General features: G+C 53.0%; 60 protein-coding genes, 1 tRNA gene and 1 pseudogene (1 of these 62 cut by a window edge). 44 read left to right on the top strand and 18 right to left on the bottom strand.

Annotated features, from left to right (window positions below; all coding sequences use genetic code 11):
• Positions 1-999, bottom strand: the 5' portion of a protein-coding gene (locus tag BM258_RS06990; RefSeq protein ID WP_090070567.1) for a M16 family metallopeptidase. It extends 528 nt beyond the left edge of the window; 999 of the gene's 1,527 nt are visible here — the first part of the coding sequence; its start codon is at positions 997-999; its stop codon lies beyond the left edge, outside the window.
• Positions 1,000-1,009: 10 nt separating this feature from the next.
• Positions 1,010-2,710, bottom strand: coding sequence for a M16 family metallopeptidase (locus BM258_RS06985; RefSeq protein WP_210186685.1), 1,701 nt, complete (start codon positions 2,708-2,710; stop codon positions 1,010-1,012).
• An 814-nt stretch (positions 2,711-3,524) separates the two neighbouring features.
• Between BM258_RS06985 and BM258_RS06980 the strand changes: the two genes are divergently transcribed.
• The 5 genes from BM258_RS06980 to BM258_RS06960 all read left to right on the top strand — a co-directional run bounded on the left by BM258_RS06980 (position 3,525) and on the right by BM258_RS06960 (position 6,436).
• On the top strand, positions 3,525-3,842 hold the full coding sequence (locus BM258_RS06980; protein WP_090070565.1) for an AtpZ/AtpI family protein: 318 nt from the start codon (positions 3,525-3,527) through the stop codon (positions 3,840-3,842).
• A gap of 147 nt (positions 3,843-3,989) precedes the next feature.
• A complete protein-coding gene (locus BM258_RS06975) occupies positions 3,990-4,751 on the top strand; it encodes a F0F1 ATP synthase subunit A (RefSeq protein ID WP_090070563.1) in 762 nt (253 codons plus the stop codon).
• 85 nt (positions 4,752-4,836) lie between these two features.
• Entirely contained in the window at positions 4,837-5,064 is a 228-nt protein-coding gene (locus tag BM258_RS06970) for a F0F1 ATP synthase subunit C (RefSeq protein WP_090070561.1), read from the top strand.
• Between the two features lie 319 nt (positions 5,065-5,383).
• The gene (locus BM258_RS06965) at positions 5,384-5,941 is read left to right on the top strand and encodes a F0F1 ATP synthase subunit B (RefSeq protein ID WP_090070559.1); all 558 of its coding nucleotides are present in this window, start codon (positions 5,384-5,386) and stop codon (positions 5,939-5,941) included.
• 12 nt (positions 5,942-5,953) lie between these two features.
• Positions 5,954-6,436 carry a F0F1 ATP synthase subunit B gene (locus tag BM258_RS06960; RefSeq protein ID WP_090070557.1) on the top strand — a complete coding sequence of 161 codons (483 nt, stop codon included), beginning with the start codon at positions 5,954-5,956 and terminating at the stop codon, positions 6,434-6,436.
• Positions 6,437-6,616: 180 nt separating this feature from the next.
• On the opposite strand, the gene BM258_RS06955 is transcribed toward BM258_RS06960, so the two are convergent.
• The gene (locus BM258_RS06955) at positions 6,617-7,345 is read right to left on the bottom strand and encodes a hypothetical protein (RefSeq protein ID WP_090070555.1); all 729 of its coding nucleotides are present in this window, start codon (positions 7,343-7,345) and stop codon (positions 6,617-6,619) included.
• Between the two features lie 616 nt (positions 7,346-7,961).
• Between BM258_RS06955 and BM258_RS06945 the strand changes: the two genes are divergently transcribed.
• Positions 7,962-8,582, top strand: coding sequence for a TetR/AcrR family transcriptional regulator (locus tag BM258_RS06945; protein ID WP_175527969.1), 621 nt, complete (start codon positions 7,962-7,964; stop codon positions 8,580-8,582).
• 461 nt (positions 8,583-9,043) lie between these two features.
• A complete protein-coding gene (locus tag BM258_RS24430) occupies positions 9,044-9,196 on the top strand; it encodes a hypothetical protein (RefSeq protein WP_210186684.1) in 153 nt (50 codons plus the stop codon).
• 329 nt (positions 9,197-9,525) lie between these two features.
• Here BM258_RS24430 and BM258_RS06940 read toward each other — a convergent pair whose 3' ends face one another.
• Positions 9,526-10,134: a LysE/ArgO family amino acid transporter gene (locus tag BM258_RS06940; protein WP_175528007.1), complete on the bottom strand. Its 609-nt coding sequence runs from the start codon at positions 10,132-10,134 to the stop codon at positions 9,526-9,528.
• 110 nt (positions 10,135-10,244) lie between these two features.
• A complete protein-coding gene (gene pdxH, locus BM258_RS06935; protein ID WP_090070549.1) occupies positions 10,245-10,841 on the bottom strand; it encodes a pyridoxamine 5'-phosphate oxidase in 597 nt (198 codons plus the stop codon).
• Between the two features lie 89 nt (positions 10,842-10,930).
• On the opposite strand from pdxH, the gene BM258_RS06930 reads away from it, so the two are divergent.
• The 4 genes from BM258_RS06930 (at position 10,931) to nadC (ending at position 15,945) form a co-directional block, all read left to right on the top strand.
• Positions 10,931-11,398 (top strand): RT0821/Lpp0805 family surface protein, encoded by a 468-nt coding sequence (locus tag BM258_RS06930; RefSeq protein WP_090070547.1) that lies wholly within the window; start codon positions 10,931-10,933, stop codon positions 11,396-11,398.
• 704 nt (positions 11,399-12,102) lie between these two features.
• Complete coding sequence (nadA, locus tag BM258_RS06925) at positions 12,103-13,182, top strand: quinolinate synthase NadA (protein WP_210186683.1); 1,080 nt, start codon at positions 12,103-12,105, stop codon at positions 13,180-13,182.
• A gap of 131 nt (positions 13,183-13,313) precedes the next feature.
• Complete coding sequence (locus tag BM258_RS06920) at positions 13,314-14,933, top strand: L-aspartate oxidase (protein ID WP_090070546.1); 1,620 nt, start codon at positions 13,314-13,316, stop codon at positions 14,931-14,933.
• Between the two features lie 118 nt (positions 14,934-15,051).
• Complete coding sequence (gene nadC, locus BM258_RS06915) at positions 15,052-15,945, top strand: carboxylating nicotinate-nucleotide diphosphorylase (protein WP_090070544.1); 894 nt, start codon at positions 15,052-15,054, stop codon at positions 15,943-15,945.
• A 140-nt stretch (positions 15,946-16,085) separates the two neighbouring features.
• On the opposite strand, the gene BM258_RS06910 is transcribed toward nadC, so the two are convergent.
• The 4 genes from BM258_RS06910 to BM258_RS24425 all read right to left on the bottom strand — a co-directional run bounded on the left by BM258_RS06910 (position 16,086) and on the right by BM258_RS24425 (position 18,253).
• Positions 16,086-16,685 (bottom strand): DUF805 domain-containing protein, encoded by a 600-nt coding sequence (locus tag BM258_RS06910; RefSeq protein WP_139229224.1) that lies wholly within the window; start codon positions 16,683-16,685, stop codon positions 16,086-16,088.
• A gap of 140 nt (positions 16,686-16,825) precedes the next feature.
• Positions 16,826-17,317, bottom strand: coding sequence for a DUF805 domain-containing protein (locus tag BM258_RS06905; protein WP_175527967.1), 492 nt, complete (start codon positions 17,315-17,317; stop codon positions 16,826-16,828).
• Between the two features lie 194 nt (positions 17,318-17,511).
• A complete protein-coding gene (locus tag BM258_RS06900; RefSeq protein ID WP_175527966.1) occupies positions 17,512-18,078 on the bottom strand; it encodes a DUF805 domain-containing protein in 567 nt (188 codons plus the stop codon).
• 25 nt (positions 18,079-18,103) lie between these two features.
• Positions 18,104-18,253 carry a hypothetical protein gene (locus BM258_RS24425; protein ID WP_175527965.1) on the bottom strand — a complete coding sequence of 50 codons (150 nt, stop codon included), beginning with the start codon at positions 18,251-18,253 and terminating at the stop codon, positions 18,104-18,106.
• Here BM258_RS24425 and BM258_RS06895 point away from each other — a divergent pair.
• Positions 18,243-19,178 carry a histone deacetylase family protein gene (locus tag BM258_RS06895; RefSeq protein ID WP_090070537.1) on the top strand — a complete coding sequence of 312 codons (936 nt, stop codon included), beginning with the start codon at positions 18,243-18,245 and terminating at the stop codon, positions 19,176-19,178. The genes BM258_RS24425 and BM258_RS06895 overlap by 11 nt on opposite strands.
• Before the next feature lie 261 nt (positions 19,179-19,439).
• Positions 19,440-19,676 carry an exodeoxyribonuclease VII small subunit gene (locus BM258_RS06890; RefSeq protein WP_090070535.1) on the top strand — a complete coding sequence of 79 codons (237 nt, stop codon included), beginning with the start codon at positions 19,440-19,442 and terminating at the stop codon, positions 19,674-19,676.
• A gap of 36 nt (positions 19,677-19,712) precedes the next feature.
• On the opposite strand, the gene BM258_RS06885 is transcribed toward BM258_RS06890, so the two are convergent.
• Entirely contained in the window at positions 19,713-19,955 is a 243-nt protein-coding gene (locus BM258_RS06885) for a hypothetical protein (protein WP_090070533.1), read from the bottom strand.
• Positions 19,956-20,122: 167 nt separating this feature from the next.
• Here BM258_RS06885 and BM258_RS06880 point away from each other — a divergent pair, with 167 nt between their 5' ends.
• From BM258_RS06880 to BM258_RS06855, 5 genes are all read left to right on the top strand, one after another.
• On the top strand, positions 20,123-20,551 hold the full coding sequence (locus BM258_RS06880; RefSeq protein ID WP_090070532.1) for a YchJ family protein: 429 nt from the start codon (positions 20,123-20,125) through the stop codon (positions 20,549-20,551).
• Between the two features lie 90 nt (positions 20,552-20,641).
• Positions 20,642-21,232 (top strand): TetR/AcrR family transcriptional regulator, encoded by a 591-nt coding sequence (locus BM258_RS06875; RefSeq protein ID WP_090071252.1) that lies wholly within the window; start codon positions 20,642-20,644, stop codon positions 21,230-21,232.
• A gap of 119 nt (positions 21,233-21,351) precedes the next feature.
• The gene (locus tag BM258_RS06870; protein ID WP_090070530.1) at positions 21,352-22,392 is read left to right on the top strand and encodes an NADP-dependent oxidoreductase; all 1,041 of its coding nucleotides are present in this window, start codon (positions 21,352-21,354) and stop codon (positions 22,390-22,392) included.
• Between the two features lie 449 nt (positions 22,393-22,841).
• The gene (locus BM258_RS06860; RefSeq protein WP_090070526.1) at positions 22,842-24,452 is read left to right on the top strand and encodes a bifunctional metallophosphatase/5'-nucleotidase; all 1,611 of its coding nucleotides are present in this window, start codon (positions 22,842-22,844) and stop codon (positions 24,450-24,452) included.
• A 629-nt stretch (positions 24,453-25,081) separates the two neighbouring features.
• A tRNA-Pro gene (locus BM258_RS06855) sits at positions 25,082-25,158 on the top strand.
• Between the two features lie 82 nt (positions 25,159-25,240).
• Here BM258_RS06855 and BM258_RS06850 read toward each other — a convergent pair.
• The 6 genes from BM258_RS06850 to BM258_RS06830 form a co-directional block, all read right to left on the bottom strand.
• Complete coding sequence (locus tag BM258_RS06850; RefSeq protein ID WP_090070524.1) at positions 25,241-26,287, bottom strand: tyrosine-type recombinase/integrase; 1,047 nt, start codon at positions 26,285-26,287, stop codon at positions 25,241-25,243.
• Positions 26,288-26,541: 254 nt separating this feature from the next.
• The gene (locus BM258_RS06845) at positions 26,542-26,799 is read right to left on the bottom strand and encodes a DUF2312 domain-containing protein (protein ID WP_090070522.1); all 258 of its coding nucleotides are present in this window, start codon (positions 26,797-26,799) and stop codon (positions 26,542-26,544) included.
• Positions 26,796-26,942, bottom strand: coding sequence for a hypothetical protein (locus BM258_RS24420; RefSeq protein WP_175527964.1), 147 nt, complete (start codon positions 26,940-26,942; stop codon positions 26,796-26,798). The genes BM258_RS06845 and BM258_RS24420 overlap by 4 nt, the downstream gene beginning before the upstream one ends.
• Positions 26,943-27,041: 99 nt before the next feature.
• On the bottom strand, positions 27,042-27,251 hold the full coding sequence (locus tag BM258_RS06840; RefSeq protein WP_090070520.1) for a hypothetical protein: 210 nt from the start codon (positions 27,249-27,251) through the stop codon (positions 27,042-27,044).
• Entirely contained in the window at positions 27,248-27,652 is a 405-nt protein-coding gene (locus BM258_RS06835) for an HNH endonuclease (RefSeq protein ID WP_090070518.1), read from the bottom strand. The genes BM258_RS06840 and BM258_RS06835 overlap by 4 nt, the downstream gene beginning before the upstream one ends.
• Before the next feature lie 335 nt (positions 27,653-27,987).
• Positions 27,988-28,767 (bottom strand): helix-turn-helix domain-containing protein, encoded by a 780-nt coding sequence (locus BM258_RS06830; RefSeq protein WP_175527963.1) that lies wholly within the window; start codon positions 28,765-28,767, stop codon positions 27,988-27,990.
• 85 nt (positions 28,768-28,852) lie between these two features.
• On the opposite strand from BM258_RS06830, the gene BM258_RS06825 reads away from it, so the two are divergent.
• The 7 genes from BM258_RS06825 to BM258_RS06795 all read left to right on the top strand — a co-directional run bounded on the left by BM258_RS06825 (position 28,853) and on the right by BM258_RS06795 (position 32,773).
• Positions 28,853-29,110, top strand: coding sequence for a hypothetical protein (locus BM258_RS06825; RefSeq protein ID WP_175527962.1), 258 nt, complete (start codon positions 28,853-28,855; stop codon positions 29,108-29,110).
• A gap of 290 nt (positions 29,111-29,400) precedes the next feature.
• Complete coding sequence (locus BM258_RS06820; RefSeq protein ID WP_090070513.1) at positions 29,401-29,916, top strand: hypothetical protein; 516 nt, start codon at positions 29,401-29,403, stop codon at positions 29,914-29,916.
• A 166-nt stretch (positions 29,917-30,082) separates the two neighbouring features.
• Positions 30,083-30,313: a hypothetical protein gene (locus BM258_RS06815; protein ID WP_090070511.1), complete on the top strand. Its 231-nt coding sequence runs from the start codon at positions 30,083-30,085 to the stop codon at positions 30,311-30,313.
• 249 nt (positions 30,314-30,562) lie between these two features.
• Positions 30,563-30,949, top strand: coding sequence for a thermonuclease family protein (locus BM258_RS06810; protein WP_090070509.1), 387 nt, complete (start codon positions 30,563-30,565; stop codon positions 30,947-30,949).
• Entirely contained in the window at positions 30,946-31,827 is an 882-nt protein-coding gene (locus tag BM258_RS06805; protein WP_175527961.1) for a helix-turn-helix domain-containing protein, read from the top strand. The genes BM258_RS06810 and BM258_RS06805 overlap by 4 nt, the downstream gene beginning before the upstream one ends.
• Before the next feature lie 104 nt (positions 31,828-31,931).
• A complete protein-coding gene (locus tag BM258_RS06800) occupies positions 31,932-32,180 on the top strand; it encodes a hypothetical protein (protein WP_139229222.1) in 249 nt (82 codons plus the stop codon).
• Positions 32,177-32,773, top strand: coding sequence for a hypothetical protein (locus BM258_RS06795; RefSeq protein WP_090070503.1), 597 nt, complete (start codon positions 32,177-32,179; stop codon positions 32,771-32,773). Before BM258_RS06800 ends, BM258_RS06795 begins: the two co-directional genes overlap by 4 nt.
• Before the next feature lie 9 nt (positions 32,774-32,782).
• Here BM258_RS06795 and BM258_RS24415 read toward each other — a convergent pair whose 3' ends face one another.
• Positions 32,783-32,956 carry a hypothetical protein gene (locus tag BM258_RS24415; protein WP_175527960.1) on the bottom strand — a complete coding sequence of 58 codons (174 nt, stop codon included), beginning with the start codon at positions 32,954-32,956 and terminating at the stop codon, positions 32,783-32,785.
• A gap of 934 nt (positions 32,957-33,890) precedes the next feature.
• On the opposite strand from BM258_RS24415, the gene BM258_RS24410 reads away from it, so the two are divergent.
• Positions 33,891-34,052 carry a hypothetical protein gene (locus tag BM258_RS24410; protein WP_175527959.1) on the top strand — a complete coding sequence of 54 codons (162 nt, stop codon included), beginning with the start codon at positions 33,891-33,893 and terminating at the stop codon, positions 34,050-34,052.
• On the opposite strand, the gene BM258_RS06785 is transcribed toward BM258_RS24410, so the two are convergent.
• Entirely contained in the window at positions 34,049-34,243 is a 195-nt protein-coding gene (locus tag BM258_RS06785) for a hypothetical protein (protein ID WP_139229221.1), read from the bottom strand. The two genes, BM258_RS24410 and BM258_RS06785, sit on opposite strands and share 4 nt — an antisense overlap.
• 635 nt (positions 34,244-34,878) lie before the next feature.
• Between BM258_RS06785 and BM258_RS06780 the strand changes: the two genes are divergently transcribed.
• The 18 genes and pseudogenes from BM258_RS06780 to BM258_RS06695 all read left to right on the top strand — a co-directional run.
• Complete coding sequence (locus tag BM258_RS06780; protein ID WP_175527958.1) at positions 34,879-35,079, top strand: hypothetical protein; 201 nt, start codon at positions 34,879-34,881, stop codon at positions 35,077-35,079.
• Positions 35,080-35,128: 49 nt separating this feature from the next.
• Complete coding sequence (locus BM258_RS06775; protein ID WP_090070494.1) at positions 35,129-35,656, top strand: terminase small subunit-like protein; 528 nt, start codon at positions 35,129-35,131, stop codon at positions 35,654-35,656.
• A complete protein-coding gene (locus BM258_RS06770) occupies positions 35,653-38,307 on the top strand; it encodes an LAGLIDADG family homing endonuclease (protein WP_090070492.1) in 2,655 nt (884 codons plus the stop codon). Before BM258_RS06775 ends, BM258_RS06770 begins: the two co-directional genes overlap by 4 nt.
• A 3-nt stretch (positions 38,308-38,310) precedes the next feature.
• On the top strand, positions 38,311-38,577 hold the full coding sequence (locus BM258_RS06765; RefSeq protein WP_090070490.1) for a hypothetical protein: 267 nt from the start codon (positions 38,311-38,313) through the stop codon (positions 38,575-38,577).
• Positions 38,574-38,837: a hypothetical protein gene (locus BM258_RS06760; protein ID WP_090070488.1), complete on the top strand. Its 264-nt coding sequence runs from the start codon at positions 38,574-38,576 to the stop codon at positions 38,835-38,837. Before BM258_RS06765 ends, BM258_RS06760 begins: the two co-directional genes overlap by 4 nt.
• Positions 38,834-39,310: a hypothetical protein gene (locus tag BM258_RS06755; RefSeq protein ID WP_090070486.1), complete on the top strand. Its 477-nt coding sequence runs from the start codon at positions 38,834-38,836 to the stop codon at positions 39,308-39,310. The genes BM258_RS06760 and BM258_RS06755 overlap by 4 nt, the downstream gene beginning before the upstream one ends.
• A 3-nt stretch (positions 39,311-39,313) precedes the next feature.
• The gene (locus BM258_RS06750) at positions 39,314-39,520 is read left to right on the top strand and encodes a hypothetical protein (protein ID WP_090070484.1); all 207 of its coding nucleotides are present in this window, start codon (positions 39,314-39,316) and stop codon (positions 39,518-39,520) included.
• 3 nt (positions 39,521-39,523) lie between these two features.
• Positions 39,524-41,266, top strand: a complete 1,743-nt coding sequence (locus BM258_RS06745) for a portal protein (RefSeq protein ID WP_090070482.1) — start codon at positions 39,524-39,526, stop codon at positions 41,264-41,266.
• Positions 41,241-41,555, top strand: a complete 315-nt coding sequence (locus BM258_RS06740) for a Bbp19 family protein (RefSeq protein WP_139229219.1) — start codon at positions 41,241-41,243, stop codon at positions 41,553-41,555. The genes BM258_RS06745 and BM258_RS06740 overlap by 26 nt, the downstream gene beginning before the upstream one ends.
• A 2-nt stretch (positions 41,556-41,557) precedes the next feature.
• Positions 41,558-42,454 carry a hypothetical protein gene (locus tag BM258_RS06735; RefSeq protein WP_090070478.1) on the top strand — a complete coding sequence of 299 codons (897 nt, stop codon included), beginning with the start codon at positions 41,558-41,560 and terminating at the stop codon, positions 42,452-42,454.
• A gap of 52 nt (positions 42,455-42,506) precedes the next feature.
• Complete coding sequence (locus BM258_RS06730) at positions 42,507-43,484, top strand: major capsid protein (RefSeq protein ID WP_090070476.1); 978 nt, start codon at positions 42,507-42,509, stop codon at positions 43,482-43,484.
• 76 nt (positions 43,485-43,560) lie between these two features.
• The gene (locus BM258_RS06725) at positions 43,561-44,028 is read left to right on the top strand and encodes a helix-hairpin-helix domain-containing protein (RefSeq protein WP_090070474.1); all 468 of its coding nucleotides are present in this window, start codon (positions 43,561-43,563) and stop codon (positions 44,026-44,028) included.
• Between the two features lie 3 nt (positions 44,029-44,031).
• Entirely contained in the window at positions 44,032-44,589 is a 558-nt protein-coding gene (locus tag BM258_RS06720; protein ID WP_090070471.1) for a phage connector family protein, read from the top strand.
• A complete protein-coding gene (locus tag BM258_RS06715) occupies positions 44,589-46,364 on the top strand; it encodes a phage tail protein (RefSeq protein WP_090070468.1) in 1,776 nt (591 codons plus the stop codon). The genes BM258_RS06720 and BM258_RS06715 overlap by 1 nt, the downstream gene beginning before the upstream one ends.
• 1 nt (position 46,365) lies before the next feature.
• Positions 46,366-46,806, top strand: a complete 441-nt coding sequence (locus BM258_RS06710) for a hypothetical protein (protein WP_090070466.1) — start codon at positions 46,366-46,368, stop codon at positions 46,804-46,806.
• Entirely contained in the window at positions 46,803-49,571 is a 2,769-nt protein-coding gene (locus BM258_RS24250; RefSeq protein WP_210186682.1) for a lysozyme family protein, read from the top strand. Before BM258_RS06710 ends, BM258_RS24250 begins: the two co-directional genes overlap by 4 nt.
• Positions 49,571-53,326, top strand: a complete 3,756-nt coding sequence (locus BM258_RS06700; RefSeq protein WP_090070464.1) for a hypothetical protein — start codon at positions 49,571-49,573, stop codon at positions 53,324-53,326. The genes BM258_RS24250 and BM258_RS06700 overlap by 1 nt, the downstream gene beginning before the upstream one ends.
• Positions 53,327-53,390: 64 nt before the next feature.
• Positions 53,391-55,195, top strand: a pseudogene (locus BM258_RS06695) (hypothetical protein); the annotation flags it as partial.

The raw sequence follows: 55,195 nt of genomic DNA, 5'->3' as shown, positions 1-55,195 counted from the left end.
CGAGGAGAAGGAGCCGCCGCCCAGAATATGATTGACCAGATAGGCTGCGAAAAAGTCGTCGTCATGGCGCTTGATGCCCGGCATGGCGAAGCTGATTTTGGTTTGCGGCGTAGCAAAATCAACGTGGAATTCACCCGTTTTGGAAATCTCGACATCGTCCACCGGCTGGAGTGTGCCACTTTCCGGCAGCGGCGCGAACACCTTGTCGAGCATTGCCTTGAGGCTTTCTGCATCAATGGCGCCGACAACGCCGATGGTGAGACCGTCTCGGGTCATCACATTCTTGTGCATGGCAACCAGATCGTCGCGGGTGATACGGGCCAGAGAGGCCTCTGTGCCGTTTGTGTCGCGACCATAGGGATGGCCCTCAAAGAGCGCATCCCGCATGGCTCGTGATGCGATGGCATCAGGGTCGGTCAGCTTGCGCTTGGCCGAAACGATCCATTGCGCACGCATGCGCTCAATCGGGTTTGCGTCGAAATGCGGAGCTTGCAGGGACTTGGCCAATAGATCGAAGGCGATGTCCTTGTTCGGCGTCAGGGTGCGCAGCGAACCATAGAAGCGGTCACGACCTGCATCGAAGCTGAGCTTGATGGCATTGTCTTCAAGGGCAGTCTGAAAGGCCTGACTGTCCATATCGGCTGCGCCTTCATCAAGCAGGCTGGAGAGCATGGCTGCTGTGCCGGCCTTGCCGTCCGCATCCTGCGCACTACCACCGGTGAAGGAAAAATCGATCGCGATGATGGGCACCGTGCTGTCTTCAACCAGCCATGCCTCGATGCCCTTGTCACTTACGACGCGCTGGATTTCAGTCGCGCGCGCATAGCCCCAACTGAGCATGATCAAAAGGCTGGTCAAAAGGGTCAGCATCAAGAGACGCGGAGCTGAAAGCTTGTTGCTTGGAGCCAAAGCAATTGCGCGAGCCTTTTTGCGGCGCGACTGAGCGATAGCATTCTGGATCTGTGCCTGGCGCAAGAGGGCGGCCTGTCGTCTGGTCATCTTGATCCTCCTATTCTGCAGTAGCGCTGGAAGGCGCCGCTTTGTCATTGGCAGCTGATGGTGTGCCCTCAGCTTGCGGTTTCGGCTTTGGCTGGCCCTGCGGTCGGGCCTGCGGATTCGGCACCTTCTGGGAAGCGCGTGGCGGATCCTTCGGATAGCTCATCTCTCTGGCTTTGGGGATGGCCTGATCCACATCGCTGCATTTTTTGTCGTCTTGCGCGCTGGAAGGCGTGATGCTGGCCCCCGGCGGCAACAGATAACCTGTCACGGACCGATGTGCCTGAAGATACTTATCGGCCACGGCCTTGATCTGCTCGGGAGTGACTTCAGCCAGATGCTCTGGCCATTTCCTCAACTCATCAAGAGACTGGCCGGTGGAGAGCGCGGTACCGACGATTCGGGCCAATGCGGCCTGATTGTCCTGTGCATAGAAGGTTTGGGCCAGCAGAGAGCGTTTGGCGCGCGCCACTTCTTCTTCGCTCACCCCATCCTTGATGATCTTGTCGATCTCCGTGCGGATGCCCGCCAGCACATCGCCCACCGTATGGTCTGCTGCCGGGGTGCCGTAAAACAACATGCGCGTGTCATCGAGACCGGTGCCCTGATAATAGGCGCCAGCGGAGGTGGCGATTTTGTTGTCGATAACCAATGTCTTATAGAGGCGAGAATTGGTGCCTGAGCCAAGGATATAGCCGAGCAGGTCGAGGGCCTGGGCCTCTCCATTCTCAGCTGTGCTGTCAGATGGGGTGCCATAGGCCTGACGCACGCTGGCCTGATTGACCCGTTCATCAGTGAAGGTGAGGCTGCGTGCCGTGCGCTGGGGCGGTTCGTGCGGGCGAATCCGTGCTTCCGGTTCGGCACGCCGCTCGACCTTGCCATAGGTCTTTCGCGCCAAATCGCGCACTTCATCCTCAGAAATGTCACCCGCGACGATCAAAATTGCGTTATTGGGCGTGTAATATTCATTATACCAGTCAATCGCATCCTGCCGGTCAAGCTGTTCCATTTCATGCTCCCAGCCTATGACCGGAATGCCATAGGGGTGGTTGCGATAAAGCACAGCATCAAGAGATTCACTCAACAGAGCGCTGGGATTGCTGTCTATGCGCATGGCGCGCTCTTCCAGAATGACCTTCAATTCCGGCTTTACCTGTTCGTCAGTGAGCTGCAGATTGGCCATGCGGTCGGCTTCCAGCTCCATCATCAAACCCAGATGTTGCTTGGCGACCCGCTGATAATAGGCGGTATAATCCTGAGTGGTAAAAGCATTCTCTTCCCCGCCAAGAGACGCGACAATTTTGGAGAATTCGCCGTCCGGATGGGCTTTGGTGCCCTTGAACATCAGATGTTCAAGGAAATGCGCGATCCCTGAAATGCCGGGCTTCTCATCTGCTGCACCTGCCTTGTACCAGACCATGTGGGTGACCACCGGGGCGCGATGATCGGGAATCACCACCACCTGCATGCCGTTTTCCAGCCGGAAGGTGGAGAAATTCTGCCCGAACTGCGGCAACTCCGCCAGATTGGCTCCCATTGCCTGACCAAGCGTCGCCGATGGTGCGGCTGTGGCTTGCGCTGGGTTTTGGGAGGGCGTAAGCGCGGACTGGCTTGCCAGAGCTGCCGGGCCACTGCCAAGAAGGCTGCCAGTCATCAGCATGATCACCATGGAACGGTGGATCGAGCGATTCAATGAGAAAACCTGTCTTCGCATTCAAATCTCCAGTCTTTATTTTACGCGTCCACTTGCGGGAGCCTGTTATTCATCTCTGGCCGAGCACTGCACTCAATCGCGAAAGGCGCTTTAATCATCAGCTTTAAACTGTAAGCCTTACCAGAAGCAGACCTGTCGCAAACCTTTTGCCTAGGGCCTAAATCACAGTTGCGGCAAAGCTGTGGCAGGAAGACCATCAATCGCTTCGATATGCTTTCGTCCTCTTATAGCGATGCACATATGCCTGCGGATCTTTCAGTCTTGTCGTGTCTTATCCTGCCTCATAAGGTAAGGGCGATAGGCTCTAACCCCAAATGAAAAGTTCGTAACGCAAACGAACAAGATTCATAGGGCATCCATTATAGATTTTATGCTGCGACACAAAAAGTCATCAGCCTTTATGATGCTGTTGCGAAGAAGCTTTGGAACGGATTCTGGGTGTAAAAAGATTCTGTACCACATCCGGAGCCGAGAATTAGGGGCTCGAAAATCAAATAAACACACAGGTTTTTGAGACTTTCGTAGTGATACTGATAGGAAAAATCCTGCGCAAAAATCAGCAAATGACCGAATTGTGCAAGTTTTCAAGCGCGTTTTGCACCCGCGAAGAGCATCTCTACTGACCAATTGGACGAATGAATAGAGGATATTTTGCCCGAATTGGCAATTTCGCTAGAGATTACAGGCATATGACTTAGGGCTATGCTGTCTTGACACCCCAAGACCGCCCGATTAAGGTGCGCCCGTCTTCGACAGTTGCAGGGGCTCAAAGGGATGTCCGGTAAAAAGCTTACGGAAATTCAAGGGGGGCCTCATGCCGGGGAATGAAGACCACAAGCTGGATGACCGTCTGGGGAATTTGGACGCGGAACTCGCAAAAATGCGCGAGTCCCAAGCGACAAAAAACCGGGCAAAAATGGACAGCGAACAGAGCAATGGACTTGCGATGGCCTGGCGTCTTGGCTCAGAGTTTGTCGCAGGGGTTCTGGTTGGAACTGCCATTGGCTGGCTGATAGATGAGTGGCTTGGGATACGACCTTGGGGGATGATAATCTTCCTTTTACTCGGTTTCCTGGCCGGAATGCTGAATTTGTTGCGCTCGGCGGGCAAGTTGCCCCCTCCGGGAGCTTGATTTAAACGAACTGTGACTTGCCATGCGCTTTAATCGCAGGTAAGGACGCATTTAGGAATAAAAGGCCAGTCTGACGATTACGGCTCTGCGCAATGGGCGCACCGGACGTCAGGTCAGGTTGACCAGATTAAGTGAGAGGGCAAACGAGTGACAGATCCCGCTGTTGATCCGATTCATCAGTTCCAGATCCATGATATTTTCACTCTGGGCGAAGTCGGTGGTGTGCAGTTCGCAATGACGAACTCCTCCGTATTCATGATCGCAATTGTCGTTCTGATTTCCGGGTTTCTAATCCTTTCGACATCTGGCCGCGGCCTGGTGCCGACGCGCTGGCAGTCTGCTGCCGAGCTGATGTATGAGTTGGTCGCAAGCACGCTGCGAAACTCTGCCGGTACCGAAGGCATGCGCTTCTTCCCGTTTGTTTTCTCGATCTTTGCCTTCGTGCTGGCGGCAAACGTGATCGGCCTCGTGCCTTACTTCATGACGGTAACGAGCCATTTGGTCATTACTGCGGCTCTGGCGCTTTTGGTTATTTTCACCGTCATTGTTTATGGCCTGATGCGCAACGGCCTTGGCTTCTTCAAGCTGTTTTTGCCATCCGGGTTGCCTGTGGCAATCGCGCCCTTTATCGCCATTATTGAAGTACTATCCTTCCTGTCGCGTCCGGTTTCTCTTTCCTTGCGTCTCTTCGGCAATATGCTTGCCGGTCATATCGTGTTGAAAGTGTTCGCCGGATTCATCGTCACCTTGACGGCGGCAGGTGTCGGAGGCTGGTTTGCCGGCATTTTGCCGCTCGGCATGACCGTGGCCCTGACCGCACTGGAAACTCTGGTCGCAGTTTTGCAGGCCTATGTATTCACGATCCTCACATGTGTTTATCTTAACGACGCGATCCATCCGTCACACTGATAGGACATGCAAGGCTCGTTTGAATGAGTTCGAACCAACATTAACCCAACTCAAATTCTGATTGAATGAAACAGGAGAATTTACAATGGATGCAGAAGCAGCAAAGCTGATTGGTGCTGGTATCGCTTGTATTGGTATGGCTGGCGCTGGTATCGGTGTTGGTACTATCTTTGGCAACTATCTGACAGGTGCACTGCGCAACCCGTCCGCAGCAGCCTCTCAGTTCACCAACGCTCTGGTTGGCGCAGCGCTTGCAGAAGGTCTCGGCATCTTCTCTCTCGTCGTTGCCTTCCTGCTGATGTTCGTTGTTTAAGACTGATTTTCTGTCCTGATGGACAGGATTAGACAACGGAAAAGATTCAAGGATTCAGTTTCGCCTTGATTTCTTCAGTCAAATGGTTTGAAGCGGACCGGCGTATTGTCTGTCCCTTCTGCCATTGAAGAGACGCGATCTCTCGAGTCTTTGCCTCTGGAACGCAAGCTGGCGACCGATTTTATCGGTACGATGTTTGCGAGATTCAACGGCAGGATTTGACGGCCTTTTTGGCAGAGTGCAGGCCATGGCCTGTTAATTTGTTGAGGTCGAGAGGGTGATCGAGCCGCGAAATTGACGTTATGATTTGGAGATGACGATGGCGCAACAGCAGATCGATGCGCATACAGAAGTAGCCGGACACGGCGGAGGAGAAGGCGGGCATGCATCGTTCCCTCCTTTTGATCCAAATACGTTTGGGTCTCAGCTTCTGTGGTTGGCCATCACCTTCGGGCTGCTTTACTACATTATGTCCAAGGTGGCTTTGCCACGAATTGCCAACATTCTTGAAGTGCGGCGTGATCGCATCGCCAGCGACCTTGGCGAAGCCGAGCGTTTGAAGCGAGAGACAGACGAAGCGATTGCTTCCTATGAAGAGTCTCTGGCTGAAGCACGCCAGAAAGCGCACGGTATTGCCAATACCGCTCGCGACGAAGCAAAATCTCATATCGAAGCTGAATTTGCCAAGGTTGAGGCCGACGTCGCCAGCCAGATTTCCGAAGCGGACAAGAAGATCGCCGCTGTGAAGGATGCTGCCATGGGTGAAGTCGACGCAATCGCAACGAGCACCACATCAGCCATTCTGGAACAGATTCTCGGCTCCAGTGTCGCTGAAAAAGAAGTTTCCAAAGCAGTCTCGACTGCCAAGGCAAACTAAAGGGAGAGCCTGATGGGTACAAATACGCTATGGGCCTTTATCGGTCTCCTCATCTTTGTCGGTATCATCATCAAGATGGGTGTGCCGGGCATGATTGCCAGTGCTTTGGACAAGCGTGCCAAACTGATTGAAGACGAACTCGATCAGGCTCGCCGCCTTCGTGAAGAAGCACAGGGTTTGCTTGCCGAATATCAGCGCAAGGCGCGTGAAGCGGAAAGCGAAGCTGAAGAAATCGTGATGCTTGCCAAGCGCGAAGCGGAAGCGATGGAAAAAGAAGCGCAAGCCAAAATTACCGATTTCGTCGCTCGACGCACCAAGCTTGCCGAGGACAAGATTGCGCAGGCTGAAGCCAGTGCGATCAGCGAAGTCAAGGGCGCCGCAACGGATCTGGCCGTCAAGGCCGCCGAACAGATTCTGGCTAAGAAGATGGAAGGCAAAGCAGGCAAAGATCTGCTGAAGGCTTCTATCGCTGAGGTAGGCTCCAAGCTCCACTGATTTTGTAGCCGACTGTCTGCCTTGCAAGGGCAAAGAATTTCAAAAGCCGTGGCATCATGATGCCGCGGCTATTTTATTGGCCGTAGGCGGACTGAGCCGCAGGGACTGGGCTCAGGGCTCAGGGAAGAGGACCGAAGGCAATCAATCTATCTCAAGCAAGCTTGCTTCTACTCTTAGAACCTACAGGACATTGCCATAGAGCCATCTGACGCCGGTTTTGAGACCCACTGTACAGATATTGGCAAACACGCCATTGGAGAGCTTGGCGACGTCTCTGTGTAGGGGGGCGTCTAATAGTTGTTTCTCAAGCGATGGAGGCTCATCGCGTAGCCAAATCAGAAGGCTGGTGTTGGGTTCGTAATGTTTAGCCGCCTTGCGCAACACTGCGCGCTTGATTTCTCGCTCCACCTCCTGAACGCTGATCCCGAAAGGGCGGAATTTATCAATCACAACGCCAACCCGAGACATTTCACGATCATGGCGCACAAGATCCGCCCCTTGTCGAGGGTTCATTGCGCGGGTGATCTCCAGATAGCCTTCGCGATCTGGCGAAATGTGGGGTTGGTTGGAAACGATCCGGTAGATGGCGTCGAAACTGCATCCATTGTCTGTTTTAGGATCACCACTTCCGGTCCGTGTTGCGCATACCTCCATCGTTGAATCCCAATTGCGAATGTCGCCGCTGACATGTTTGCCGAAAAGCAACAACGGGAGCCACTCATCGACATGCTTGGCTCCCGGTCCGATATGTGACGTTGATGGATGCTGCTGAACGAAATAGGGTTGTTCGTTAGCTAAAGCACGATCGAAATTCTGTATTCGTATGCTCTCTTCCCAGAATAATTCTTCGAACTCGCAAATATTCAGCCAGTCGGTTAAATCTGGGTCAGATGGACTTTCATAAATCATGCGACTTGCTTCCAAGAATCGTTTGATTATATCCACTTTCCAAAATATTGAGTTAAATTTTTGCGGGAAAATCAACTTTTTTCAAGAACCGTATTCTCGATGACCGATCTATTCTGGTTCAATACTTGGGTGTGCGTGCGCAATATTTTGTCGCCGAGAGAAAATTGTCATACGACTCGAGCTGGAAAACGAAAGGATGTTCCAACAGAATGCTGCAGAATCTTATCGATTTGACGACAAAGGCAGTGCTGGCACCTCTGTCGAAGGGCGAGGCGGGTGTTGAAACCGTTGGTGAAGTGAGAGAGGTCAGGCGCGCAGTGACGCCTTCGCTTTCCGCCCAAGCTTCAGGTCATCTCGTTGGATGGTTGGAAAAATGCACTTATTGTCAATAAATTAGCACTAGCATGATACAAGCAGCGCTTCCGGACCGCTCGCACGGACCGGACGTTGACAAGCGAGGTTCAATCATCGATTGTAAATTGGCTGTCATATGGCTCGATTCTTGTGGGGAGAGAGCCATGATAAAGACGGCAAAACTTGGTCAATCGCACGGGGGGAGGGGACCGACCGCCCGTGACGCGCCGTGGCGTCGATGACCATTGACACGGTGAAAGTTATGACATCGAAAAGTAGAAAGTCTGGCGAAGGTAAGAGAAACACCCGAGAACTGATCCTTGAAGTAGCCGAGCGAGAAATTGCTGTAAACGGTGTTGAGGGGTTCCGGTTGAAGGATGTAGCCGAACAGGTCGGCATTCAGCTTCCGTCTCTCTATGCGCATTTTGCTGGCCGTAAAGAGTTGCTGGAAGCATTGACCAATGAGTTTTTAGGCACTCTCTACGCGCTCTATAAAGAGCTCTCAGCTCTGCCGCCGCGCGAAGCTCTGCTGGCGAGCGCTGACCGTACCATTGACCTCTATTTGTCCAAGAGGGGGTATGCGCGCCTGCTGCTTTATGATTTCCCAGCTCCCAACAAGAATTCCCTGATGGTGAACAGTGAGGACAAGATCATAGAGATCTTGAATCTGATCGAAGAAACCATCCAGAGAGGCGTAGCACAAAATACCGTGCGGGATATTTCCGCCGAGCTATTTCTGTCTTTCCGCCTCGGTTTGACCCTGTTTCCACTGTTTATGCGCCTTGACAGAAACGGGGGAGACATGGTTACTGATCAGGAGATCATCCATTCAATCAAGCGCGAGTCCAACTTCTTACTGGCTCACTTCATTTCTGTGCGCTGATCAGCCATCGCCGCTTTATCTGCCAAAGAGACTCACAAATCTCCTGCGACATGGCCCCGCTATGGGGTGTTGAAGGAGGGGTATTTGTTTGTGTCATACCGCTTATGCAAAAATGCATGAGAAAAGTTTAGGCACAATTTAGAGGGCGGTATGAGCGGTTTTCTGCCTTATAGTTGAGCAGACATTGGGATTAATTCCAATGTTTCGTTTGAATATCTGCTGGTTGGAATCATAAAATTTTTCATAGCGGGTTTTGGCAAGAATAAAATGCGGCATTGGGTTTTTTGCTCGAGCAATGTGTCTGAAGCATTGCTAAGATGCGCCATTCGAGTGGCTGTTTTCGGCCCTGTCCAAAAATCCGGGGAAAGGCACTCAGCATTGGACTGAGTCAAATATCTGCGTTTAGCATTGGGCTAAAGTCATATTACCGGAGTGAAATGGCAAAAAGACGAGACATGACCATGCCTGAACAAGCAAAGAAATCTTCTTCTAACGATCTCCTGCAAAAAGAATATCATGAGATCGGTATCCCTTCCGTTGCTGCTGCTTGCTGCGTGAAGAAACACGTAGAAACCAAGCACACGGACTATGATCCAGTGCAAGCCAAGAAATAAGCACATCATGTGTGTGCTCGGGTAGAGTGCCGGTTGGCCCTAGCTGAGGGCCTGTAAAACAGTGTTTCGATTTCCTGTTTCGGAAGCGCTGGTTTCCGTCGCACAAATGCCCAGTATGTGTGAATCTGCTTCAACCCTTTGTCTCGGCTTTCTATATGAGAGCGTGCATGACGCAGAGACAAAGCTGACGGTGTGCCTTCCCCGCGGCGCAGCGACGTAAAGACTACACCTTTAAAAGCGTTCCTTCGCAAGAGGAACGCTTTTTTCATGGAAGGGTAATCTTTGCCCGATTATTCCGGGCCTGTGGTTTGGCTTTCCTCCCGGATGCCTCATCGCGAGCTGTGAATGAGCGACCAAGCCAGAAGCCACATGATGATGCCGATAATAAAATCTAGAATTCTCCACGCGATTGCCCGCTCAAACAGAGGCGTGAGCACGCGCGCACCATAGCCCAACGCAAAGAACCAGACAAAAGAAGCCGCAATAGCGCCCACCGCAAACAGCATCTGCTGAAGGCCCAGCCAGCGCGCAGAAAGGCTGCCCACCAACATCACCGTATCCAGATAGACATGCGGGTTGAGATAGGTGAAGGCCAGAACAGTAAGTATGGCGCTCTTGAGGCTTATGCTTTCGCCCTTGGACACATGCATGCCGCTGCTCTTGAAGGCCCGTATAAAAGCTTGCAGGCCATAAAAAAGCAGGAACGCAAAACCACCCCATGTGATCAGTGTCAGCAAGATGTGGGATTGCCGCACCAACGTGCCCATGCCCGCCACGCCTGCGGCTATGAGCATGGCATCGGAAAAAGAGCATATCAGAACAATGGGTAAAACATGCAATCGCTGCAGCCCTAGCCTCAAGACAAAGGCATTCTGAGCCCCGATGGCGATGATGAGAGAAGCACCCAGCAAAAAGCCCTGCAGCATAGGCGCGTAGATGGAAGATAGCGTCATGGATTGTCTTTTTTAAGAAAAATCTCAAGGCAAGAAGAAGCCGGACGTGGAACGCCCGGCTACATTGTTTCTTTCATTCTTCGGGAGTGCCTGGCTTATGGGTAAAGCCGTGTTTTCTCCCATCCATCGCCGCTTGGTTTGAACACGACGCGATCGTGCAGTCTGAAATTCCGGTCATGCCAGAATTCGATTTCTTCGGGCACGACCCGAAAACCGGACCAATAGTCAGGGCGCGGAATGCGTCCGATATTGAACTTTGCGGTATATTCAGCAACGGCCTTTTCAAGCGCAAAGCGACTTTCCAGAGGCCGGGATTGTTTGGATGCCCAAGCCCCTATGCGGCTGCCGCGTGCGCGGGAATCGTAATAGGCGTCCGCTTCTTCCTTGCTGACCACTTCAACCGCCCCCCGAATGCGCACCTGACGACGTAGGCTCTTCCAATGGAAAAGAAGGGCCACTTTCTGGCTGGCCAGCAGCTCACGTCCTTTGGCACTTTCGAAGTTTGTATAAAAAACGAATCCCTTTTCCGAATAGTCCTTTAACAGCACCATGCGCACGTTTGGCATGCCACTTTCATCCACCGTGGCTACGGCCATGGCGTTGGGATCGTTCGGCTCACTGGCTTCAGCTTCCGCTAACCAACGAGAAAAGAGCTCCAGAGGCTTGTTTGCCTCAGTAAAGTTACCACTCATTAACCTTCCTGGCTGAAAATAAACTATGACTTCAAAGGCGGGTCCTGCATGACGATGCGGGCTCGGTCTAGAGTGTAAAGGAACCCGACATGTTTGGCCATAGAGTCTCTGCATCAATTTACAGCGCCGCCCGCGGTGCCGTAAAGCTTTGCGTGCTGGCTGCCTGTTGTTCCCTCGGTGCTTGCGCTTCTGTCAGTTTTATGGGCTCCTCCGATCAGGTCGACGACATCAAAACCGGCTCGATTGGCGTGACAGACCGCTTGCTCGCTGGCATCGACCCTTCAGACTGGCAAGTCATGCTGAACCGTATGTCCTCCTTCGACAAAGTCGCCATGCAGGCCGAACAGGTCAACGCAGACTGGATCAATCCTGAAACCGGCTCCAAAGGGCGGATTACTCAGGTCAAGAAACTGCCTGACATGATGAACGAGGAATGCCGCTCCTTCAAAAGTTCCATGCATCGGGTAACGGGCGTCGAGAATATCGAAGGTCAGGCTTGCAAGGTGCCGGATGGCAGCTGGCAGATCGTTGGTTTCTCTACGGGTGTCTCTGTGTAGACGCCTTCCAAGTTTGCTTTCTGATAACCCCACTGTGCCTTTCCGAGGCTTCTCTGCTCATGTTCAATCTTTTGCATATGTGTCAATGAACTGTCACATATGTCCGCTAACGTGTGTCCTGTAGCGCCAATAAGGCGTTGCAAATGCATGTTTCAAGACTTTCAGAACCGGGTTCTTTTTCGTTTTTATTCACTGGTTTCTTACAAATTTTGCCATCACCAGTTGATGTTGACTTTCCTTTTTCTAAAGCAGATCCGGGTTCCGCACGAGCCCGGATCTTCTTTTTGGAGCGGTTCCATAAAGTAGGCAGTTACACATTGTAATCCTTGCTCAATTTCCCGTGCCGCTATTCGTTTCAAGAAGCCCTTCTATTGCATTCCTCATCCGAAGAACCTTTCGAAAATGAATTGCTTTTACTCTATAGGAGCAAAACTTATCCCCTGTAGACGCTGAGGGTCTGGAAAAATCGACAGGTTCCTCCTATAGTGATCGGCAAGAAAATGCTGCCTCAGGGCAGGGGACCAGCGGTGCGCTGGTTTATTTATGGCTCTTATTATGCTCAATGTGAGCATAAGTTTGGTCAGAAGAAACGATGTCGGGCCTCAAGACCAAAGGTCCGGATCGCAAGGTTGGCTTTGTCCTACGCCAAGATGCCAGTAGGAAGGCCAGACAGCACCGCGCAATTTGAAGGAGGCCAGACTCGGATGATGATGACAGCTCAGACTGCAACCGATTTTGCAAAACGTGCCCCGAGCAAGGCTGCACAGGAGCGGGGAATCCTGCCCATGCCGCCGCTTGTCTATAGCGATGAGGTGGCGGCAGAGACCGCGCCACTCTATGAGCTGGTCAAGCATGTCATTCCTTCCATCGAGTGGCCATTCCACGCGCCCTATATCTCGGCGATCAACAAATTGAAGAAAGAGCGCGGCGCGGTTATTCTGGCGCATAACTATCAAACGCCGGAAATTTTTCATGGCGTGGCTGATATCCGGGGCGATAGCCTTCAGCTCGCCATCGAAGCAGCCCGCTCGGATGCCGATCTGATCATCCAGTGCGGCGTGCATTTCATGGCGGAGACCTCCAAGATTCTATGTCCTGACAAGACGGTACTCATTCCCGATAGTTCGGCCGGATGCTCGCTCGCTTCGTCCATTACTGCCGCCGATGTGCGCGCCCTGAGGGATCAATATCCCGGAGTGCCGATCATCACCTATGTGAACACCTCGGCGGACGTGAAGGCCGAGTGCGATATCTGCTGCACCTCGTCCAATGCGGTCGAGATTGTCGAAGGCCTCGGTGTTGATCGGGTGTTGTTGGTGCCAGACCAGTATCTGGCCAAGAATGTCGCCGCCCAGACTGATGTGGAAGTGCTGACCTTTGCCGGCTCCTGCGAAGTGCATGAGCGCTTCACCGCCGACGAGATCCGCTCCTATCGCCGCTCCATGCCGGATGTGCAGGTGATCGCTCACCCTGAATGCCCGCCTGAAGTGGTGGCCGAGGCTGATTTCTCCGGCTCGACCAAGGGTATGATCGATTGGGTCAAGACCAACAACCCGGAAAAGGTGATGATGATCACCGAATGCTCAATGGCCGACAATGTGGCCAGCGAAACACCTGACGTGAATTTCGTGCGGCCCTGCAATCTCTGCCCACACATGAAGAAGATTACGCTGCCAAAAATCCTCGACAGTCTGCTCTATATGCAGGAAGAGGTCACGGTTGATCCCCTCGTTGCCGACAAAGCCCGAAGGGCCGTCGAACGGATGATCAATCTGAAGTCCTGATGTCTTGAAGGTCCGGGTCGATCTGTTGCGATTGGCCCGGACTTTTCTTTATTCCCCCCAGCCTACGCTCCGGCAAAGGCAGGCCTCAAGGGTTGCGCTAGAAATGGCGGAACCAGATCAAAGTCAAATCCATGAACATTTCCGCATCCGACGATTTTCGCCCCGAAAGCTGGCAACGCCATGATGAAATCATCATCGTTGGCGGAGGGCTGGCAGGGTTGTTTTGTGCTTACAAGCTGGCACCACGCCCTGTAACGCTTATTTCTGCTGCCCCCATTGGCGAGGGCGCGTCCTCTGTTTGGGCGCAAGGCGGCATAGCGGCGGCGGTCTCGGAGGGCGACAGCACCGCCTCGCATTTAAGAGACACGATCAAGGCGGGTGCGGGCATCGTTGATGAAAAGATCGCCCGTCTGATGACCAATCAGGGGCCACAGCGTATTCTCGATTTACTAGAAGTGGGTGTGCCTTTCGATAAGGATCTGGAAGGCAAGCTACGCCTGAGCCGCGAGGCAGCCCACTCCGCCAGCCGCGTCGTCCGTGTTTCTGGCGACAAAGCCGGCTTTGCCATCATGGAAGCCTTGATCCGGCGCGTCATCGACATGCCGTCCATCCGCATCGTTTCCGGTTATCAGGCTGAAAAACTGCATATGGAGGGGCGCTATGTAAAAGGCATCATCGCCCGAAGATGCGGGCAAGGCGCAGACACCGACACCCATACGCTCTTTTTTCCTGCACGCGCCGTGGTGCTGGCGTCCGGAGGCTCGGGCAACCTCTACCGGGTGACCACCAACCCAACCGAATCCAACGGTGATGGCATAGCCATGGCGGCGGTTGCGGGCGCGGTTATCGCTGACCCTGAATTTGTACAGTTCCACCCCACGGCACTTGATGTCGGCAAGGACCCTGCGCCTCTTGCGACCGAAGCTTTGCGCGGCCATGACGCCAAGCTGATCAACAAGGCCGGTGAACGCTTCATGCTGGGCGAACATGAGCTGGCCGAATTGGCCCCGCGTGACATCGTAGCCCGTGCCATCCATCGGCAGGTCGAAGAGGGAAAGGGGGCCTTCCTTGATTGCCGTGAGGCAATCGGAGACAGCTTTTCTGAGGAGTTCCCCACCGTTTATGGTCATGCGCAAGAGGCTGGGATTGATCCCGCAACCGAACCACTGCCGGTCGCACCGGCAGCCCATTATCACATGGGGGGCATCCTGACGGACGCACAAGGACGCACGACCCTTGATGGGCTTTGGGCCGCAGGCGAGGTGACGGCCACCGGAGCCCACGGAGCCAATCGTCTGGCCTCCAACTCACTGCTCGAAGCCGTGGTTTTTGCCTCCCTCGTCGCGCAGGATATCAACCAGCAGCTCAGTTCGCCCAAACATGAGCTTTGGCAGCCCATCCGCAACGAGCGAACCCTGCCTGCGCTGCATCAGCCCCAAGAGGATATCGCAAGACTGCGCGCTACCATGAGCCGCTATGTTGGCGTGGAACGTGATGGCGCAGGCCTCAAAGCGGCCTTGCAGATCATCGCAGAACTGGAACAGAAGAGCGTGACGGACAGCTTCCGCAATCAACTGACCACAAGCAAGCTGATCACCGTGGCGGCCTATTTGCGCAAGGAAAGCCGGGGCGGCCATTTCCGCAAGGATTCTCCGCATCAGCAAGAGGACTGGCGTCACAGGACCTTCATTACCCTCAAGCAAGCTGAAGCCGAAATGGCAAGGATTCTGAGCGCAGCCGAGCCCGATTGATTTAAGACAGGGCGCATGGCATCGCTTTTTGCTAACTGAAGGCGTCAAGTTCGCAGCCAGGCGTCACCACCAACAGACAAGACAAGAATTCGCAAGACATTCGAAGGAAACCGCATTGATGAGCGACACAAACATCTTGCCCGCAGACAAACTGTTTCTGCCCCAACCCATCATTGATGATGCTGTGCTTGCTGCCCTGAAGGAAGATCTGGGCCGTGCTGGTGACATCACCACGCTTGCGACCATTCCTGCCGATGCGCACGCCAAGGCCGTGATCGCTGCGCGCGACGAGGGGATCATCTCAGGCATTCCAATGGCGGAAAGCGCTTTCCGTCAGATTGGCGTATGGCATGGAGAGGCGGTTTCTTTCACACCCATGATCGCCGACGGTACAGAAGTGAAGGCAGGGGATGTGGTCGCGGAAATCTACGGCCCAGCACGTCTGGTGCTGTCTGCCGAACGGATCGCTCTCAACTTTATGTGCCACATGTCCGGTGTCGCCACGGCGACCCACAAGATGGTCAAGCTGATCAAGGGCACCAAGGCAAAAGTGACGGGCACCCGCAAGACGCTGCCGGGCCTGCGGGCTTTTGAAAAATATGCAGTCAAGTGCGGTGGCGGCTCCAACCACCGCTTCGGGCTTGATGATGCAATTCTGATCAAGGACAACCATATTGCAGTGGCAGGCTCGATCACCGAAGCCATTCGCCGGTCGCGTGATTTTGCTGGCCATTTGGTGCGTGTCGAAGTGGAGGTGGACACCATCGAGCAGCTCAAGGAAGCCATCGCCTGCAAGCCGGACGTCATCATGCTGGACAATATGGGCCCGGAGAAGCTGGCCGAAGCGCTGGCCCTGCTTGAGGGCACCGGCATCATCTCCGAAGCCTCCGGCGGTGTCAGCCCTGCAACGATTGCGGCGATTGCCAAAACCGGCGTGGATTATATTTCTGCTGGCTACATCACCCATTCAGCGCCAAACTTCGATCTGGGGCTGGATATTTCCGTCAGCTAATCGACAGCTGCCAAACTTGAAGACTAAAAACCCCGCGACCTACTCGGTATCGCGGGGTTTTTCGTGATGGTCACTCAAATGCCCATGCCACTTGCAAGCAGCTTTCTTTCATTCTCTGCGAGATAGGGGCGCTGTTTCGCCTAGTTGCTCCTGAAGCCTGTATGATTACCCGCACCGCGTCGACCAAAGCCATTGGCCTGCTTTCCTGCGATGATCGGAACGCGCGCTCTGGGGCGTTCATTGGCAGCTTTTGGTGTGGTCCTGCCCTCGGGGTGCGCGTAAGCAAACTCTTCATTGAAAAAGCGTTTCCTCGGCGGGCTCTTGCTCGACCCCATCTGGACGATCAGGTCAGGGCTTGCGTCGCCCCCATTCGGGTCATCGCCAAATTTATTCGGCCCACGGCTCCCTCGTTTGAAGAACAATAAGAAGAGCACGTAAAAATTGATGAAGGGTATGAACGTGCCGAACCACCAGAAGCCGCTTTTGTTCACATCGTGCAACCTGCGTACCAAGACCGAAAAATTCGGAAGCAATGTTACGAGCCAAAACAGAGCTAACAGAGGAAGGCGTGTCACAGTTTCGGAAAATGTCGCTCTTCCGGCTAAAAGAGGGCCTGCGCCAAGCAGAATATTGATCAGGATTGTGGTTAGATTCCAATACCAATATTCGGAGCGTGGTGCGCGTCCATTGAAACTGAAATAGTGTCTGAAACAGGATGAAATTGCTGCAAAGTAGCCCATGTCAAAATCCACAATCTATGATGGCAATGTCACCACTATTGATTGCGGGCCTTAACTGGCAGTTAAGCCGCATGTGAATTTGATAGCCAGACCAAATCTCTCATTTTACAGCGTTAAAAGAGGATTAAGTGACGATCTGCTCACTCTGCCGGAGAGGGCGAATGAGCCGGTGCGCTATCATAAGAGGAGCGCGTGGCTTGTGCGTCTCGTTTGGCAAGCGCAGCCATATCCAGTGGATTGGCACCAAAGCGGTTGAAGCCTTCCTGACTTTTGCGCGCCAGCATAGCCACCATCGGGAAGAGACCAAAAAAGGGGATAAGATAAACCAGAGTCCACCACCATTTGTGGCCCCTGTCATGCAAGCGCCGGACGGTGATGGCTACCATTGCTGGAGAAAAGAGCAACAGATAGAGCGGCACGAATGGCTCTCTGTTGCCCATCAGCTGATAAAGAAACAGCGCAAGACCGCTTGGCTCCTGCTGCCGGATATAGGTTACATCGGCCCCTAGTGCGGCGAAAAACATCAATGTGAAAAAGGTGAAGAAAAACCAGAATTCCATCCGCGCAGTTCGGCCGGAATAGGAAAATGACGCCCGAAGAATTGAGAATAGCTTGCCATAGAGTGAAAACATTGCCTGCTCCTTCTTCGGCATCGTGCCCAGCATCGGCCCGATTGCGTTAGGAGAGCCTACGAGAGAGGGTATGGTTAATCAATCGTAAATTTCGCATTTTGCAACACATGGTTAACGCCCGCACGGATAGCGGAATCCGCCGGTTGAAAAGGGATACGGCCTTCTAAGGCTTGGTAAAAGAAAGGCGTTTCGTCTCAATCGAAATGCAGCTCTCGGGATGGGAAAGCATGGCCGAAGCGATTCTCGCCAGCCGGGCCGGGAACAAAGCCGACCACAAAATAGAGCACCATCACCAGCGCCACGGGAATCCACAGCATTTGCGCCATGAGCGCGGGAGCAAATGTGGCTATCGCGAAGGTCAGCAGAATGCCTGCTGGCACAATAAGGAACCACTTGCCCGACAGGTCCATATCATGCAGGCGACGCACTGTGAGAGAAATGCCGAAAATAAAGGTCAGGGCAAACCACGCCTTCCAGATTTCCGAGAGCAGTGGCGCATTAAGGCCGATGAAATAGAATCCCGCCGTCATGAGCAGGGAAAACCCGATCCAGAGCCAGAATTCGGCCCGTCCGGCGCGTCCCTTGAAGTCAAGGCAATGGACAAGACTATGTTCAACAAGCTTCACGGCAGACATGGCACCAACCTTTGAAAGATCCAATCTGGTTTCCAACATGAGAGACTGCTCACCATGCCGCAAGACCGAGTGATTGCCCATTAGCAAATCTACCGGCTCACTGCAATCGCAAGCGGCCAGCGGCATCGATTCATCCGATTTCTTTGAAAACTCAACGAAGTGTGCAGCGGATAACCGCCCCTTCTGCCTCCATTGTTGCATTGACGGGAGGGGCGCAAACGTTGGATGCATAGAGATGAATATAGCGGATTGTACGGATATCCGTATTTTGCTCGGGAGCAAACCAGAGAGTGTCGACCATTTACATCACGCACCCTACCTTCATGAAGCACAAGACGCCTGAGGGCCATCCGGAACGTCCGGATCGGATGCGTGCGGTCAATATTGCTCTGGAGCATGAGAAATTCATCTATATGCCGCGTGAAGAGGCCCAGCTCGGGCGCCTCGAGGATATTCTTCGGTGCCATCCGCAAAGCGTCATTGATCATCTTGAGGAAAATTCCCCCAAAGAGGGACTGATTTCACTCGATGGAGACACGACGGTATCGCCTGAAACCATGACTGCGGCGCTCTATGCTGTGGGCGCTTCCACTCAGGCCATCGACGAGGTCATGCAAGGCAAGGTGAATAATGCCTTCTGCGGCATTCGCCCTCCGGGCCATCATGCCGAGCAGAACCGCTCCATGGGCTTTTGCTTTTTCAACAATGCAGCCATCGCGGCGCGCTACGCCCAGGAGCATTATGGAGCCGAGCATGTCGCCATTGTCGATTTCGACTTGCATCATGGCAACGGCACACAGGATATTTTCTGGGATGACCCCAGTGTGATGTATTGCTCGACCCACCAGATGCCGCTCTATCCGGGCACCGGAGCTTGGACGGAAACCGGCAAGGATGATCTTGGCAATATTGTCAATGCGCCCCTTGGTGCAGGGCAGGGGGCAGAGCAGATGCGGGACGCCTTTGAGTCGCGCCTTTTGCCCGCACTTTATGATTTTAACCCCGATCTGGTGATTGTCTCCGCCGGGTTCGACGCCCATATCCGTGATCCACTGGGCGATCTAACCTGCACAGAGGCGGACTTTTCGTGGATGACCGGCAAATTGATGGATGTTGCAGATAAATGTTGCGACAACCGTCTGGTGTCTTTGCTGGAAGGGGGATACGACCTGACGGCGCTTGCCCGTTCGGTCGCCGTTCATGTGGACCGGCTTATGCACGGGTGACTCCGCGCCCGATCCCGGAGCTTCCGGTCCACTCGAAGGGAGGGTCCAATGGTGCCAGGCATTGGACCCTTTCCTTTTGCCCCATTGCAAAAGCGCAAAGGGCGATCACGGGACAATCATGTGATAAGCCCGTTCGACTTTAATCTCCTGAATGTCTGAAGGCTTTTGCATTGAGACATTTCCATGTAAAAGGAAATGAGCGACTCAATGGTCGCCTTCACCTGACCAATTTCTAGCCTTGCCAGAGGAAATCAATTCGCCATGTCAGACCTGTCCGAGCTCACCTTTGAAGCAGCCCTTGCCGAACTGGAACAGATCGTTCAGAGACTGGAACGGGGCGATGTGCCTTTGGAAAAATCCATTGAGGAATATGAGCGCGGCGAAGCGCTGAAGCGCCATTGCGATGCTTTGCTCAAAAAGGCCGAGGAAAAGGTGGAGAAAATCCGTCTGTCAGCAGAAGGGCAGGCTGCAGGGACCGAACCGCTCGACGTAGACTGAGCGATTTCGTTTCATCACAGGATCTGCTTTAGCTGCCTATCTGGAAGCGTCCGCATCATGCTTGGTGCCGGGCGCTTTGTTTTGCTGTGGCTTCTTGACGGGCATGAACAGCACGACCAATATGCCCGCGCCGCAGCTAACCACGCTTAGCACAAACCAGATGAGACCCGAACGGCCCTTGGCTTTGGCTGTGATGGCACCGATGACGCCAGCCAACAGTAAAACCTGTACGACAATCATCTCATAGCTGCCGATGTAGAACAGGCTTGGCATGGACATGGGGGCTCCTCATCGTCTTAAGCTGGCGCATCAATCAATCAGATCGCCTTGCTTTAACAAGTTTGAAGCCATAAGGCTATTGCTGAAGCGATATGGGACGTCATAAAAACGACTAAGCCCATCACGGGGAGGCCTGAGCGAAAGGCTTCATCAGCAAGGAATGGACAATGTCACCGATCAATAATGATGTTCATGGGAAGTCCTCATTGTGCCCCTGTGGTAGTGGCAAGGACTATGCAGAATGCTGTCAACCCTTCCATGATGGCACGGCGTTGCCCGAGCGGGCCGAAGCCTTGATGCGTTCGCGCTATTCCGCCTTTGCGCTTGAAAAGATACCCTATCTCAAAGACACGCTCTGGCCGAAATATCAGCCCGGCTTCGATCCCTTTGCTACAGCCAAATGGGCCGCCGAGAACCACTGGAGCGGTCTGACGATCTTGGCAACGGACGTTGGTGACGCAAAGGACAGACGCGGCACCGTGCTGTTTGAGGCGCGTTATCTGGCTGGCGGGCAGCTGAACACCCATCGGGAGCTTAGCCTTTTCCGCAAAAAGGCGGGTCGTTGGTACTATGTCGAGGCCCTGCCGGAAGGGTGATTTTTAACTCGCGTTCGGGGCACAGACGTATTTTGTAAGTTTTGCAATTAGGCACTAGACGATCAGTCTAATTGTTCTTATATGCTGCCTATGACGAAAAAAACAGAAAAAACACGCGAGCATATTCTGACCGTAGGCCGGCAGCTCATATCTGAGCTGGGGTTCAACGCGCTCGGCCTTGGGTTGCTGCTGAAGGAAGCCGAGGTTCCCAAAGGGTCTTTTTACTATTATTTCGCCAGCAAGGAAGATTTCGGCTGCAAACTGCTTGAGCAATATATCGCCTATTACCATGAACGCCTTGATGCGCTCTGGTCCAACGAGAAGCGATCCGGCAGGGAAAAGCTGATGGACTATTGGGACCAGTGGGTGGTCAATCAGTGCCCCGTCAATGCCCAGAATACCTGTCTTATCGTCAAGCTCGGGGCGGAAGTATCTGATATGTCAGAAGACATGCGGATAATTCTGGCCGATGGTGCTGCGTCCATCGTCAATCGTTTGGCTGAGCAGATAAATGGGGGCATCAAAGATGGCTCCCTGTCATCAGACATTCAGCCAGACCTTACTGCCTCCATGCTCTACCAAATGTGGCTTGGTGCCAGCCTCATGGCGAAATTGCAGCATTCGGCGAGCCCGCTTGTTCAGGCCAGAACCAACAGTGAAATCCTGCTGCCTGCCGCCTGAACCAAAAGCAACAAAACCTATCCGTACCTATATAGAGACGACACGCACGACACCTGGAAATATAAAACAAGACGACCGGTCTATTACTAAATGGTGTGGTGCGCACAGGAGAGAGACAAATGACACAGACAGCAACAACAAACCGCCAATTCATCCTTAATGAACGTCCCATTGGAGCGCCGGACGAAAATACCCTGAAGCTGGTATCAAACGCCATTCCCGAGCCGGGAGAAGGCCAGATGCTCTTGCGCACGGTCTATCTTTCGCTAGACCCCTATATGCGCGGACGCATGAGTGCTGCCAAATCCTATGCTGATCCCGTTGAAGTCGGAGACCCCATGGTTGGTGGCACGGTTGCCCGTGTGGTCAAATCCAATCTGGATGGCTTTGCCGAAGGCGATTGGGTACTCTCATACAGCGGTTGGCAGGACTATGCCCTTTCTGATGGCACCATGGTCACCAACATGGGCACGAACCCGGAAGCGCCCTCTTGGGCTCTGGGTGCATTGGGCATGCCGGGCATGACCGCCTATACCGGCCTGCTGCAGATTGGTGATCCGAAGCCGGGCGAAACCGTTGTGGTCGCAGCTGCTACCGGTGGGGTGGGGGCCAATGTGGGCCAGATCGCCAAGATCAAGGGTGCGCGCGCTGTCGGTATCGCTGGTGGCAAGGAAAAATGCGACTACGCGGTGAAAGAACTGGGCTTTGATGCCTGTATCGACCGCAACGCCGATGACTTCGCCGAGCAGCTCGCCGCCGCTTGTTGGGACGGTATTGATGTCTATTTCGAGAATGTCGGTGGTGATGTGTTCAAGGCTGTGGTGCCTCTCTTGAACACCGGTGCGCGCATACCTCTTTGTGGCGTTATCGCTCAATATAACAGCACGAGCACTCCGGAAGGGCCGGATATGTCAGGCGCCCTGATGGCGCAATTTCTCACGCGCCGCGTCACCGTGCGTGGCTTTATTGTGTTTCAGGATTTCGGCCATCTCTATCCGGACTTTGCCGCCGATATGACCCGTTGGATCAAGGAAGGCAAGATCAAATATCGTGAATATTTGGTCGATGGGCTGGAACAGGCGCCGACTGCATTTCTCGACCTATTGGAAGGCCGCAACTTCGGCAAGATGGTCATCAAGGTTGGTGAGCACTCACTCTGAAAATAGAGATCAATCCTAGGTGAATCACTTAATTGATCCATGGCAACCCGACGGGAAAAATCTCGTCGGGTTTTTTGTGATCTCGGAAAATTGACCTGCTATTGGCCTAAAGTGTGAGGGAAATATGCGCAGTTGCTCAGTTCTCCGGCAAATTCGGGGACAGATATCCAAGGCTTGTCCGCATTTTTCGACATATTTGTGGGGATCACTCTTTCCGCTCTAGTCAGGTCAAATTTGTCATGAAACAGTTGCCAAGGCTGGTTAATGTTGCCCGCGCTTTTAAGGGTTCCGGTTTGCCGGAGTGAAGGCCCTGACGAAAGCTCCCCGAATGCAAGCAGCCGCTCCTGTTTTGGCTCACATGAAAATCGCAACAGGGCGGACATTTCGACTCTTTGAAACGGGCGAAGTGGAATCGGGGAGATCAATCATATTTTGGAGGTTTCTCTCATATGAAAAGTCTACTCACCGGTGTTGCTGCTCTGGCACTTTCCGCCGGCTTTGCTGGCGCTGCCCATGCAGACTACACGCTGAACATTCTTCATCTCAACGATGTGCATTCCCGCATCGAATCCATCACCAAATATGACAACACTTGCGATGCCAAGGGCGAAGAAGAAGGCAAGTGCTTTGGTGGTGTTGCGCGTGTTAAAAGCGAAGTGGAAAAACTTCGCGGCGAATTTGCCAAAGAGGGGGCCAATTCCCTTCTGTTGCATGCTGGTGACGAGTTCCAGGGCTCGCTTTTCTACTCCACCTATAAAGGGGAAGCAGCTGCTGAATTTGCCAACGCCATCGGCTATGACGTGATGGCCGTGGGCAACCATGAGTTTGATGATGGCCCGAAAGGTCTCGCAGATTTCCTCGCCAAAGTGGATTTCCCGATCATTTCCGGCAACATTGATGTGTCCAGCGAACCTCTGCTTCAGGGCAAGATCAAGGGCTATGTCGTCAAGGAAATCGGCGGCGAAAAAATTGGTATCGTATCCGTTCTGGCTGAAGACACGGCAGAAACCTCTTCTCCAGGCGATAAGGTTATCTTCTCTTCCTCTGAAGACTATCTCAAGCAGGCCGTTCAGGAACTGACCGATCAGGGCGTCAACAAGATCATCGCGCTCACTCACGAAGGTCTCGTCAAAGACATGGATCTGGCCTCCAAAGTGGCCGGTGTCGACGTGATCGTCGGTGGTCATTCCCATTCTCTGCTATCCAACACCAATGATAGAGCCGAAGGGCCTTATCCTGTCATGGTGAAGAACCCGGACGGCAAGGATGTTCCGGTCGTTACCGCCTATGCCTACACCAAATATCTGGGCGATCTGACTGTAACCTTCGACGATGATGGCAATGTTGTTTCAGCAGAAGGCGAACCGATCCTTCTGGATGCATCAGTCACGCCGGATGAAGCTGTTCTGGCGCGCGTCAAGGAACTGGCCGCTCCGATCGCTGATCTGAAGGCAAAAGTCATTGGCTCTCTGGGCGCTGACATTGACGGGGCGCGCGAGAGCTGCCGTCAAAAGGAATGCGCCATGGGCGTGCTCGTGGCTGATGCCATGCTCGAGCGCGTGAAGGATCAGGGCGTTTCCATTGCCATTCAGAATGGTGGTGGTCTGCGTGCATCCATCAAGGGCGGCGAAGTCACCATGGGTGATGTGCTGACCGTTCTGCCCTTCCAGAACACGCTGGCAACCTTTGAACTCACCGGAGCTGACGTAAAAGCCGCTCTGGAAAACGGTCTTTCTCAGGTTGAAGAAACAGCCGGACGCTTCCCTCAGGTCGCCGGTCTTAAATATAGCTGGTCTCGCAGCAAGCCTGCTGGCGAACGTCTGGTATCGGTTGAAGTCATGAAAGACGGTGCCTGGACACCAATCGAAGATGATGCCGTTTATGGTGTTGTCTCCAACAACTATATGCGTGCTGGCGGCGATGGCTATAAAGTCTTCAAAACCAACGGTAAAAACGCCTACGACTATGGGCCGAACCTTGAAGATGTGGTTGCAAACTATATTGCCGACCATCCAGACTTCGAAGTTGAACTTCCCGGTCGTATCACCGAAGTCGAGTAAGCCAATACGGTACGCTTTTGCGTGAATTACGCCGCCCGGCAGGAGGAAACCCTGCCGGGTATTTTTATGGGGTCGACACAAGTCGACTTGTTGGGGAGCCCCTTAAGTGAGACACTCATAACCGAAATCAGTGATATGCAAGGAGGAGCATTATGACTGTCGTGTACGGGCTTATTGTGGTTCTCATCACATTCTTGATGGCAAACGCAGTTTATAAAGTGATGGAGAAAATGAAAAAGTAAGCGTCCTTCGACCGGTTGGTCGCGCCCTTATTTTTGCTATGCTGCTGCCAGTCCTGCCAAAGGCCGACAGGGGCATCCTATATCTTTCCACCCTTCTTGTCCGAACAGCATGGCTTAAGCTTGTTCGTTCATTGAGTCTGTCTGTCCAACCTTGATGTTCCCTGCAAACCAATCCTGTTGTTACCAAGGGCTGGGAGAGGGAGAGAAGTGCGTTTTGTTGCAAGCTGATTGCAACAAAACCGCATAGATCACGGTCTATGCCCGTTCGTGAATGTGGACAATGCGTACCTGACACAAAAGTCGGTGAAGATCTTGCTAAAAACCGCATCAACAGCCGGTGTCGACCTTGATTAATTCATTTCTATGTCATACTTCTACCGCCACCAACGGAGTGTAGCTCAGCCTGGTAGAGCACTGCCTTCGGGAGGCAGGGGCCGGAGGTTCGAATCCTCTCACTCCGACCAACCTTTTCAATAGGTTAGGTCTTTCCCGTTTTTCCTCCGCCCATGATTGAGCCCATGAAACGGCCTAAAGCGCGATGCTGAATTATCGCTTTTTCCCTTCTAAAGCACTGACCGCTGACTGCTGAAAATCAGGATGATGATGAAGATAGACGCGCTGAATCGTCTCTAGCGACGTAGCGAAATAGCCTGCAGCATGTGTTGGATCTGCTCTGTTCTGCATTGCCCAGGTGATTGCTGTATGCTTGAGCGTGTGGCGGGTCACATTTTCGATACCGGCTTGTTCGCACACTTTACGCCAAGCGGTATTGATGCGCTGAACTTTTCTTCCCTGAAAGCTGATGACATATTGCGGGCTGTTCTTTTTCCAAAGACGTGCATGCAGGCGAAGCTGACGCGGTAGGCGCGATGGGGTGCGTTTCTTTTTGGTTCGTGCTTCACCAGATCCGGATCGATAAAGAACGCCATTATCAATGTCGATATGTCCTGCTGTCTCCGATGGCGACCATTCCAGATTCAGGATCGCGCTCATTCTGGTGCCGGTGTAAACGGCAACTAGGATAAATTTAGCTACATGCCTGTGTCTGGGGTTGCTGCGGGCCGTCCATAACAACTTGGCGACTTCTGATCTGGTAAGCCATCTTTCCTTAGATGGTGGGCGCTCTGGCATTTTTACAGGAGGTATGCTTTCCAGATACTCTTCGTCTTTGCAGTAATGAAGAGCTGCTTTTAAAACGCCAAGTTCCTTCCTGATCGTTCCTTCTGAAACGCCTCGGGCTTTGGCGTATGCATCACATGTTTTTCTTGAAATGTCAGAAACCTGCTTGTTGCCCCAGAAAGATAGCAGCGCCTCGATGGCATATCCTATGCGCTCGGGAGCTTGGGTATTTGGCGCGTGTTCCTCGGCATAGTAAGTCAATGCTCTGGCTATGCTCAGATCTTCAGGAACAATGTGTTTGCGGCGAGACCATTTGCTCTGGATGTAGGAAGCTAGGCCTTTTTCAGCTTCTGAGCGATATTCTGGGCCGAAACCAGTGCTAACCTCCTTTCCTCGGTCGAGTATGACGAAGACGGGCTCTCTACCTTTTCTTTTTCTAAGAAGGAGGCGTGGTGGTTTGGCTTGACGCGGCATTGTTCAAACATCTCTTGAATAGATTTATGCGTGGTATAATCGATGCCACCAATGCGGGATACGAGAAGGTTTCCCTTATCGCGCTCCTTGCGAAGGGCCGATATAGAAAAGCCATATTGTTTACTTGCTTCAGACAATCGGAGATATGGTCTTTGTTCCATGGCTTTTTTCTCTGTGATCACTATTCGGTTGCTCCCCGCGACGAGCGTGGATGCGGCAAAACATTCGAGGAGATGCTCGCCGCGGGGAAGTGGCTATTCGCTGGCTGGAGCCATTCCCAAGGCGTGAAGATAGAGATCGAGCAAGGATTCCATTTCCTGCCGTTCATTGCTGTCTTGCTTGCGCAAGCGAATAACCTGGCGCAGAACCTTCACGTCATACCCGTTGCCCTTGGCTTCGGCGTAAACGTCTTTGATATCGTCGTTGAGGGCTTTTTTCTCTTCTTCCAAGCGCTCGATGCGCTCTACAAAGGCTCTCAATTGATCGGCTGCAACGCCGCCTGGATTGCTCATTGGATAGCTCCTGTGATCAGTAAGAGGGACAGAAGGCAGACAAAGGGGCCGCTCATTGCGAAGATGGCAGCGGGAACATGACGTAGGGATACGACAATCTCGATGACTTCCTCGATAGCTGGTTTGTTCTTTTGGCAATACATTGCCTGTCTCCTGATTGGATGCCCCGGCAGGGAGTGCGCGGATTGCGCTGCAGGGCTTTGTTCATGTCTTTGGGGTTATTATCCCTGCCGGGGAATGGGTTATTCGTCCCTGAGGGCGCCTATGATCTTTTCGCAAAGGGTGGTGATGCTCTCGGCTTCAGTTGAGCCGGCATAGTCAGACAGGCTTCCAATGAAGCTGTCTGAAGCATGCGTTCCCATCGCTTCAAGGAAGTAGAAGAACTCTTCCTCATCGCTGAGCATGTCCTGTGCGATCTGGCCGCCAGTGACGGTTGTTTCGATGGTGATCATGACAAGCGCCTCTCTACGCTGCCATCCAGCTTCTTTTTCCAGCCAGAGGCGCGAGAACCAGCAAAGGGGCGAGAGGGGATCTTCTGCTTACGGCGTGTTTCGAGACCAACATGCTTGTTGTGCATGCGTTTGACCTTGGCGATGGTCTTTACATCGGCCTTGGTCTTACCCTTGTGGCAATCACAGCAGAGGCACTGGCAGTTATCTAGGGAGTTGTCGCCATCCAGACCACAAGGTTTGATGTGGTCATATTCAGTCGTCTCCGGATGTAGCTTGGCGCCACATTTAACGCAGCAGCCACCATCGCGAAGGAAGGCTTCAGCTTTTGTCTTTCTGGAGAATTCGGACCGGTTCGTAACAAGCTTTTCAGCTGTCTGTTCCGTAGCGACTGCGGCAAGCATTTAAACCCCCATCGGTTGCGTTCGATAGGGGTAGTGTATGGTGTTAAATAACACCAGTCAATGCAAAAGTGTTAATTAACTCCATTTTAGTTTGAGCTCTGCAGGCGATCACACAAGGTGATCGAAATTGATTCGTGAACTTAAGCGTTGGGTAATTGGCTTTAGAAATTTGCGGGTATTAGGATGTCGGGGGGGGGATGTATGTATACCTGTTGTCGGGCTCTAATACCTGGATTACTAGACGTACTAGCCGCTGAGCGATGACAAGCTCTGGTTAGACTAAGTAAAAGCTACTTGTTTCAGAACCCCGCGACGTGCAGGGCTCTGTGTTCCAGCTATTCAAACGGTCCGCTTGCTTTTGCTGGGGCATAGCCGCCAATAACGAGAGCTTTTACAAACACATTCTCATATTCTTTGAGTTGGATGAGCTGCTCTTTGTCGGGCGCATTGCGAAAGTGCTCAGGCAAGACTAAAGGCTTTTGGAAATTTGGGTCGGTTGACCAAGGGTGGAATTCGACGCGGTTTAATTTGAAGTTCAAATACACGTATTTTGCCGTGTACTCAAAAGTGCCGTCATCTTCTCGGTGGCGCTCAATGATAACAAGATCGTTGTTTTTCAGCTCTTCTACGGTCATGCCGTATGAAGCCATATCAACACAAAGAAGTTCAGACCCATGAGGATATCGCTTGTTGATCGAGTTGCCGTCTACTAGCACAGTGAATTGAACATTAAGAGGATAGGCTGGGTGAGGGGAAAGCACGGACCTGTCTTCACCTGGCTCAATTTGTGTGTTGGAAAATTCTCTCCACAAACCTGCTGCCACCTTTCCCATGCGGGGCAAGGTAATTTGCTCCTCATAAAAATGATCATGATCTGAAGGAAGCACGCGGTCGGTGGCTTCCTTTGGGCCTGTGCCACTAAGTAGCCAATCAGGAGACGTTTCTAACGCTTTTGCCATTAACGTAAGCGTAGACCTGCGCGGTTCTTTTGATTGACCGCGAAGGTAATTGTAGAAAAGGTCTTTCTTTTTTCCGACGCGCTCGGCTGCTGCCGTGATCGATAGATCAAGCTCTTCAAGTCGCGCGCGGATTCGGTCCGCAAGTGTTTCGTTCATAGTGTGATAATACACCATATTGGTCAATTGATGTTGTCGTTAAAAAACGCTTGTAATGGTGTTAATTAACACTTATGCTTTTCCCATGATGATGACTGACCACATAGTTTCACTAGCCGATGCATTTTGCAGACAGAATTCTATTTCTGTCGCAACGCTGTCAAATCGACTTTTCAAAGATGCACGCAAGATCGATGCGCTGCGCAACGGGCGCGATCTCGTTACCGCGCGCTACCAGTCTGCTCTTTTGTACTTTGATGAGCACTGGCCCGCCAATGTCGAATGGCCTTCTAATATTCCGCGACCATCGGTGGCGGAAGAGGACAAAGCGCCAGCTGCATAGTCATCAACGATTTTCAGAGCATGAGCAGTTCGTTTGCTCAGCTCCATTTGAAAGGCGGGTTTCCTCCTGACCGCTTTTCATTTGTTTGCGGCGGATCTGGAAGATTCCGTCAGCCCGACTGGCTTTTTCCCCCAACCCATATAGCCAGTCGGGCAATGAATTTGAGGTGTGCTGGCTTCCGCAATTCACTCAGCCCCTCCAACTCTCAGGCCTTTACGGCCTGAGTTTTTTATCCCACGCCAGAAACAGCCAGTCACCGGCTGCTTTCTGGCAGAAAGTGACGGTTGGATATGACGGCAATTATCAACCCGGATGGGAGCCAAAGGCTCATAGCGCTGGAAGACCTGCAAGACATTTCTCTCATGACTTCGCGCTTTATGAAGACCTTGCGCCATGGATCGCATAGAGGGCGCGTGGCCCTGGAGAAAGTGACGCGCGTTTCGAATATGCAGTTGCGGAGGTATGAGGATGCAACAGATCCCGCAATCGTGCCGCTTGATATCGTGATGGAAATGGAAGTGATCCTTGGCTTTCCGCATTTCGCGGCATGGCTTGCCGATGTTCATGGCTATGACCTGGTGAAAAGGAAGGCAGGGCAGGGAGAGACCTTGCTCACGATGTGCCGGAAGAGCGTCAAGGAAAGCGCCAAGTTTCACGAAACGGTATTGGAAGCAGAAGCGGACGGTGTTCTCACCTTGGAAGAGTGGCGCGACATCAAGAAGGCAGCTGCTGACGCAAAGGACATTGCTGCAGAAGCCGAGGTTATGGCCAACGTCAATATCAAACGCATGCAGGAGGCGAGATGATGGAAAAGGCCAAGCATTCCCCTTCCTTGCGCTATCCACGTTCCATGGGCATTAATTGGAGCATAGAGCGCAAACACGACTCGAAAGGGCGCCCACAGATTGCTTATTCGGTCGGTAAGAATCTGAACAACCATGTAACGTTGTCTCCTGTGCGGGGGTGGTTTCAATGAAGGTCTATTATCCAGGACTTGTCATCAGGGCCAATGAGATTGGCTTGATCAACAACCAGCATTTTCTCGACGCATGCCAAGAGCTAATTGATGCAGAAGCAGGCGTTGATGTTGGATCGGTCTACACTCATCACCTAGGAGACATACTGCCCCTTGGAGATGCAGCAATAGCACTCTTCAGGAAGATCCATGATTGGAGAATGGGAGGCGAGAAAAATGATAGGTGAGAGGCCATTTCGTCAAGAGACCAGCCATAGGGAATATGTTCTCTGCAAGAGCCTTTCAGATGCTTGTGAACGTTGGCTGTCTTGTCCTGAACCCCGAATAGAGAAGGCACATCGTTCGATACTGTTGATGAGCTATGTCCAGAGCGGGCTTGGTAATCGGGTTTTATTAGCCCTGGTCTTTCCGTCAGCGAACATGTGTGGCCGTTTTGTAGACGCGGTTGCTATGGCGGTCGTAGAGGGGAGGGCCAAATGCTGAGAACATCTATCGTGCTTCTGTCGTTCAGTGTGGCGACATCATCGGTGGCTATGCCTGTTTGTGGATCCGGCAAGCGCGTCACTTGCGTTGTTGATGGTGACACTTTCTGGCTCGGTGGCGTGAAATATCGCCTGAAGGACGTAGATACTCCGGAAGTGCGGGGAAAATGTCGCAATGAACGTAGGCTAGCTAAGAAGGCCACTGAGGCACTACGTGGCTTTCTCGGACGCGGAGAAATGCAGTTGACCACCTATGGACGGGGATACTATGGGCGTGTCCTCGTGAAAGTATCTATCGGTGGCGTGGATGCAGGTGAATGGCTTATCGAGAATGGTCTTGCCAGGCGGTGGCCTGATGGCGAGAAATGGTGGTGCCAATGAGTGTCAAGGTCTCCACATGGGCTTGGGAACTCCAGTGCGTGAAGGGCATGACCAAGCTAGTTCTGATGGCTCTGGCAGATAGTGCCGATGATGACGGCTTCTGCTGGCCAAAGCTTGACACCATTGCGTCAAAAGCTAGTACCTCACGTAGCACTGTAAAGAGGGCTATCAAGGAGCTCTCTGACCTCAATTTGCTTTCCGTAGAACATCGCGAGCGCGAAAATGGTGCTAGTGCGACCAATTACTACTGGGTAAATGTAGGCCATAACCCCGATGTATATGCACAAGATGTAGAGGGGGCCAGAATGAACCCCTCTAGAACATCTGAAGAACAAACAGAGGGGGGAGGGGTTCAAAATGAACCGGGGGAGGGGTTCACAGGTGAACCGGGGAGGGGTTCAATGGTGACCCCCCATAATGAACCGTCATTTAAACCGTCAATTACTTCCCCCCTACCCCCCAAGGCGGGGGGTGTCGCTGCGCTGGCTGACAAAAACTGGAAAGAGCTTTGTGAAAAATGGGAATTGCGTTTGGGCGATAGCTTCGAGCAAACCAAGCGACCATGGGCAAACCTGGACTATCCCGAGAAATGCTTTGCAGTGGCGCACGCCAAAGCCTTCCAGAAGGACAATCCGAAGGTTTATTTGAAAACCTATTTGCGGAACAAACGCTGGCAGAGTTACGAGCAAGCTGCTCAGAAATCCAATCAAGGCCAATTCGTTTTTATTGAAAAGGGATCGCCGGAGTGGGCCGCTTGGAGCCGGGCAAAAGGAGGCGCGATCTTTGCAAGCTTCAACAAAGATCACAGGAAATTGGGTTGTTACCAGCGAACACGCTGGCCTCAGAAGAAAGTGGATGATAACAAACTGGCAGGCTAGCGGCGTGCCCAGCGTTATCTAGCCCATCGGGAAGAGGCAAAAAGCCCGCCCGGAAGAATGCGGAAGCCAGCACACCCAAGACCTGCATGAACGAGGCTTGGGACATGACAACAACAAAACGTCAGACAAAAGAAATTTACAACGAGCGCATGAGAGCGCTTAGACACGGCAACTTTGATGCCGATATCTTCCGAATGATGGCCTCTGATGTGCCCCTGCGCGTTATCGCTCACCGGATCAAGATTTCCCCCTACCACCTAAAACTGCACGCTGACCGCGTTTTGAATGCCTTCAAGGCGCCGGATGATGCTGTCAAAACGTTTCCATGGTCCAGAAAGGTTGTCGTGAAATGACTGATTGGGCAGAGGCCGAGAATAGGGCGGCAAGGGCACGGGCGACACGTCAACCATCCCGGAAAATCAAGACTGAAACCGACACCAGGCTTGCGGGTGAGAAATCGCTCAAGCGTGTAATGGTCGAGAACCCCTACGGCAACGGGGACATGGAAAGAGCGACCAGGCGTGTGATTGATCCAATTGAAAACTTGTTTGCTCGCGGGCGACTTGATGACATGCAGCACAAGGCAGCTCATCTGGTGCGTAAAGCCGTTGAGGGAATGAACCAAAGTGTTGGATCGATTGACCCGGAGAGGATCCGTGTCGATGGTGGTAAGGCGGGAGATGCCACGGTTTATATACTCGAGGCGGGTGAGGTTCTGAAGCGGGCCCAGAAAGCTGTAGAGATCGAGATGGGAAGAGAGGGCTGGAGTGTAGTCAGGCGCGTGGCTGGCTTCGGGGAAGCTCTCACGGTGGTAGCTCTTGATTTTGTTGTCTCGGCAGAAGAGCTCAAGAATGGGGGCGTGAGCCGGGAGGCCAAGGCCTATGCAAGTCGGACGCTGCAGCTTGGGTTGAATTGCGTAGCTGTGGAGTTTGGGCTGTCCTTCTAAAGCGATAGATCAATGACAACGGATTTTTTTGATATCAATTCGTTTTCTAAGTGCCTCTGCTTCTTGATGAGCATTCTCCAGGAGATATCTAAGCACAGCCCCTTCTTCTCGCTCTCCGGTTAGCAAGAGCGCCCGATTAATCAAGGTGGAAACCTTAAACCATGAGTCATCGTTGTTCGACATGAGGAAACTCCCTTCTATGATATTTTACACGCTAGGGTTTTTCTTGTCGCCCAGTTCTAGAGTAAAAAACGCGACACATTTTAAAGCCAAGGAAATTGGAAAAGATTCTCAGTAGTTTGGGCATCATGAATGATTTGGTGAAATTCACAGGCCCATATCAGCAATCATTGACCTGAGTGGCACTCAAGGTTCACCCTTTAGGCACAATCAAGAAATGCGCCCGGAACTGGTGACAGTCACCGGGCTTTTTGATGTTCGTTCTTTGAGTGCCTAACGGCCCAAAACCCGTCTTTGCCGTTCTAGAGAAACCGATGGAGATTTTTTGAACAAGCGCAAGAAAGCTCCGAACAGCCATCCCACTGGTGCGGCAATAACGTATGCAAGGGGCGGAAAGAATGCCCTTAGAAGCAAATCGAGAAAAGCAGCAGGTTTGAATAGGGCGAACAGACTGGTTCCAACTATGGAGCAAAAGCCCTCGTGAGAATAGCAGGTCGACAAGGCCAGCCACGTCCCGATGTACGCGGGAAGGAAAAGATAGAACAGAATGTTAGTGAAGCTCAAAACGGGAGATTTGTTAAAGAAAATGCGCACGGTCACCAAAGCGAAAATGATTGGTGTGGGAATGAGAAGCAAGTTGATATATGCGTCCCGTACTTCTGGATGTAAGGAGTCAAAAATCATAGGGCACCTAAAGAGTTGATTTGCACTAAATGGTAGAGTTTATTTGCAAAGCAATTTTTAATACGGCCCTAAGCTCCACAGCCTTTGGTGATGTAGGTTAAGAGAATAAGTTTCGCCCGGAGCCGGAAACGGTTGCCGGGTTTCTTAATTCTTGCTCCGGATTGGCGAGCAGACAGGAAGGCCTTGCACCGGTGTTCGCCATCGGCCAGTGCTGGCCGGTGACATTCGTCTGCTTTTCAATGCGGAGTAAACAATGGCTCTCAAGGAAATTAAAAAAAAGGACACTCAAAAAGAACTGATGGATCGAATAGAACGGGCCGTTGAATTGGCAATCGCTGCTACAAAAGAAACTCCTTTGTCAAAAGACAAGCTGGTTCAGTGTCCAACAGCGATTGAAAAGTTTGTAAGAGGTTAGGTTTTTCTTCGGGTAGAACCTCCCGTTGCCACTAGGCATTCTGCATATAGATCGAGATAATACTCTCTAAACGCCTTGCCATCCCCTTTGGGAGCAACATTATTTGCTGCTTCAAAACTGAAAATTTGCTGCGCAAGTTTATATGCGACCTCCTCTTTTGAGGATTTCGCAGTGTTAGTTTTATCTCTCATTTTGTTCTCCATATGTGGGGAGCGAGAGTAGGGCAGATTCGCAGAGTAAAGTCGACGGTCCTGGTGCAAAAGTTGATAGCTATCGCGCACACGCGCGAAAAAGCCGCAGTGGGTTCAATTGCCTTACTTTAGGCATCATCTACATATCAATGGAATACTCGTGTTGAGTGCCGCCACCAGATCTTGATCAGGCTTTGAGCTGGTAATTCAGTGAACTAGACAGTCATTGGTATTTATCTGAGTTAACTGGGTGAGGCACGACTGGTGTTGAACAGATAAGGCTTTACTACGATGGCTCTGCGACGACTAAAAATAGGAAATAAAGTTCGTATTCGCGATTTTGAGAACTCGAACGAATTTCTTGATGGGGTCGGTACTATAGTTGAGGTGCAGGATGCCGGTCTCGGTATTATCATAAAGGTCGCGGTTGGTGAATCGGAGGATTGGTATCTCTCGGAGCGCTTGGAGCCATTGCTTCATGTCGTTTAGGTAGGATGAGGAACTACCACACCTTTTGTTCAGTCGTCGGTCTAGTAGGGCGGTGCTGAATAATTTTAAAATCGCGACAGGCTCTGATATTGCCACCTTTACTAGGGCTCGATCTAAGGATCGGGCCTTTTTTTATGGAGAGAATAATGAACAACCATGAAGAACATATCATGCAGTTTTCTTGCTATTCACATTTGCCGGAGCAGTTACGGGCAGTTCGCAAACCATTTCGCGAGACTGCTGAACGGGTCATCGATGAGTTGCCACGCAATCCAGAACGCATAACAGCGTTGCGTAAATTGCTGGAAGCAAAGGACGCCGCCGTTCGTGCCTTGGTGGCAAATTAGTAGTTCTGCTTGTGCTGTGAGTTTGAGTTTTGAGCGGTAAATCGGGACTATGACGGTAAAGAAAAACAAATCGAAAAAGCCTCGACAGCCCTATGTTCTTTCAAAGGCCAAGTGGCAGGAGATTTTGGCGGAGATTATGGAAGGCCAGAGTCTCAATAGCATCTGCAAGAGAGAGGGTATGCCAAAGGCGGCAACTGTTTACAAGGCATTGGCCAAAGATCCCGAGAAGCAGAAGGAATACACGCTTGCTTGTGATATTCGTCTAGAGACGCGGCTTGATGAGATCATCGACATTGCAGACGATGGTTCCAATGACTGGATGGAACGCAAGACCAAAAGCGGGGATGTGATCACGGTTGTTGATCATGAGCATGTGACGCGCTCCAAGCTTCGGATTGAGGCTCGCCAATGGGAAGCTGCCAAGCTGAAGCCCAAGAAATACGGGGTTCCTGCACAAATGGTGCTGGTGAAAGACGCTGACGAGGAAGGCGCAACGGCCAAGCCTCGGTCTACTGAAGAAATCAAAGCGGCTATCATTGAGTTGATGGCGCAAAGCAAGGCCAAGAAAGACAAATGAGCTTTGACAATGACGCAGCACTGACGGAGTGGATTGAAAACCTCTCCGGGCAACAGCGTGCAGATTTGGAAGCTACCTTGGGGCCTTTGTTCAATCGCCTCTGGAAGCCACAAGAGGGGCCGCAGACTGAGGGCTATTATTCTCAGGCAGACTTGATGCTGTATGGAGGCGAGGCAGGGGGCGGTAAGGGACTGAGGCCCGAAACACCGGTTCTCACGCCCTTTGGTTGGAAGGCAATTGGAAAGCTGAAGATTGGCAGCGCGGTGTGTGCAACCGATGGCACTGTCACCCGAGTGATTGGCAAGTTCGAGCGTGGGAAGCAGCCGGTCTATCGGTTGGCCTTTTCTGATGGTTCGGAAATCGTCTGCGATGCGGATCACATCTGGCTTGCCTGGGCCAGCCGAAAAAGCCGCAAGATCGGGAATGCTCTGACTTGCGGGGAAGACGGGGCCAAGAAGTGGGCCACTTCGGCGATCTTCGAGCATTACAGCAAGGGAAGGGCACGGCTAAAGATCCCTGTGATTTCAGCGCCAGTCCGTTTCAATGTTGCTGGAAGCCTTAAAGGACAGGGCAAGTTCGTTCGTCGCACTTTGCCGCCGTATGTGTTGGGCGTGCTGATCGGTGATGGAAGCTTGAGCACTGGTGTTGCTCGCTTCACGGTGCCCGACCCTGAAATCGCTGAGCGTGTTGCCAATGAGCTTGGATGCAAACTTGGGGAGTATGGAGAAGAAGACAAGGCGATCAGTTATCGCATTCCGAATGCCTTTGCTCATGATGGCCTGGCTGATCTAGGACTGCTTGGGTGTCGGTCTGAAGATAAGTTCATTCCCCGGATTTATCTGTTGGGGACGGTGGAAGAACGCTTTGCTTTGATGCAAGGTCTGATGGATACCGATGGATGGGCTGAAGAAGATGGGGACGTCTATTACTGCACGGTTTCCGAACGGCTTCGGGATGATGTTCGCGAGTTGGCTCGCTCCCTTGGTGCGATTGTCACTTTACGGGAGAAGGACCCGCCTTTCACCTATCGAGGCGAAAGGCGGCAAGGGCAGAAAGCCTACACGCTCCGGATCAAGATGCCCGCCTCTGAGCGGGTTTTTTATTTGCCGCGTAAGAAAGTTCGCGTGAAAGGCAAGAGCTACCAGTCAATGGGGCTCACACTGGAGAGCATTGAACCTTGTGGCTTTGCTGCGACGGTCTGCATTGCTGTTGAACATCCGAACTCTCTGTTCATCACTGAGCACTACTTGGTGACGCACAATTCGGATCTGCTGCTCGGCTTGGCAGTCAACGAGCACAGGAAGTCAGCGATATTCCGTCAAAAGCTCTCTGATGCGAAGTCGATGGAAGAGCGCTTGGCCGAGATTGTCGGTGATCGTGGCCGGATGAACTATTCGGATCATGTCTGGAAGGATGGAGAGCAACGCATTCAGTTTGGTTACCTGGAGAAACCGGGAGCAGAGAAGGGCCATCAAGGCCAACCAAAGGACTTTCTAGGCTTTGATGAAGGAGCGCAGCAGCAGGCAAAAAAACAGATCTTCCTGATGGGGTGGGTTCGCTCGGTCGATCCTGATCAGCGCTGCCGTGTGGTGATTGCTTCTAACCCTCCGCTCTCTGGTGATGGTGATCATCTGATCGAATGGTTCGGGCCTTGGCTCGATCCGATGCATCCGCTTTATCCTGCCAAGCCCGGACAGCTGCTTTGGGCTGTGTTCGTTGGTGATGAAGAAGAGATGCATTCGGTATGGGTGGATGGACCAGAACCGGTCGAGATTGAGGGAGAGGTAAGAACGCCTAAGTCTCGCACCTTCGTTCCTGCCTCTCTGGCGGACAATGCCTACTTGCGCGATACCGATTACGGAAGTCAGCTAGACCAGCTGCCAGAGCCTCTTCGCACGGCGCTCAAGACAGGCAACTTCATGTTGGCCCGCAAGGATCATGCCTGGCAGGTTATCCCGTCTGAATGGGTACGGCTGGCGCAAGAGCGTTGGAGTGAAGACCACCCGCACCTCAAAGGTCGCATGTGGGCAATGGGGGTGGATGTGGCGCAAGGGGGCGGCGACAAGACAACGCTGGCACCGCTGTACAACGAATGCTTTGCACGCCTGACTACGGAGCGCGGCATTGATACCAAGAATGGCCCGATTGTTGCGGCTCTGATCCTGAAAGAGAGACGGGACGGGGCTGATATTGGAATTGACTGTACGGGCGGTTGGGGCAACTCGGCGCGGGATCACCTTGAAACCAACAACCAGATTGCGGCCTACTCCGTGGTGTTCTCAAAGGGAACGCAAGAGAAGCAGTCTAACTGGTCATTAGGGTTTAAAAACGAGCGTGCGCGGCTCTGGTGGCGCTTCCGTGAGGCATTGGACCCGAACGGAGAGCACAAGATTGCTTTGCCTCCGAGCAAGAAGCTTTTTGCTGAACTGACAGCGGTTCACTGGATGGTTAAATCGGGTGGCTCTTCCAATGAAGGGCTCATCCAGATTGAAGAGAAGGACGAGGCCAGAAAGCGTCTCGGATCTTCTACCGATGAAGCCGACGCCGTGATCATGGCTTGGGATCTACGGGATGCTGCACAGTATCGCATGCTCAAGCCTTTGATGGATGAACAAGAGGACGAATGGAGCGCCCTGGGAGATGTTGGATAGGCAATGAACAAACAAGATTTGCACGAATTGGCGGCCGCCTATAGTGCCGCTTCGAATGGAAGGCTCATCAATTTGATGGGCCTTTTGCTTTTTCTGGCTTTGGCCGTGACGGTTGATCACCGGTATTTTCTGGTGGCGCTGGTGTCCATCCTTGCGGTGGCTGCAGCCTACTTCGCGGACATGCTCAATGAAGTGAGCCTGATGTGGGTGAGTGTCATTCTGACCGTGGTTCCCTTTGGTTTTCTTTTGTGGTTGGGGGTAGGGCTATGAGTGAAGAAAAGGTGGTTTCTCTCAACGGCGGGCCTGTCCCCTTGGCCGGACAAGTGCAGCAAGATGTGATTGATCGGCTTGAGGGACTTCTTTCTTGCGCCCGTTCTGGTGATCTCCAAGGCTTTGCCTGCATCGCTTATCACGCGGAAGATAAATGCAGTCGATGGCGGGCGGGGTCTCAGGGCGGATATGCCATGCTTGGTGCGCTGAAAGTCCTGTCTGATGAGATGAGCGATCTGATCAGGGAACCTGCAGAATGAACCGTGTTGTCATCAAACCGGCCACACGGCGCGATCTAAGCTTTGTTGCTGCTAATCTGAGTGATGAGGACAAGGCCGAAATCTATTGCCAGATGGACAAACCGGACAATCGCTTGATTGCCGAGATGGCTTATCAGGGCTCGCCCTTGTGGCGTTATGTGGCCTGGCTGGATGGTCAACCGGTGTTGGCGTTCGGTGTCGGCCTCTTCCATTCTCGGCTTGGTTTGGCATGGGCTTGGGGCACATCGCACAAGCTCCGCGCCTTTCCCGACGCAACCCGTTACATGCTTGATGTGGTCAAGCCTGCCTGTGTTGCCAGCGGGATCGCCCGCATTCATGCCGATGCACTTTCCACCCACTCCAGCGCCCATAAATGGCTCGTGCGCCTGGGCGCTCACAGAGAAGCCGTCATGCCCTCTTTGGGCTTGGGCGGAGAAACATTCTATCGCTATGCGTGGATCAACGAGGAATAGACCATGTGCTTTATGTCCACACCCAAGGTACAGCCAGCGCCCTCAACTCCTTCTGAGGATGATGAAGAAGTCAAGAAACGCAAGGCAGAAGAGGAGCGCAAGACGCGGGAGCAACAGGGGCGCCGTTCAACGATCCTTACAAGCATGTCCGGCGCTTCTGACTATGGGAAGAATTTGAAAGTCACCAAATTGGGACAGGCAGGAGCCTAGGAAATGGGACTTGTTCAAGACATTCTTGATCGCCAAACGCAATTGGCTTCTGACCGGTTGCCCTGGGAAAGTGAATGGGATGCTGTCATCCGGTTTGCTTTGCCCTATGAAAAGGGTGTGACCGGTATGAACCGGCTTGGCAGTGCGGAAAGCGTTCTGACCCAAGGGCCGCGCTCGAAACGGCCCGGAACGAAGCTGCTTGATGGCACTGCGATCTATTCGATTGAACGTCTGGCGGCGGGCATTCTGAGCCTGACAATGCCGCAGTCATCCAAGTGGCATGGATTGGGATCTGTTGACCCACTGGCTCCGGATCTGGATGAAGCTGCAGAAGATTGGTGCAGTCGTGTGACCGACTATCTGTTTGCGGTGCGCTATACGCCAAGGGCTGGTTTTGCCTCGGTCAATGAAATGGCGGTCAAGGCTGCATGCGGGCTTGGAACCGGCGTCATCTTTCTGGAAGAAAGCTTCGGGGATGCGCATACGCGTGAAGCGCAGATGCCGTTCAAATACAGCTATGCGCCCCTAGCTGAGTGTTTCCTTGGGCAGAATGCACAAGGCATTCACGATACCAATTACAGGCTGGTCAATTACAAGGCGCGACAGGCGGTCCAGAAGTTCGGGGAGAAGCATGTCTCGTCCAAGTTGCTCGATGCTGCCAATGATCCACGGCACAAAGACACGTCATTCCAGTTTATCCATGCCGCCATGCCAAGGGCAGAAGCTGGCAGCTCTGCTTCAAGCAATCGGGACAGTGCTGTTGCCTCCTACTGGGTTGAGGTTAGTGAAAAGAAGCTTGTCAAGGAAAGCGGCTATTTCACCTTCCCTTATGTTGTGCATCGTTGGGTGAGACGGGCAGACAGTCCTTATGGGGAAAGCCCCGTCATGCTGGCCATGCGAGAGATCGTGCGTTCCCAGATCATTGAAGAAGATGTGGCTCGTGGTGTTTCGCAGCAGGGCAAGCCACCTATCGCCACGGTCGCCGGGAAAGTGAATGGCAAGCAGGCCCCTTTGCGTGCGCCCAACTTTGCGCCGGGGGCCAATAACAAGGGCTATCTTGATCCATCAGGGGCGCTTTTTGCAAAACCAATGTTGGAGAGCAACGGGCAGGCATTGAGTTTCATGCTGTCCATTCAGGAGGCAAAGCGCCGCCAGATACAGGACATGCACTATATCAACCTGTTTCAGATCCTGGTCGATAATTCCCAGATGACCGCGACAGAGGTTTTGCAAAGGGCCCAGGAAAAGGGCGACCTTCTCGGGCCGGTCGGCACAAGCTTCCAGCAGTCGTCTTCGCTTCAGGTGGATCGCGAGCTTGAAATTCTGGAGCGCAAGGAGGCGTTTAATCCCGGCTCCGCTCTGGAAGCGCCAGACAGCATCTATGACCACGATATTCGGGCGTCCTCAACCTCTCCGATGGACCGCTTGCGCCGGACAGAGGAACTGATCGGGGCCAATGATGTGGTCGATACAGCTTTGAAATTCGCCCAGGCAGGAAAGACCAAGCTGCTTGAGCGGATTAATGAAGACGAAGTGGGTGATCTGGTTGCTGATGTGCGTGGGGCTTCCCGCAAAATCTTCTACAGCGAAGAGGAAATGGAAGCTCAACGTCAGCAGAAGGAGCAGATGGCTCAAATGCAGCAGATGCAAGCCGGTCTCGAAATGGCCGGGCAAGCGGCGGACGTTGCGAATAAAGGTGTACCGGCAGTGGAGCAGTTGAATGCGCTTATGGAACAGAGCCAGTAAAGACCGGGCCGTACTGCAAGCCAAGAAGAGGCTGGTTGAAGCCTGGATGCGCTTTAGTGAAGGCAAGGCCAGCAAGGATGATTTTGAAATCATCATGGCGGATCTAGCCAATTTCAGCGGGTGGGATCGCTATTGCGATCATCCGCCCGATAATGCGGAAGCACAATTTAATGAGGGAAAAAGGTCTGTCTTCGGGCGGGCCTTTTCCTTTTTGACGATGACGCGGGGCGAACGGATCGCCCTTTCACAGGCTGCTCTTGAAGAGGCCAGGGCAGAAGAAGGAGTTTGAAAATGAACCAAGGACTTATGAGCCTTATTCGCGGTGGTTTGATTGCTTTTGCGCCTGAAGACGAAGGTGCTGGCGGCGGGGATTCTGCGGGCGCTGGTGGTGCGGGAGAAGAAAATGCCTTTGCATCCAGTTTGACCGGAGAAGGCTTTGCCGACTTTGCCAAAGAGCAGGGATGGAATAGCGCCGACGATGCTGTGAAAGCCTATCAGGTTCAGCGGGCGGGCCTTGAAGGTATGATCAAGGTGCCGGGTGAGGATGCGAGCGATGAAGACCGCGCCGCCTTTGCCAAAGCGCTCGGGGTGCCGGATACAGAAGACGGCTATCAGTTCTCGTTGCCTGAGAAGATGCCGGAGAATGTCCAGTATGATGAAAATCTGGCCACGTCCTTCAAGGCAAAGGCCAAGGAGATCGGCTTAACACCTGCCCAGGCGCAAGCCCTACATGACTTCCAGATGGAAGCGGTCGGCACTCAAGCCAATGCCTTTCTGGAAGGGCAGAAGCAGGCTGAGGCTGAAAAGACAGCCAAGGCTGAAGCTTCCCATGATGCTCTTGTCAAAGCATGGGGCAAGGAAGGAAGCGAGAGCTATAACAAAAATTTGGCTCTAGCCAATCGGGCACTGAGCAAGATGGTGCCGGACGGCAAGCTCATGGAAGAGTTCAAGAGCAACGGTGTGTTTTCCGAAGATGGCGCGGTTCTGATGCCGCACTTTGCCCAGGCGCTCGCGGGTATTGGTCAAACACTCTACTCGGAAGATGGAGATTTGGACGGCGACAACCAGACAGATGAAAATCCATGGGATGCCGACACGTTCAACCTCACCAAACAGGGTGAGATTTACAAGGCAAACCCTGAAAAGGCGGAACGATTGAAAGCCGCCGCCAAGGCCAAACGCAAATAAGCGTAAAGCCGCAAACCAACCGCAACAACGTCAGTAACGGGAGATAAAAGTTATGGCGAAGGTGAAAATTAGTGATGTGATCGTTCCGGAGGTTTTCAATCCTTACGTTCTGGAACAGTCGGTTAAACTCGATACCCTGATTGCCAGTGGTATCGTGTCAAACGGGATTGACGGGCTCAATCTGTCCGGTGGCGGCTTCCTCTTCAAGATGCCGTTCTGGTTGAACCTGCGTAACAGCGGGTTGAGCGCGCAGCGCCTTTCTGACAATGATCCGCTTGTCCCGCGCAAGATCGGTGCTGGTAAGGATATGGCTCGCCTGCATATGCTGGGTGATGCCTGGTCATCCAACGACCTGTCCAAATATCTGGCCGGTGATGATCCTATGAAAGCGATTGCAACGGAAGTGGCTGGATATTGGGTTGACCAGCGCCAGAATATCCTTGTGCAGACCATCAAGGGGATTTTTGCAGCCGCTTCTATGGCAGTGCTGACCCACGATATCACCGCTCTTGCGGGTGGTGCGGCGCTTATTGACTTTGCATCAAGCGTTGATGCCGGTCAGAAGCTGGGCGACCAGAAAAGCAATGTCACTGGCTATCTGATGCACTCGGCTGTTGAAGCCAAGTTGGCCAAGGACAAGGCCATTGAATATGAGACGGTTGAAGGTAAGACGGATCGGGTGCCTGTCTATATGGGCAAACGCGTGATCGTCACCGATGCGCTTCAGCCGGTTGGTGGTGTCTATACCTCGCTGCTCTTTGGTGAAGGGGCCTTTGGGTATCAGGAACGCTCTCTTGAAGATGACGAGGCCCTTGAGACTGATCGTGACAAACTCGCGGGCGATGATCTGCTGATCAGCCGCAGTCACTTTGTGATGCATCCGCGTGGTGTCGCCTGGACTGAAACCAATGTTCCTGACAACGATACCAGCCCGACCGACGCGCAGATTGCGGACGGTGCCAACTGGAATCGTGTGTATGAGCCAAAGAACATCCGCATGGTTGCTCTGAAGCACAAGATCGCTGCCTAAGCCGCGACTTCCTCTTAATCATAACCCGACAAATGGCCGCCTCTGAGCGGCCTTTGTCGTATCTGGAGACATGTAGATGAGTGCAACAGCCCATCAGGCCCGCCGCCGCAAGGCTCTGGCGGCAAGAAAGCGCGATGAAGCGCGTGAAGAACAGGCTGCTTTGGCCGGTAAGGAACTGAAGGCAGCCTATGACAGCGTTGGAGAAAACGGAGCGCTACCGTCCGAGGCTCTGAATGCTGCCGTGACGCTTGAGCAGATCATGGAGAATCCTACGCTGAATGGTGACGACATCGCGCAAGCCCGCAAAGCGTTCGCTCTCGTTATGGCTGAAATCGAGTTGGCCGGAGATATCGAACCATTGCCGGTTACGTCTGATCTAACCAGCATCAACGGCATTGGCCCTGCCAAGGCAACCAAGCTTATGGAAGGTGGCATTGCCGATCTGGCGGCTCTTGCCAGTGCCAGCCCGGAACAGATCGAAGCTCTTTCGATTGATGATGACTGGATCACCGAAGCCAAAGCCCTGCTTGAAGGGGGCGAATAAGCCATGGCGAGCGGGTACACGGATACGGCCATCGCCAATCTGGCTTTGGGTCATCTCAATGAAAAAACGATTGCTGACTTCGATCAGACCGGCAATAGCAATGCGCGATGGTTCAAGACCAACTATGCGCACTATCGCAATGAGCTGTTGAGCCTTTATCCCTGGAACTGTGCCCGCTCGCGCGTGCTCTTGCCGGAAGCTGCCGAGAAACCGGCTTTCGGTTGGGACTATGCCTATCGTCTGCCTGAAGACTTCCTTTCTGGCATTCCTATTTACGGTGATGACAGTACGGAAATTGTGGTCGAGTATGAAGGTGATGAAGTCCTGACCAACCATGCCGGGCCGTTGAAGTTTCGGTACATCAAGCGGCTGGATGATCCGGCGAAGTTCAGCCAATTTTTCATCAACTGCCTGGTGCCTTATCTGGCTCTTGGCATGGCGCATAAAGTGACGGGCAAGAACTCTTATGCGCAAACAATGCAATTGCTCTTTGATGACGCATTCGAGAAGAACACCGCGCTTGAAGATCAGCAGAACACGCCCCTGGAGGCGCTCTACTGATGACGGTCAAGTTTCCTCAAGTCACGATGTCGCAAGGAGAGATATCTCCCTATTTGCATTCCAGATCTGATCTGGAGCAGTTTCGAAAAGGGCTGGAGATCTGCCGGAACTATCTCCTGATGCGGCATGGCGGGATCTATAAGCGATCCGGAACGCGCTTTATCGATCTGGCCAGAAACCAGAATGCACCATGTCGGCTGGTGCCTTTCGTCTTTTCGATGAAACAGCATTACATGCTGGAGTTTGGAACCGACTTCATTCGTTTCTATTCGGAGAAGGCACAGTTGCAGGCCACTGATGGATCGGGGGCCTATGAAATAGCCAACAGCTTCACCCAAGATCAGTTGAGCGCGTTTGACTATACCCAATCGAGCGACGTGTTGACGCTTGTCCATGGGGCTCACAAGCCGGCTGAACTAAAGCGTAACGGTGATGTTGATTGGAGCCTTGCTGCTATCACCTTTGACAGTCAGATAGACGGGTGGGGGGAAGACAGCTGGCCACAACATGTCTGCTATTTCAATGAACGGATCACCTTTGCCAACTGGACCTCGGACCCGCAAGGTATTGCCTATTCCAAATCCGGTGCATTCAAAATCCTCAAATATACCGGCGATGCTGGCGATCTTTCAGCCGATGATGCGATGTATCTTTCAATCCTTGCCGGGCAGGTCAATGAAATCAACTGGATTGCCGAAGGGGAGGAAATGCTCATCGGTACGGCTACGAGTGCCCGTATTGTCGGGCCTTCCGATAGTTCCGAGGTGTTCGGGCCGACCAATAGCCGCCAGAAGCGACAAGCCACTTATGGTTCAAGGGCGGTAAGGCCGGTTCAGGTAGGCGACGCTTTGCTTTATGTCGGTTTCTATGGGCGGAACTTGCATGAATATATCTATGATTCCAGCGCCTATAAGTTCATTGCTCCGGATCTGACAGTGGTCAATGAACACTTCTTTCGCTCTGGCATTGCCGAGCAAGCGTTCCAACAGCTTCCAGACTCTATCGACTGGATCAGGATGGAAAACGGTTCCTTCGTAGCTCTGACCTATGAACGGGATCAACAGATTGTGGGCGCTGTCGGTGTTGAGCTTGGTGGCGGTGGCAAGGTTGAGGCCGTGGCCACCAAACCGGGCAAGACTGGCGATGAAGTCTGGCTGCAAGTTGTGCGCACCCTCAACGGGCAAGAGGTCCGGACGATAGAAATCCTCGATCCGCCTTTTGAAGATCAAACGGTCGAAGATGGCTTCTTCATGGATTGTGGATTGACCTATGAAGGCGACCCGATCAATGAAGTCACAAACCTACCAGATTTCTTCGACGGGCAGGAAATCGCGATCCTCGCTGATGGCGTTGTGATGCCGCGTCAAACGGTGTCCGGAAATAGGTTTGCTCTTCCCAACGACCAGACAGCTTCGAAAATCCATTTCGGGTTTCCCTTTCGCGCCCATGGCAAGACCTTGCAGATTGTGGATGGTCGGCCAGACGGGACATCCATGGGAGAAAGAAAGCATGTTCAGCAGATCGGTATGGACGTGATCCGGACTGCTGATTTGCAAGTCTCCCAAAGTGAGCCTGACGAGGCGATGGAGACGGGTGAATTCGAAGATTTGACGCCAATGGAAGGCGACGAACTGGTTTCCAATTCTGTGCGTTTACAGACCGGTTTGCTCTCCGTCAGTCAAGATGGATGGAGCGATACCGGATCATTTCATTTCTGGTCAGACAAGCCTTTGCCTTGCCGGATCAGGGCAATCAAAACAACGGTGGACCTTTAGGATGTGTGCGATTGTTGGTGCAATTGTCGGGGCTGCGGCTTCGGTGATGCAAGGAGCTATGGCCGCGCAGTCGGCCAATGCCCAGGCTGCGGTTTATGACCGGCAGGCTCAAATGGAACGTGACCGGGGTGAGTATGAGGCTGGTCTTCAGGATAAGGCTTTGACCCGCACGCTTGGCAAGAACAGGGCTACGGCGCTTGCCAATGGTTTGGCTTTGGTTGGCACGCCAGCCGATGTCATTACCGACAACGCGGTTGAAGGTGCGCTCGATGTGCAGGCGATCCGCTATGGCGCAGAGGTGAACGCCACGAATTATGAAATGCAAGCGGATGTTAGCCGTATGCAGGGAAGGCAAGCCATGGCGGGTGGTGTCTTTGGTGCCATTTCTCCCATCATCAAAGGGGTTAGCCAAACATTTATGGGTGGAGGTGCCTACGCATGAAACTTCAGAAAGTGAATGCCGGTCGCAGGCTTGATACCGGTGCAGGCACAATGCCCCGCATAAGCAACTCGCCCATGTTGGCCCAAGGTATCAATCGGGCCGTTGATGCGGTTGCAGATTTCTCAACCTTGTATGAGAAGCAGCAAGCTAAATTGATGGGCTTCAAGGCTCAACAGGGCTTTGTGAAGCTTGGCAATAACCTCAACATGTCCATGTTGCAGGCAGAACAAACGATGCCTTCTGATGGTGGCAAGTTTGCCGATGAGCGTTTGGCAGACTTCGGGGAACAGTCCAAGAAGTTTCTGGATACCCTGCCGCCAGCCATGCAGGCCGCCTATGCGCCCAAATTGGAAGCGTTGCGCGGGGATGTGGCAGAGAAAGCGTCTCGTAAGCAATTTGCCCGCCGCAATCAGTTTTATATCGACGGTATCAGTGACATGGCAGATCGCCTCAAAAATGGTGTTCTGCAAAATCCGGACAGTTATGAAGAGACCGAGAGTCTTTTGGCCTCCAGTATCAACCAGACAGGTTTGCCTGATTGGAAGAAGTCAGAAGCCCTGAAGAATGTGCGCAAGGTGCTGCGTGGTCAAGCTTTGCAGGGGCTTGCTCTGGCGGGGCGGGTGGAAGACGCACGGACATTGGCCAAACAGTGGGATGCAGAGGACACCACGATTGGCAATGGATCAGTAACCGCGACGGAGTTGCCCGGTGAAGCGCAAAGGCTGCTGAGTGTTATCTCCGCTCCTGGCATAGAAGGGGCGGACTATAACACGCTTTATGGTGGTGGTTCCTTTGATGGCTATGGGGATCATCCGCGCAAGTCCATTCCTATCGATAGTGGGCGCAATGCGGGAAAGACCAGCTCTGCAGCCGGTCGCTATCAGTTCTTGGCCGGGACATGGGATGAGGCAGCCAAGGCGCTTGGCCTGAAAGACTTCAGCCCTGAAAATCAGGACCGGGCGGCGTGGTGGCTCGCTCAAAGGGATTATAAGGCCCGGACTGGTGGAGACTTGTTGGCTGATCTGGAGGCGGGCGCTTATGACAAGGTGCGAGCTGGTCTTGGCGGCTCTGGCAATGATACGACCTGGGAGGGGCTGCAGAAGATCTCTGATGCCTCATTTGCCAATGCCATGAACGCAGCCAGTGCGGTTGGCGCGGGTGATGGTGGCCAGATCGTGACCGATGGTGTGGGCTTGCACAAGGCCGAAGGGGCGCCCGTTCTCGCTGATCCAGCCTCCGGCATGGGGCAATGGGGACAGCTAACAGAAAAGGCGATTTCTGCTGCTGACAGCCAGAAGACAAAGGAAGGACTTACGCGATTTAATGCTTTGGATCTGAAGGTGGCTAACGGGGATGTGGTGAGCCTTGAGGATATCAACGCTGACAAGGTTATGACGGAGAACCAGAAAGCAACACTGATCCGGCGCGTAAAAGCCGATACCAAAAAACAGATTGCTCTTAATGCAACTGCCGAGCGGCTCAAGACCAATCCGGAGAGTTTTAATCCGTTTCTAAGCGAAGACCAAAAGGCGATTGATGATCTGTACAAATACCAAACCAAGGCGTCTGGAGGCATGAGCAGCAGTGATGAGGAAACACGCAAAGCCTCGATGGCCTTCGTTCTCTCACTGGCTGATCAACAAGGCATTGTTCCGAAAGGAGCGATTGCGGAAATGCGCCAAATGCTAGTCTCTGATGATGCTTCCAAGGTCAGAAACGGGTTGGAGATCGCAGCCTTTATCGCCAAGGATCACGCAGTCGAGCTTAAGGCGCGTGATGGTGGTTCCCCTCTGGCTCAAGCGGGGCGGGAATATGACTATTATGTCAATCATCTTGGTATGACGCCGGAAAAGGCAACGGCCCGCTATATGCAGCGTCTGACCCCAGAGTTCCAGCGTGAACGGGACCGACGCGAAAAGCTGCTCAATGGCAAGACCGGATACCTCGCGACTCTGGGTAAGAAAGAAGTCGCCAGTGCGTTCGGCGGCTTCTTCGGTAACCCGGATGTTGGCTTCACGGAGGGGCAGCGCCTTTCTATTGAAAGTGATTACAAGGATGCAGTCACCGAGCATTTTCTTGATACGGGCGATTGGGAGCTGTCGCAATATCTGGCGAAACAGGATCTGGTTGGCCCGACCGGCCTCTACGGGGTGACTGAAATCAATGGTTCCAAGGCCGTGATGCGGTTTCCGCCTGAAAAAGTCTATGCGCAATTCATCGCCCATGGCGGCAGCATTGAAGAGGTCGCGGAACAAGCCGCCTCGGATGCATCCGAAGTTTTTGGAACAGACATCAAGCGCGAAGATATCGGCTTTGTGGTGGATAGTGAGGCAGAAGCGGAAATCCGGGCAGGGAAGCCGAAATACCGGCTTGTGGTTCGGCTCAAGGGTAAAGACGGCCAGGACTACATCCAGACAACCCCGGCCTATTTCCAGTTTGATGAGAAAGCAGCGTTGGAGAAACGGCGGCAAAACCGCAGAGAAGCGCTTAAAGAAGATCCTCAAGAAAATGAAGACGATCTGATCGGTCGAGAAAAATCTCTGGACAGGTATCTTGATGGGCCTATCGCTCTGCCGACTGAAGCAATTGAAGATCTACCATCAGGCCCGGCCGAAAGAGGTGCGTCCAGAAACAGGCATGAAAGACGGCAGAAGCAGTTGGATCGGGCTGATGCAAAGAGGCTAGAGAAAGAAGCCAAGAGGCTTGAAGAAGATGAAAAGCGTGCGCGGCTGTTGAGTGAATATGAACAGAGAAGGAAACAGTGATGCCGTTGCTTGATCAAAATATGCAGCCAATCGAAGCACAGGACTTTCATAAAGATCTGTTGGTGAAGCCTCCTGAGAGACGTGGTAGCGATCAAGAGAGCCCTTCGGGGCTTGATACAATCTTGGCTAGTGTGCGGTCTGAGAGCCCAATCGCGGCTTATGTAACAGACCTTAGAAACTCGGTCTATTATGACCCGGACAAATCTGAGGAAGGGTTTGATATTGTCCAAGCCTCAATGGACGCTGGTCTATCAGATGAGCAATTTGATGATGTGATGCATATTCGCAATCGGAAGAGCTTCGATATCTGGATGGATCAATACCAGCAGGAGCAGCGCGATGAAAGAACATTGGCAGCCAGTGGATTGTTCGGCTTTGTTGCCCAATTCGGTGCAGGGTTGTTGTCGCCCACCTCACTTCTCCCTGGCGGGGCTTTGGTGAAAACAGGCAAACTAGGTTTGTCTGCAGGCAAGTCAGCCCTCTCGATTGGTGCTTGGACAGGCACTGCTGCCGCCATTGATGAGGTGGCGCTTAATCAGTTCCAGATTGACCGGAGTGCTGGTGAAAGTGCCGCGGCCATTGGCGGGTCTGTCTTGTTGGGGGCCTTGCTTGGTGGTGGTATGGCAAAGTATCTCAACAACCATCAGATCAATTCCCTGGCGATGGAATTGCAGGGCCACATCTACAAGGGAGATGTTGACGGTGAAGACGTTGGCGAACAGATCTCGCGATATGTAAACGGCAATAGCTCGGTTGGTGCAGCGGCCAACACAATCGAGAGCATCGAAAATAACACGATTGCCGGAAAGACAGCGCAGAAGCTTGCCAAGTTGACACTTTCCAATCCGCTCTTGCGCGGCCTTCAATCGCCAAGTCCTGTGGTTCGGGACGCTGTTACCAAGTTGGTTGAGAACCCGATCTATCTGAAAAAGAATCTGGATGGACATGCGTCCATGTTGTCAGTGGAAACCGCCATCAAAGAGTGGGACCGTGGGGCGCTGGCCCAAGGCATGGAAGGATATAAGGGGGCTTATAAGGCGTACCGCCGAGCCGGGGGGAAATTGAACCAGGCTGACTTTGCCGAACGCGTAGCAAAGGCCATGCGGCGCGGTGATGTTGATCCCGATGGCGATCCTCATGTTCAGCAAGCGGCAAAGATCTGGCGTGAAAAAGTCTTTGATCCTTTAAAGGACATGGCTATTCAGGCCGGGCTTCTACCCGAAGATGTCCAGCCAGCCAACGCGATTTCCTATCTCTCTCGCGTCTATAATAAGCCGCTAATTGAAGCTGATGAAGAAGGCTTCAAGCGGATGGTGCGCGACTGGGCCAATGGTGCTGTTCGGGAAGATATCAGAAGGGCGCGTGCAGCCGGAGACCGACGCCTTGGAGATGTAGACCGGGAAATTCAGGAGCTGAAGGTCAACCAGCTACGGGAAGAAGAAGCTTTCAAGAGACGCCAGCAGCGCAAACCCGAAAGCCTTCCTGATGGGCTGGAACCGGATGATCTGCAAGGCATGATCAATGTGGTTCAAGGACCGCGACCACAGCAGCCTGAAACCTTGATGCAGTTCCTGCGGCGTCGGGGTGGCCTCTATGATCCTGATGGTGAATTGGTAGCGCTGGGGATCAATCATAAAAGCCAGCCGGGCTTTCTGAGGAAGACGCGCCGTGAAACGATGAGCAAGGAGGGCGGTTGGGATCTGGACACAGCAGCCCGCATGGCGTGGGAAGAAGGCTTTATCCGGTCTCCTGATCGTCCGACCGTGGCCGAGTTTCTTGATGCTCTGTCCGATGACTTTTCGGGAATGCGCCGTGTGGTGCGTGAAGTGGATGAGGAATTGGCCCAGGCTGCGGACAATTATGATGATCTGATCCGCGCACTGGATGAGCTGGATATCAATGTTGGTGAAAAGGATCCACTCAAGCGCTTTCGAAATGTCAAAGAGCATCTGACCACTGAAAGCGTGTTGCGCCGGTTTGTCGATGCGAGAAAACATCAGATGCAAATGCGAATTGGCAAACTGCAAGAAAGGCTGGCTCAGATAGAGGGGGCTGTTGGTCAGAGACCCCTGATTGAAGACGATATTGATTTTGACGATCTCTCAAAAATGGAGCTGGAAGAGGAGGTTGAACATGTCGTGGAGAGCATCTGGCGCAAGGTTACAGGGCGGCCAGATCTGGAAGAAGAAACGGGCTTAACAGCGTTCCGGAAGCGTTTGCCGGAGAGCAAGCGCGGGCCAATGAAATCCAGAACGTTTGATATTGATGACAAAATTCTTGAACCTTGGCTTGAGAACAATGTTGAAGCAGTTGCGCGACGCTATGCACGGGTCATGTCTGCCGATATTGAGCTGACGCGAAACTTCGGAAGTGCCAACATGGAAGGGTTGGTCACGAAAATCTCGGATGATTACGAGAAGCTCCGGGCTCTTGAAACAGATCCCAAGAAGAGGCAGGCTTTGAGCAAGCGCGAGAAGAGCGATCTTGCTGATATCAATGCGATGCGGGATCTCCTGCGCGGCCAGTTCGAGCCGGACAAACAGGCAACGCTATTTGCGCGGATCGTGAATCTGGCAAATATCTTCAACTACACGCGAGCGCTTGGGGGCGTCAGCATTTCCAGTTTGCCGGATATTGCGCGCCCGATGATGGTGCATGGCCTCTCCCGCTACATGAAAGACGGGATCAAGCCCTTGATGGCGCACCGCAAGGCTTGGAAGATGTCCGTTAAAGAGGCTCATCTTGCCGGGACTGTGGTCGAGAAAACACTCCAATCGAGAATGGCGAACTGGAGTGAAATTGCCGATCCTTATGCGCAATTCTCTCCGTTTGAGAATTTCATGCAGAATGCAGCGAGCGTCTTTTCGAAGGTTAACGGGTTGACCTATTGGGATGACTTCATGAAATCGGTCGCTTCGGTCATGACGCAAAATAGGCTGATTGAGAATATGCACAATATCACCAAGCTCGATGGCAAGGAGCGGTCCTACATGGCCTATCTGGGGATCGACGAGGCAACCAGCTCGGCTTTGAAAAAGGAACTCAGTCGCCATGCTGAAAAGATTGTTGGAGTGTGGGTGGCCACCACCGAGAAGTGGGAAAGCAAGCATGCCGTTCGGATGTTTCGGGCAGCGTTGAATAAGGATGTTGACTCCATCATTGTGACCAAAGGTATTGGTGATGTGCCTGTCTTTGCTCACACGCCAACGGGACGCCTATTGCTTCAGTTCAAGAGCTTCGGGCTTGCCTCACATCAAAGGGTTTTGATGCGGGGCATGCAGGAAGATGCAAAGAGCCTTACGGCGGGCATGGTCTTTGCTACGACTATTGGCGCTGCGGTCTCTGCCTTGAAAAATATCGAGAGCAATCGCGACCTATCGGATAATCCGGGAACATGGATTGCTGAAGGGATCGACCGATCTGGCTTGATGACGGTGTTTTTCGAATTGAACAACACTTATGAGAAAGTGGGTGGTACTGGGATCTATGGTGGATTGCAAAAAGCGTTTCCTGATCGGGATCAGTCGGGAAGGGCCTCGCGCTATGCTTCGCGCAATGTTGTCTCTTCGATGCTTGGCCCCTCGATGGGGCCTGCGGAAGATTTTGCCCGGCTGCTCTATGCGATGCATCAGGGTGATTTGACGCCAGGAGATATAACGGCAATCCGGCGATTGGTGCCTTTTAGCACATTGCCGTTTGTCCGGTCTGTGCTGGAATATGGCATCTTGCCTCCGCTCAAAGATGCGGTTCGCTGAGAGTTACAATCAAAGTTAGTGCAACAGGCTCGCTTAGGCGGGCCTTTTTTATGGGAACTGAAGAATGGCAGTAACCAACGAAGAAAACAGATGGGAGGCTACCGGCGACGGGATGACGAAGCGGTTTGTCATCAAAGCCAAGTTTGACCGGAACGCCGACATTGCCGTCTATCTTGATGGTGTGAGGGCTACAAGTGGCTTCACCGTAGAAGGAGCGGGGAATGCAACGGGTGGCGCCGTTGTATTTGCACAAGCGCCAGATGATGGCGTGAGTGTCATCCGAGAAATCGACCCCGCAGTCGTGCAGCTGCTAGACTTGCCCAACGCTGGCGGTGGGGCGGCTGCGCTCAATCTGATCGAGCGCGGTCTTGATCGCCTGACCATCATAGCTCAAGTGCTCAAGAGTAAAGTTGAGCGGGCATTGATTATTCCTGATGGGGTGAATGATGATGTGGCCGCGTTCGATGCGCGTGGTTTTAGGCTTGAAAATGTCGCCTCTCCTGAAAAGGGAGCGGATGCAACAAACAAAGATTGGGTTGAGCAAGAGGTTGCCAGCCAGATCGATGAGAAGACTTTGCATGAATCCGCCGATGGGCAGTTTGATGCGGCTGGCCGGTCTATCCGCAACCTGCCAGAACCGACACAGGAAGACGAAGCCGCAACATTGGGCTGGGTTCTCAAGCGCTCTGCCATTGCTGGCCCACAAGGAGAGAAAGGCCCTGACGGTGATCAGGGACCAGAAGGACCAACGGGGCCTGTCGGACCTCAAGGCCCAATCGGCCCGAAGGGTCCGGAAGGGGATCAGGGAGAGCAGGGGCCAATCGGTATTCAGGGGCCACAAGGTAAGCGCGGCCCGATAGGACCGGAAGGCCCGGCCGGAGAGCAAGGACCACAAGGGATGGTAGGCCCACAAGGCCCGACGGGACCGCGTGGTCCTGAAGGCGTGCAGGGTCCAATTGGTATCCAGGGGCCGCAAGGCCCACAGGGCGCTGAAGGTCCGATGGGCGAAAGCTATGAAGTCGATAGCATGGGGCTCATCGCCAATCGCGCGGAATATGACACCAAGCCATACATGTGGTCGTTCCTGGCAATTGATGAAGGTAAAATCTATTGGAAGCGATCCAACGAAATTGCCCATTGGACCGATGGCATTGCCTTCGGGCGTGGCCCAACCGGTTCACAGGGACCACAGGGGCCGCAAGGTGTCAAAGGCGAGAAGGGGGATCTTGGCCCTCAAGGTGAAGCCGGACCTCAAGGTCCACAGGGGATAGAGGGGCCGACCGGCGCAGCAGGGGCTCGTGGCCCAGAGGGACCGGAAGGCCCAATCGGGCCGCAAGGTGTTGTCGGTGCTCAGGGGCCGCAAGGCATTCAGGGCGTTAAAGGCGAAACCGGCCTTCAGGGACCGATAGGCCCGAGCGGCCCGACTGGCCCGCAGGGGCCTAAAGGGGATCGTGGCGCGACCTGGCGCGGCAGTTGGTCAGCGGCCATGGCCTACGTTGTCAATGATCTGGTTGAATATGACGGCTCTACTTACATCGCCCTTGCATCCTCTTCCAATGTGGCTCCAACCGGATCGCTTGGCACCAAATGGGCTCTCTTTGCAGAAGCAGGATCGGCCAGCAACCACACCCATGATGACCGCTACTATACCAAATCGATCGCTAATGGACGCTATCTGGGCAAGAGCGCCACTGCAGCCAACGCTGCAAAGCTTGGTGGCCATTTGCCAAGCTATTTTGCAACGGCAACTAGCCTCGATGACTACTACAACAAATCCACCTCAGATAACCGGTATCTGCGCAAGGGAGCAAAGGCCGCAGACAGTGACAAGCTGGACGGGAAGCACGCAAGCGCGTTTGCTCTAAAGAC

Origin of the sequence: Cohaesibacter marisflavi, assembly GCF_900115225.1 — a bacterium.
In the GTDB taxonomy this organism is placed as follows: Bacteria; Pseudomonadota; Alphaproteobacteria; order Rhizobiales; family Cohaesibacteraceae; genus Cohaesibacter; species Cohaesibacter marisflavi.
Note: the sequence above shows the minus strand (reverse complement) of the source record. Positions and strands in the feature narration are given on the sequence as shown.

Excerpts from the sequence above, each read along its gene's own strand:
- BM258_RS06815 (WP_090070511.1), top strand. The coding sequence starts at position 30,083 with ATGAAGGTCTATTATCCAGGACTTGTCATCAGGGCCAATGAGATTGGC.
- nadC (WP_090070544.1), top strand. The coding sequence starts at position 15,052 with ATGAGCGACACAAACATCTTGCCCGCAGACAAACTGTTTCTGCCCCAA.
- BM258_RS24430 (WP_210186684.1), top strand. The coding sequence starts at position 9,044 with ATGCCTGAACAAGCAAAGAAATCTTCTTCTAACGATCTCCTGCAAAAA.
- BM258_RS06870 (WP_090070530.1), top strand. The coding sequence starts at position 21,352 with ATGACACAGACAGCAACAACAAACCGCCAATTCATCCTTAATGAACGT.
- BM258_RS06970 (WP_090070561.1), top strand. The coding sequence starts at position 4,837 with ATGGATGCAGAAGCAGCAAAGCTGATTGGTGCTGGTATCGCTTGTATT.
- BM258_RS06700 (WP_090070464.1), top strand. The coding sequence starts at position 49,571 with ATGCCGTTGCTTGATCAAAATATGCAGCCAATCGAAGCACAGGACTTT.
- BM258_RS06770 (WP_090070492.1), top strand. The coding sequence starts at position 35,653 with ATGAGCTTTGACAATGACGCAGCACTGACGGAGTGGATTGAAAACCTC.
- BM258_RS06745 (WP_090070482.1), top strand. The coding sequence starts at position 39,524 with ATGGGACTTGTTCAAGACATTCTTGATCGCCAAACGCAATTGGCTTCT.
- BM258_RS06795 (WP_090070503.1), top strand. The coding sequence starts at position 32,177 with ATGACTGATTGGGCAGAGGCCGAGAATAGGGCGGCAAGGGCACGGGCG.
- BM258_RS06985 (WP_210186685.1), bottom strand. The coding sequence starts at position 2,710 with ATGCGAAGACAGGTTTTCTCATTGAATCGCTCGATCCACCGTTCCATG.
- BM258_RS06845 (WP_090070522.1), bottom strand. The coding sequence starts at position 26,799 with ATGAGCAATCCAGGCGGCGTTGCAGCCGATCAATTGAGAGCCTTTGTA.
- BM258_RS24425 (WP_175527965.1), bottom strand. The coding sequence starts at position 18,253 with ATGGTCGACACTCTCTGGTTTGCTCCCGAGCAAAATACGGATATCCGT.
- BM258_RS06740 (WP_139229219.1), top strand. The coding sequence starts at position 41,241 with ATGCGCTTATGGAACAGAGCCAGTAAAGACCGGGCCGTACTGCAAGCC.
- pdxH (WP_090070549.1), bottom strand. The coding sequence starts at position 10,841 with ATGAGTGGTAACTTTACTGAGGCAAACAAGCCTCTGGAGCTCTTTTCT.
- BM258_RS06785 (WP_139229221.1), bottom strand. The coding sequence starts at position 34,243 with ATGAGAGATAAAACTAACACTGCGAAATCCTCAAAAGAGGAGGTCGCA.
- BM258_RS06835 (WP_090070518.1), bottom strand. The coding sequence starts at position 27,652 with ATGCTTGCCGCAGTCGCTACGGAACAGACAGCTGAAAAGCTTGTTACG.
- BM258_RS06930 (WP_090070547.1), top strand. The coding sequence starts at position 10,931 with ATGTTTGGCCATAGAGTCTCTGCATCAATTTACAGCGCCGCCCGCGGT.
- BM258_RS06945 (WP_175527969.1), top strand. The coding sequence starts at position 7,962 with ATGACATCGAAAAGTAGAAAGTCTGGCGAAGGTAAGAGAAACACCCGA.
- BM258_RS24250 (WP_210186682.1), top strand. The coding sequence starts at position 46,803 with ATGAAACTTCAGAAAGTGAATGCCGGTCGCAGGCTTGATACCGGTGCA.
- BM258_RS06715 (WP_090070468.1), top strand. The coding sequence starts at position 44,589 with ATGACGGTCAAGTTTCCTCAAGTCACGATGTCGCAAGGAGAGATATCT.
- BM258_RS06720 (WP_090070471.1), top strand. The coding sequence starts at position 44,032 with ATGGCGAGCGGGTACACGGATACGGCCATCGCCAATCTGGCTTTGGGT.
- nadA (WP_210186683.1), top strand. The coding sequence starts at position 12,103 with ATGATGATGACAGCTCAGACTGCAACCGATTTTGCAAAACGTGCCCCG.
- BM258_RS06920 (WP_090070546.1), top strand. The coding sequence starts at position 13,314 with ATGAACATTTCCGCATCCGACGATTTTCGCCCCGAAAGCTGGCAACGC.
- BM258_RS06760 (WP_090070488.1), top strand. The coding sequence starts at position 38,574 with ATGAGTGAAGAAAAGGTGGTTTCTCTCAACGGCGGGCCTGTCCCCTTG.
- BM258_RS06710 (WP_090070466.1), top strand. The coding sequence starts at position 46,366 with ATGTGTGCGATTGTTGGTGCAATTGTCGGGGCTGCGGCTTCGGTGATG.
- BM258_RS06850 (WP_090070524.1), bottom strand. The coding sequence starts at position 26,287 with ATGCCGCGTCAAGCCAAACCACCACGCCTCCTTCTTAGAAAAAGAAAA.
- BM258_RS06825 (WP_175527962.1), top strand. The coding sequence starts at position 28,853 with ATGATGATGACTGACCACATAGTTTCACTAGCCGATGCATTTTGCAGA.
- BM258_RS06880 (WP_090070532.1), top strand. The coding sequence starts at position 20,123 with ATGTCACCGATCAATAATGATGTTCATGGGAAGTCCTCATTGTGCCCC.
- BM258_RS06860 (WP_090070526.1), top strand. The coding sequence starts at position 22,842 with ATGAAAAGTCTACTCACCGGTGTTGCTGCTCTGGCACTTTCCGCCGGC.
- BM258_RS06780 (WP_175527958.1), top strand. The coding sequence starts at position 34,879 with ATGAACAACCATGAAGAACATATCATGCAGTTTTCTTGCTATTCACAT.
- BM258_RS06955 (WP_090070555.1), bottom strand. The coding sequence starts at position 7,345 with ATGATTTATGAAAGTCCATCTGACCCAGATTTAACCGACTGGCTGAAT.
- BM258_RS06890 (WP_090070535.1), top strand. The coding sequence starts at position 19,440 with ATGTCAGACCTGTCCGAGCTCACCTTTGAAGCAGCCCTTGCCGAACTG.
- BM258_RS06775 (WP_090070494.1), top strand. The coding sequence starts at position 35,129 with ATGACGGTAAAGAAAAACAAATCGAAAAAGCCTCGACAGCCCTATGTT.
- BM258_RS06805 (WP_175527961.1), top strand. The coding sequence starts at position 30,946 with ATGAGTGTCAAGGTCTCCACATGGGCTTGGGAACTCCAGTGCGTGAAG.
- BM258_RS06725 (WP_090070474.1), top strand. The coding sequence starts at position 43,561 with ATGAGTGCAACAGCCCATCAGGCCCGCCGCCGCAAGGCTCTGGCGGCA.
- BM258_RS24420 (WP_175527964.1), bottom strand. The coding sequence starts at position 26,942 with ATGTATTGCCAAAAGAACAAACCAGCTATCGAGGAAGTCATCGAGATT.
- BM258_RS06885 (WP_090070533.1), bottom strand. The coding sequence starts at position 19,955 with ATGTCCATGCCAAGCCTGTTCTACATCGGCAGCTATGAGATGATTGTC.
- BM258_RS06875 (WP_090071252.1), top strand. The coding sequence starts at position 20,642 with ATGACGAAAAAAACAGAAAAAACACGCGAGCATATTCTGACCGTAGGC.
- BM258_RS06730 (WP_090070476.1), top strand. The coding sequence starts at position 42,507 with ATGGCGAAGGTGAAAATTAGTGATGTGATCGTTCCGGAGGTTTTCAAT.
- BM258_RS06905 (WP_175527967.1), bottom strand. The coding sequence starts at position 17,317 with ATGTTTTCACTCTATGGCAAGCTATTCTCAATTCTTCGGGCGTCATTT.
- BM258_RS24410 (WP_175527959.1), top strand. The coding sequence starts at position 33,891 with ATGGCTCTCAAGGAAATTAAAAAAAAGGACACTCAAAAAGAACTGATG.
- BM258_RS06755 (WP_090070486.1), top strand. The coding sequence starts at position 38,834 with ATGAACCGTGTTGTCATCAAACCGGCCACACGGCGCGATCTAAGCTTT.
- BM258_RS06980 (WP_090070565.1), top strand. The coding sequence starts at position 3,525 with ATGCCGGGGAATGAAGACCACAAGCTGGATGACCGTCTGGGGAATTTG.
- BM258_RS06735 (WP_090070478.1), top strand. The coding sequence starts at position 41,558 with ATGAACCAAGGACTTATGAGCCTTATTCGCGGTGGTTTGATTGCTTTT.
- BM258_RS06830 (WP_175527963.1), bottom strand. The coding sequence starts at position 28,767 with ATGAACGAAACACTTGCGGACCGAATCCGCGCGCGACTTGAAGAGCTT.
- BM258_RS06960 (WP_090070557.1), top strand. The coding sequence starts at position 5,954 with ATGGGTACAAATACGCTATGGGCCTTTATCGGTCTCCTCATCTTTGTC.
- BM258_RS06810 (WP_090070509.1), top strand. The coding sequence starts at position 30,563 with ATGCTGAGAACATCTATCGTGCTTCTGTCGTTCAGTGTGGCGACATCA.
- BM258_RS06965 (WP_090070559.1), top strand. The coding sequence starts at position 5,384 with ATGGCGCAACAGCAGATCGATGCGCATACAGAAGTAGCCGGACACGGC.
- BM258_RS06820 (WP_090070513.1), top strand. The coding sequence starts at position 29,401 with ATGACGGCAATTATCAACCCGGATGGGAGCCAAAGGCTCATAGCGCTG.
- BM258_RS06800 (WP_139229222.1), top strand. The coding sequence starts at position 31,932 with ATGACAACAACAAAACGTCAGACAAAAGAAATTTACAACGAGCGCATG.
- BM258_RS06750 (WP_090070484.1), top strand. The coding sequence starts at position 39,314 with ATGTGCTTTATGTCCACACCCAAGGTACAGCCAGCGCCCTCAACTCCT.
- BM258_RS24415 (WP_175527960.1), bottom strand. The coding sequence starts at position 32,956 with ATGTCGAACAACGATGACTCATGGTTTAAGGTTTCCACCTTGATTAAT.
- BM258_RS06900 (WP_175527966.1), bottom strand. The coding sequence starts at position 18,078 with ATGCCGCTGGCCGCTTGCGATTGCAGTGAGCCGGTAGATTTGCTAATG.
- BM258_RS06910 (WP_139229224.1), bottom strand. The coding sequence starts at position 16,685 with ATGGGCTACTTTGCAGCAATTTCATCCTGTTTCAGACACTATTTCAGT.
- BM258_RS06765 (WP_090070490.1), top strand. The coding sequence starts at position 38,311 with ATGAACAAACAAGATTTGCACGAATTGGCGGCCGCCTATAGTGCCGCT.
- BM258_RS06840 (WP_090070520.1), bottom strand. The coding sequence starts at position 27,251 with ATGATCACCATCGAAACAACCGTCACTGGCGGCCAGATCGCACAGGAC.